The sequence below is a fragment of the Vibrio cincinnatiensis DSM 19608 genome, from assembly GCF_900167345.1.
GTDB lineage: Bacteria > Pseudomonadota > Gammaproteobacteria > Enterobacterales > Vibrionaceae > Vibrio > Vibrio cincinnatiensis.
Genome location: NZ_FUXB01000010.1, coordinates 57,672 through 115,342, shown reverse-complemented (window position 1 = coordinate 115,342; position 57,671 = coordinate 57,672). Strand labels below are relative to the sequence as shown.

The 57,671-nt window shown below is 43.8% G+C and carries 55 protein-coding genes and 9 tRNA genes (2 of these 64 cut by a window edge); 41 read left to right on the top strand and 23 right to left on the bottom strand.

Going from position 1 to position 57,671, the window contains the following annotated elements; genetic code table 11:
• Both B5D54_RS10820 and B5D54_RS10815 read left to right on the top strand, forming a co-directional pair.
• Positions 1-105, top strand: partial view of a LysR family transcriptional regulator gene (locus tag B5D54_RS10820; RefSeq protein ID WP_078926564.1) — the 3' end only. The gene continues 828 nt to the left of window position 1, outside the view; 105 of the gene's 933 nt are visible here — the last part of the coding sequence; its start codon lies off the left edge, out of view; its stop codon occupies positions 103-105.
• Positions 98-568: a NanQ anomerase/TabA/YiaL family protein gene (locus B5D54_RS10815; RefSeq protein ID WP_078926562.1), complete on the top strand. Its 471-nt coding sequence runs from the start codon at positions 98-100 to the stop codon at positions 566-568. Before B5D54_RS10820 ends, B5D54_RS10815 begins: the two co-directional genes overlap by 8 nt.
• Before the next feature lie 156 nt (positions 569-724).
• Here the strand turns inward: B5D54_RS10815 and B5D54_RS17285 are convergent, their stop codons facing one another.
• Both B5D54_RS17285 and B5D54_RS17280 read right to left on the bottom strand, forming a co-directional pair.
• Complete coding sequence (locus tag B5D54_RS17285; RefSeq protein WP_199251522.1) at positions 725-892, bottom strand: DsrE/DsrF/TusD sulfur relay family protein; 168 nt, start codon at positions 890-892, stop codon at positions 725-727.
• Positions 893-904: 12 nt separating this feature from the next.
• Positions 905-1,081, bottom strand: coding sequence for a DsrE family protein (locus tag B5D54_RS17280; RefSeq protein WP_199251521.1), 177 nt, complete (start codon positions 1,079-1,081; stop codon positions 905-907).
• Positions 1,082-1,238: 157 nt separating this feature from the next.
• On the opposite strand from B5D54_RS17280, the gene B5D54_RS10805 reads away from it, so the two are divergent.
• Complete coding sequence (locus tag B5D54_RS10805) at positions 1,239-1,916, top strand: ArsR/SmtB family transcription factor (protein WP_078926560.1); 678 nt, start codon at positions 1,239-1,241, stop codon at positions 1,914-1,916.
• Between the two features lie 125 nt (positions 1,917-2,041).
• On the opposite strand, the gene xylA is transcribed toward B5D54_RS10805, so the two are convergent.
• Complete coding sequence (xylA, locus tag B5D54_RS10800; RefSeq protein WP_078926559.1) at positions 2,042-3,364, bottom strand: xylose isomerase; 1,323 nt, start codon at positions 3,362-3,364, stop codon at positions 2,042-2,044.
• Positions 3,365-3,684: 320 nt separating this feature from the next.
• Between xylA and B5D54_RS10795 the strand changes: the two genes are divergently transcribed.
• The gene (locus B5D54_RS10795) at positions 3,685-5,088 is read left to right on the top strand and encodes a sugar porter family MFS transporter (protein ID WP_078926558.1); all 1,404 of its coding nucleotides are present in this window, start codon (positions 3,685-3,687) and stop codon (positions 5,086-5,088) included.
• Between the two features lie 54 nt (positions 5,089-5,142).
• Here B5D54_RS10795 and B5D54_RS10790 read toward each other — a convergent pair whose 3' ends face one another.
• A complete protein-coding gene (locus tag B5D54_RS10790; protein WP_078926557.1) occupies positions 5,143-6,333 on the bottom strand; it encodes a XylR family transcriptional regulator in 1,191 nt (396 codons plus the stop codon).
• Between the two features lie 195 nt (positions 6,334-6,528).
• On the opposite strand from B5D54_RS10790, the gene xylB reads away from it, so the two are divergent.
• Complete coding sequence (xylB, locus tag B5D54_RS10785) at positions 6,529-7,986, top strand: xylulokinase (protein WP_078926556.1); 1,458 nt, start codon at positions 6,529-6,531, stop codon at positions 7,984-7,986.
• Between the two features lie 219 nt (positions 7,987-8,205).
• Complete coding sequence (locus tag B5D54_RS10780) at positions 8,206-9,339, top strand: glycerate kinase (RefSeq protein ID WP_078926555.1); 1,134 nt, start codon at positions 8,206-8,208, stop codon at positions 9,337-9,339.
• Positions 9,340-9,555: 216 nt separating this feature from the next.
• Here B5D54_RS10780 and glmS read toward each other — a convergent pair whose 3' ends face one another.
• Together glmS and B5D54_RS10770 are read right to left on the bottom strand one after the other, a co-directional pair.
• Positions 9,556-11,388, bottom strand: a complete 1,833-nt coding sequence (glmS, locus tag B5D54_RS10775) for a glutamine--fructose-6-phosphate transaminase (isomerizing) (RefSeq protein ID WP_078926554.1) — start codon at positions 11,386-11,388, stop codon at positions 9,556-9,558.
• A gap of 98 nt (positions 11,389-11,486) precedes the next feature.
• A complete protein-coding gene (locus B5D54_RS10770; RefSeq protein ID WP_078926553.1) occupies positions 11,487-12,248 on the bottom strand; it encodes a DeoR/GlpR family DNA-binding transcription regulator in 762 nt (253 codons plus the stop codon).
• A gap of 443 nt (positions 12,249-12,691) precedes the next feature.
• Between B5D54_RS10770 and pykF the strand changes: the two genes are divergently transcribed.
• Positions 12,692-14,104, top strand: a complete 1,413-nt coding sequence (gene pykF, locus B5D54_RS10765; protein WP_078926552.1) for a pyruvate kinase PykF — start codon at positions 12,692-12,694, stop codon at positions 14,102-14,104.
• A gap of 367 nt (positions 14,105-14,471) precedes the next feature.
• Here the strand turns inward: pykF and B5D54_RS10760 are convergent, their stop codons facing one another.
• The 7 genes from B5D54_RS10760 to B5D54_RS10725 all read right to left on the bottom strand — a co-directional run bounded on the left by B5D54_RS10760 (position 14,472) and on the right by B5D54_RS10725 (position 24,195).
• Positions 14,472-16,325, bottom strand: coding sequence for a sensor domain-containing diguanylate cyclase (locus B5D54_RS10760; RefSeq protein ID WP_172459884.1), 1,854 nt, complete (start codon positions 16,323-16,325; stop codon positions 14,472-14,474).
• Between the two features lie 164 nt (positions 16,326-16,489).
• The gene (locus B5D54_RS10755; RefSeq protein WP_078926551.1) at positions 16,490-17,188 is read right to left on the bottom strand and encodes an oxidative stress defense protein; all 699 of its coding nucleotides are present in this window, start codon (positions 17,186-17,188) and stop codon (positions 16,490-16,492) included.
• A 254-nt stretch (positions 17,189-17,442) separates the two neighbouring features.
• Positions 17,443-18,306: a small-conductance mechanosensitive channel MscS gene (mscS, locus tag B5D54_RS10750; RefSeq protein WP_078926550.1), complete on the bottom strand. Its 864-nt coding sequence runs from the start codon at positions 18,304-18,306 to the stop codon at positions 17,443-17,445.
• 217 nt (positions 18,307-18,523) lie between these two features.
• Complete coding sequence (gene fbaA / locus B5D54_RS10745; RefSeq protein ID WP_078926549.1) at positions 18,524-19,600, bottom strand: class II fructose-bisphosphate aldolase; 1,077 nt, start codon at positions 19,598-19,600, stop codon at positions 18,524-18,526.
• 152 nt (positions 19,601-19,752) lie between these two features.
• Positions 19,753-20,916 carry a phosphoglycerate kinase gene (locus B5D54_RS10735; RefSeq protein ID WP_078926547.1) on the bottom strand — a complete coding sequence of 388 codons (1,164 nt, stop codon included), beginning with the start codon at positions 20,914-20,916 and terminating at the stop codon, positions 19,753-19,755.
• 152 nt (positions 20,917-21,068) lie between these two features.
• Positions 21,069-22,094 (bottom strand): erythrose-4-phosphate dehydrogenase, encoded by a 1,026-nt coding sequence (gene epd / locus B5D54_RS10730; protein WP_078926546.1) that lies wholly within the window; start codon positions 22,092-22,094, stop codon positions 21,069-21,071.
• Positions 22,095-22,236: 142 nt separating this feature from the next.
• Positions 22,237-24,195 carry a ligand-gated channel protein gene (locus tag B5D54_RS10725; RefSeq protein WP_078926545.1) on the bottom strand — a complete coding sequence of 653 codons (1,959 nt, stop codon included), beginning with the start codon at positions 24,193-24,195 and terminating at the stop codon, positions 22,237-22,239.
• Between the two features lie 143 nt (positions 24,196-24,338).
• On the opposite strand from B5D54_RS10725, the gene B5D54_RS10720 reads away from it, so the two are divergent.
• The gene (locus tag B5D54_RS10720) at positions 24,339-25,241 is read left to right on the top strand and encodes a LysR family transcriptional regulator (RefSeq protein WP_078926610.1); all 903 of its coding nucleotides are present in this window, start codon (positions 24,339-24,341) and stop codon (positions 25,239-25,241) included.
• 72 nt (positions 25,242-25,313) lie between these two features.
• Here B5D54_RS10720 and tkt read toward each other — a convergent pair whose 3' ends face one another.
• Complete coding sequence (tkt, locus tag B5D54_RS10715) at positions 25,314-27,311, bottom strand: transketolase (RefSeq protein ID WP_078926544.1); 1,998 nt, start codon at positions 27,309-27,311, stop codon at positions 25,314-25,316.
• A 319-nt stretch (positions 27,312-27,630) separates the two neighbouring features.
• Here tkt and metK point away from each other — a divergent pair, with 319 nt between their 5' ends.
• The 7 genes from metK to ruvX all read left to right on the top strand — a co-directional run bounded on the left by metK (position 27,631) and on the right by ruvX (position 33,162).
• Positions 27,631-28,785: a methionine adenosyltransferase gene (gene metK, locus B5D54_RS10710; protein WP_078926543.1), complete on the top strand. Its 1,155-nt coding sequence runs from the start codon at positions 27,631-27,633 to the stop codon at positions 28,783-28,785.
• A 63-nt stretch (positions 28,786-28,848) separates the two neighbouring features.
• Entirely contained in the window at positions 28,849-29,352 is a 504-nt protein-coding gene (locus B5D54_RS10705; protein ID WP_078926542.1) for a SprT family zinc-dependent metalloprotease, read from the top strand.
• Positions 29,353-29,434: 82 nt separating this feature from the next.
• On the top strand, positions 29,435-30,145 hold the full coding sequence (locus B5D54_RS10700) for an endonuclease (RefSeq protein WP_078926541.1): 711 nt from the start codon (positions 29,435-29,437) through the stop codon (positions 30,143-30,145).
• Between the two features lie 233 nt (positions 30,146-30,378).
• Complete coding sequence (gene rsmE, locus B5D54_RS10695) at positions 30,379-31,110, top strand: 16S rRNA (uracil(1498)-N(3))-methyltransferase (RefSeq protein ID WP_078926540.1); 732 nt, start codon at positions 30,379-30,381, stop codon at positions 31,108-31,110.
• A 12-nt stretch (positions 31,111-31,122) separates the two neighbouring features.
• Positions 31,123-32,079 carry a glutathione synthase gene (gene gshB, locus B5D54_RS10690; RefSeq protein WP_078926539.1) on the top strand — a complete coding sequence of 319 codons (957 nt, stop codon included), beginning with the start codon at positions 31,123-31,125 and terminating at the stop codon, positions 32,077-32,079.
• Between the two features lie 39 nt (positions 32,080-32,118).
• Entirely contained in the window at positions 32,119-32,682 is a 564-nt protein-coding gene (locus tag B5D54_RS10685; RefSeq protein WP_078926538.1) for a YqgE/AlgH family protein, read from the top strand.
• 54 nt (positions 32,683-32,736) lie between these two features.
• Complete coding sequence (gene ruvX, locus B5D54_RS10680; RefSeq protein WP_078926537.1) at positions 32,737-33,162, top strand: Holliday junction resolvase RuvX; 426 nt, start codon at positions 32,737-32,739, stop codon at positions 33,160-33,162.
• Positions 33,163-33,205: 43 nt separating this feature from the next.
• Here ruvX and B5D54_RS10675 read toward each other — a convergent pair whose 3' ends face one another.
• Together B5D54_RS10675 and B5D54_RS10670 are read right to left on the bottom strand one after the other, a co-directional pair.
• The gene (locus tag B5D54_RS10675; protein ID WP_078926609.1) at positions 33,206-34,312 is read right to left on the bottom strand and encodes a PilT/PilU family type 4a pilus ATPase; all 1,107 of its coding nucleotides are present in this window, start codon (positions 34,310-34,312) and stop codon (positions 33,206-33,208) included.
• Between the two features lie 11 nt (positions 34,313-34,323).
• Complete coding sequence (locus tag B5D54_RS10670) at positions 34,324-35,361, bottom strand: type IV pilus twitching motility protein PilT (protein WP_078926536.1); 1,038 nt, start codon at positions 35,359-35,361, stop codon at positions 34,324-34,326.
• Positions 35,362-35,387: 26 nt separating this feature from the next.
• On the opposite strand from B5D54_RS10670, the gene B5D54_RS10665 reads away from it, so the two are divergent.
• Genes B5D54_RS10665 through hemW form a run of 7 tightly spaced genes read left to right on the top strand, consistent with a single transcriptional unit; the run spans position 35,388 to position 40,113 of the window.
• Positions 35,388-36,095 carry a YggS family pyridoxal phosphate-dependent enzyme gene (locus tag B5D54_RS10665; RefSeq protein WP_078926535.1) on the top strand — a complete coding sequence of 236 codons (708 nt, stop codon included), beginning with the start codon at positions 35,388-35,390 and terminating at the stop codon, positions 36,093-36,095.
• Between the two features lie 21 nt (positions 36,096-36,116).
• Positions 36,117-36,935 (top strand): pyrroline-5-carboxylate reductase, encoded by an 819-nt coding sequence (gene proC, locus B5D54_RS10660; RefSeq protein ID WP_078926534.1) that lies wholly within the window; start codon positions 36,117-36,119, stop codon positions 36,933-36,935.
• Between the two features lie 51 nt (positions 36,936-36,986).
• Positions 36,987-37,544, top strand: coding sequence for a YggT family protein (locus B5D54_RS10655; protein WP_078926533.1), 558 nt, complete (start codon positions 36,987-36,989; stop codon positions 37,542-37,544).
• A complete protein-coding gene (gene yggU, locus B5D54_RS10650; protein ID WP_078926532.1) occupies positions 37,544-37,831 on the top strand; it encodes a DUF167 family protein YggU in 288 nt (95 codons plus the stop codon). Before B5D54_RS10655 ends, yggU begins: the two co-directional genes overlap by 1 nt.
• Before the next feature lie 41 nt (positions 37,832-37,872).
• The gene (locus B5D54_RS10645) at positions 37,873-38,304 is read left to right on the top strand and encodes a DUF4426 domain-containing protein (RefSeq protein ID WP_078926531.1); all 432 of its coding nucleotides are present in this window, start codon (positions 37,873-37,875) and stop codon (positions 38,302-38,304) included.
• 24 nt (positions 38,305-38,328) lie between these two features.
• Positions 38,329-38,931: an XTP/dITP diphosphatase gene (locus B5D54_RS10640; RefSeq protein ID WP_078926530.1), complete on the top strand. Its 603-nt coding sequence runs from the start codon at positions 38,329-38,331 to the stop codon at positions 38,929-38,931.
• A 9-nt stretch (positions 38,932-38,940) separates the two neighbouring features.
• Entirely contained in the window at positions 38,941-40,113 is a 1,173-nt protein-coding gene (hemW, locus tag B5D54_RS10635; RefSeq protein ID WP_078926529.1) for a radical SAM family heme chaperone HemW, read from the top strand.
• A gap of 32 nt (positions 40,114-40,145) precedes the next feature.
• Here hemW and glsB read toward each other — a convergent pair whose 3' ends face one another.
• Together glsB and trmB are read right to left on the bottom strand one after the other, a co-directional pair.
• On the bottom strand, positions 40,146-41,066 hold the full coding sequence (gene glsB / locus B5D54_RS10630) for a glutaminase B (RefSeq protein ID WP_078926528.1): 921 nt from the start codon (positions 41,064-41,066) through the stop codon (positions 40,146-40,148).
• 134 nt (positions 41,067-41,200) lie between these two features.
• Positions 41,201-41,920, bottom strand: coding sequence for a tRNA (guanosine(46)-N7)-methyltransferase TrmB (gene trmB / locus B5D54_RS10625; RefSeq protein WP_078926527.1), 720 nt, complete (start codon positions 41,918-41,920; stop codon positions 41,201-41,203).
• A 233-nt stretch (positions 41,921-42,153) separates the two neighbouring features.
• On the opposite strand from trmB, the gene mutY reads away from it, so the two are divergent.
• The 13 genes from mutY to B5D54_RS10560 all read left to right on the top strand — a co-directional run bounded on the left by mutY (position 42,154) and on the right by B5D54_RS10560 (position 47,777).
• The gene (mutY, locus tag B5D54_RS10620) at positions 42,154-43,209 is read left to right on the top strand and encodes an A/G-specific adenine glycosylase (protein WP_078926526.1); all 1,056 of its coding nucleotides are present in this window, start codon (positions 42,154-42,156) and stop codon (positions 43,207-43,209) included.
• Between the two features lie 20 nt (positions 43,210-43,229).
• Positions 43,230-43,505: an oxidative damage protection protein gene (locus tag B5D54_RS10615; RefSeq protein WP_078926525.1), complete on the top strand. Its 276-nt coding sequence runs from the start codon at positions 43,230-43,232 to the stop codon at positions 43,503-43,505.
• A gap of 70 nt (positions 43,506-43,575) precedes the next feature.
• Positions 43,576-44,706, top strand: coding sequence for a membrane-bound lytic murein transglycosylase MltC (mltC, locus tag B5D54_RS10610; protein ID WP_078926524.1), 1,131 nt, complete (start codon positions 43,576-43,578; stop codon positions 44,704-44,706).
• A gap of 108 nt (positions 44,707-44,814) precedes the next feature.
• A tRNA-Phe gene (locus B5D54_RS10605) sits at positions 44,815-44,890 on the top strand.
• Between the two features lie 48 nt (positions 44,891-44,938).
• Positions 44,939-45,012: transfer RNA gene (locus B5D54_RS10600), tRNA-Thr, on the top strand.
• Between the two features lie 10 nt (positions 45,013-45,022).
• A tRNA-Phe gene (locus B5D54_RS10595) sits at positions 45,023-45,098 on the top strand.
• A 12-nt stretch (positions 45,099-45,110) separates the two neighbouring features.
• Positions 45,111-45,186, top strand: a tRNA-Asn gene (locus B5D54_RS10590).
• A gap of 214 nt (positions 45,187-45,400) precedes the next feature.
• On the top strand, positions 45,401-47,035 hold the full coding sequence (locus B5D54_RS10585) for a methyl-accepting chemotaxis protein (protein ID WP_078926523.1): 1,635 nt from the start codon (positions 45,401-45,403) through the stop codon (positions 47,033-47,035).
• Between the two features lie 245 nt (positions 47,036-47,280).
• Positions 47,281-47,356 (top strand) — tRNA-Phe (locus tag B5D54_RS10580).
• A 52-nt stretch (positions 47,357-47,408) separates the two neighbouring features.
• Positions 47,409-47,484, top strand: a tRNA-Thr gene (locus B5D54_RS10575).
• Positions 47,485-47,501: 17 nt separating this feature from the next.
• A tRNA-Asn gene (locus B5D54_RS10570) sits at positions 47,502-47,577 on the top strand.
• 37 nt (positions 47,578-47,614) lie between these two features.
• Positions 47,615-47,690, top strand: a tRNA-Thr gene (locus B5D54_RS10565).
• An 11-nt stretch (positions 47,691-47,701) separates the two neighbouring features.
• Positions 47,702-47,777 (top strand) — tRNA-Asn (locus B5D54_RS10560).
• A gap of 118 nt (positions 47,778-47,895) precedes the next feature.
• Here B5D54_RS10560 and djlA read toward each other — a convergent pair.
• Positions 47,896-48,765, bottom strand: a complete 870-nt coding sequence (djlA, locus tag B5D54_RS10555; RefSeq protein ID WP_078926522.1) for a co-chaperone DjlA — start codon at positions 48,763-48,765, stop codon at positions 47,896-47,898.
• Positions 48,766-48,912: 147 nt separating this feature from the next.
• Here djlA and lptD point away from each other — a divergent pair, with 147 nt between their 5' ends.
• From lptD to apaH, 6 genes are all read left to right on the top strand, one after another.
• Entirely contained in the window at positions 48,913-51,264 is a 2,352-nt protein-coding gene (gene lptD / locus B5D54_RS10550) for an LPS assembly protein LptD (protein ID WP_078926521.1), read from the top strand.
• Positions 51,265-51,310: 46 nt separating this feature from the next.
• Positions 51,311-52,606, top strand: a complete 1,296-nt coding sequence (gene surA / locus B5D54_RS10545) for a peptidylprolyl isomerase SurA (protein WP_078926520.1) — start codon at positions 51,311-51,313, stop codon at positions 52,604-52,606.
• Positions 52,596-53,588, top strand: a complete 993-nt coding sequence (gene pdxA, locus B5D54_RS10540; RefSeq protein ID WP_078926519.1) for a 4-hydroxythreonine-4-phosphate dehydrogenase PdxA — start codon at positions 52,596-52,598, stop codon at positions 53,586-53,588. Before surA ends, pdxA begins: the two co-directional genes overlap by 11 nt.
• A 12-nt stretch (positions 53,589-53,600) precedes the next feature.
• On the top strand, positions 53,601-54,407 hold the full coding sequence (gene rsmA / locus B5D54_RS10535) for a 16S rRNA (adenine(1518)-N(6)/adenine(1519)-N(6))-dimethyltransferase RsmA (RefSeq protein ID WP_078926518.1): 807 nt from the start codon (positions 53,601-53,603) through the stop codon (positions 54,405-54,407).
• Positions 54,408-54,471: 64 nt separating this feature from the next.
• Positions 54,472-54,852 carry a Co2+/Mg2+ efflux facilitator ApaG/CorD gene (apaG, locus tag B5D54_RS10530; protein ID WP_078926517.1) on the top strand — a complete coding sequence of 127 codons (381 nt, stop codon included), beginning with the start codon at positions 54,472-54,474 and terminating at the stop codon, positions 54,850-54,852.
• A gap of 10 nt (positions 54,853-54,862) precedes the next feature.
• Complete coding sequence (apaH, locus tag B5D54_RS10525) at positions 54,863-55,678, top strand: bis(5'-nucleosyl)-tetraphosphatase (symmetrical) ApaH (protein WP_078926516.1); 816 nt, start codon at positions 54,863-54,865, stop codon at positions 55,676-55,678.
• 3 nt (positions 55,679-55,681) lie between these two features.
• On the opposite strand, the gene folA is transcribed toward apaH, so the two are convergent.
• From folA to cgtA, 4 genes are all read right to left on the bottom strand, one after another.
• Positions 55,682-56,182: a type 3 dihydrofolate reductase gene (folA, locus tag B5D54_RS10520; RefSeq protein WP_078926515.1), complete on the bottom strand. Its 501-nt coding sequence runs from the start codon at positions 56,180-56,182 to the stop codon at positions 55,682-55,684.
• 37 nt (positions 56,183-56,219) lie between these two features.
• The gene (locus B5D54_RS10515; RefSeq protein WP_078926514.1) at positions 56,220-56,693 is read right to left on the bottom strand and encodes a threonine/serine exporter family protein; all 474 of its coding nucleotides are present in this window, start codon (positions 56,691-56,693) and stop codon (positions 56,220-56,222) included.
• A 2-nt stretch (positions 56,694-56,695) separates the two neighbouring features.
• Complete coding sequence (locus B5D54_RS10510) at positions 56,696-57,457, bottom strand: threonine/serine exporter family protein (RefSeq protein ID WP_078926513.1); 762 nt, start codon at positions 57,455-57,457, stop codon at positions 56,696-56,698.
• Between the two features lie 150 nt (positions 57,458-57,607).
• A protein-coding gene (gene cgtA / locus B5D54_RS10505) for an Obg family GTPase CgtA (RefSeq protein ID WP_078926512.1) crosses the window boundary here: on the bottom strand, positions 57,608-57,671 show its final stretch. It continues 1,109 nt past the right edge of the window; 64 of the gene's 1,173 nt are visible here — the last part of the coding sequence; the start codon falls outside the window, past its right edge — the gene reads right to left on this strand; its stop codon occupies positions 57,608-57,610.

The following is a 57,671-nucleotide window of genomic DNA, read 5'->3' as shown; positions in this document are numbered from 1 at the left end:
GCGCCGTTAGCCAAACGATATGAATTAGTCGTTGAAACCATTCAATCGGTTCTCAATTCCTGTAATCTTTTGTCGAAAAACCACCAAGAGGCAAACCATGTTTAAAGGCCATTTATCTGCGCTTGCAGAGTATTCACAGCTTCCCACAAAACTTTTAGATGTCATCGACACTGTCAAACAACACCTAGCCACTCACCCAAGTAATGGACGCTACACACTCGAAGGCGATGAGGTTTTCTTCTTTATTGTTGATGATCACAGCCAACCACTAAATGAACGTAAAGCAGAAATTCATAAAAAATATCTTGATGTACAGATTGTGTTAGAAGGGGAAGAGCGTTTTGGCTTTAGCCTGCATCCATTTCAAAGCCTCGCAGAAGATTATTTAGAAGAGCGAGATCTGGCTTTTAGTGAAGATATTATTGATGAACAGTTTGTCGATTTATCTGAAAATGAATTTATTATTTTTGATGCTGAGCAGCCACACCGACCCCTTATTGCCGTTGAAAACCCATGCCCAATCCGCAAAGCGGTAATAAAGGTGGCTAAGGTTTGGTTAGAGGGATAAGTACGATTTATTTCTACGTCATTCATCAGAACTCTAAATAGCATGTTTAAAGAGACTGCTTCACAAGGCAAGGGAACTTAGAAAAGCCATCGCTCAATATTACTCCTGTTAAAAAAACAGATTTGATAACGATGGCTTAAACCGCTCTCAGGTTATTTAGAAAGTTAGCACTCGCTCACTATCAGTTACCCACTCAGCAAGTGCTTGCATCGTTGAATGTTCAGCCCCTTCAAAATAAGGATGATTTTTATAAATACCGCAACGCGCCATGCAAGTACCACAAACTTTGACGGTAGCCCCTTGAGTAATCAGATCTTTAAGCATTTGCGAGAGATCCTAATCATAACCTTCTGGCGGCTTACAAATATCTCGTGCCATATCAACCGAGTCATTCATTAAAAAAAGCCGAACATCATTCCCAGTGTCAAGCAACTGACCTGCTAAACGTAGTCCATTCCAAGTAACATCCGTATTGTCATAGGGTTCACGATTAAAAATAATGAGTACTTTCATATCCTTTCCTTTATTTTTCTTATGCTAAACAAACTTAAACATTCAATCATTGTGTTGAATGATTGATCGTTGTATTCTGGCTGTCAAGAACAAACCCATGTAGGATCCTTAATTTAACCTTTTATTGTTCGGGTAAATTCAATTACAGAGAGACCACATGCCACTACATGCTCCTAAAGATACGCTTTACACCACTTTAGCTGAGGTAGCGCAAAGTATTGCTCATTCACATCGCTTGGAATTGCTAGAGTACTTAGCTCAAGGACAACATAGCGTTGAAGAGCTAGCTGCACTCAGTGGGCTAACATTTGCCAATACATCCCGTCATTTACAAATTCTTCGCCGAGCACGATTAGTTGAAACCGAACGTCGAGGAAAAAATATCCTGTACAGTATTGTTAACCAAAATGAAGTAGTGGCTCTTCTTAAAGCATTAGGTTGCGTAGGAGAACGTAATCGAGCTGAGATAAAACAAATAATGAATGACTATTTTGATGAGAAAGATTCACTGACTCCAGTGTCACGAGAAACGCTCCTCTCCCAGTTACAAGAGGGAACAGTCACTTTGATCGATGTTCGCCCCGAGCATGAATTTAATCAAGGTCATTTACCTGGAGCGCTTAATATTACGCTTGATGAGTTAGAAGCCCATCTTGCCCTAATTCCTAAAAATCAACAGATTGTCGCTTACTGTCGAGGACCTTATTGTGTGCTCTCTTTTGAAGTCGTCGAATACCTTAGAGCAAAAGGTTATCGAGTGCGTCGACTTGAAGATGGTTATCCTGAATGGAAAGCGGCAGGGTTAGAGGTTGAGAGCGTGAATAGCACGCTTTAGTGTTTTTATCTAGCAAAAATATTCATGGTAAATACTCTATCAAGGGCAGTAATGCCTTGCCCCTACTGGATAAAGTAGGGGCAATATGAAACTGCAACGATAGCTAAAATCTATATGGTTAGTAATTACTTATCGAAAATATAGCGATTGACTAAGTTTTCTAAGTACTCTTGTTTCCCTGACTCACGCTGGGGTTGGATATCATTCTCTACAACAAATTTAGCAATAGATTCTAAACTATGTTCACCAGAGAGAATCGCTTTTCCAAAAGTTTCATTCCATCCCGCATATCGCTGAGCAATATTTTTGCCTAGCTTGTCATCTTGAATCATCAGAGCCGCTTTTTCCAGCGCCAATGCCATAGTGTCCATACCACCGATGTGCCCGTAGAATAGATCCTCTGCATCAATGGAAGGGCGACGTAGGCGGGCATCAAAGTTCAAGCCGCCTGTGGTAAAGCCCCCCGATTTTAAGATCTCATACATAACTAACGTGTTTTCTTCAACACTATTAGGGAACTGATCAGTATCCCATCCCAATTGGGGGTCACCACGATTTGCATCCACCGAGCCGAAGATACCCAAAGAGGTCGCCATCGCAATTTCATGCTGGAAACTATGACCTGCTAGCGTTGCATGGTTAGCTTCAATATTAACTTTTACTTCATTCTCTAAACCAAATTGTTTAAGGAACCCATATACAGTAGCAGTATCATAATCATATTGATGCTTCGTGGGTTCTTGTGGTTTAGGCTCAATCAAAATTGTACCTTTAAATCCGCTCTTATGTTTATGTTCAACAACCATCTGCATCAATCGGCCAAGTTGCTCACGTTCTTGGCGTAAATCCGTATTCAGTAAAGTTTCATAACCTTCACGTCCACCCCATAGCACATAGTTTTCTCCGCCTAAACGCTGAGTCGCATTCATGGCATTAAAAATCTGTGTGGCTGCATAAGCGAAAACTTTAGGATCCGGATTTGTTGCCGCCCCTGCCATATAACGAGGATTCGAGAACGCATTTGCCGTTCCCCATAGTAGTTTCACTCCACTTTCTTGTTGCTTTGCTTCTAAAACGTCGACCATATGGGCAAAATTACGGGTGTATTCTTTGATATTATTACCTTCTGGTGCCACATCTACATCATGGAAACAGTAGTACGGCACACCCAGCTTTTTGTAAAATTCAAATGCAACATCCGCTTTCATCTGCGCCAGTTCCATTTCGTTACCCACTTTTTGCCATGGACGCTCAAAAGTGCCTTGTCCGAATACATCAGCACCCGGCCAAACAAAATTATGCCAATAACAAGCAGCAAAACGGAGATGATCCTTCATGGATTTACCTAGAATCATTTTATCTGGATCATAATGACGAAAAGCAAGGGCATTATTGGTTTCCAAACCTTCATATTTAATTGAATCTATATTAGGAAAAAACTCTTTCATATTTTACTCTCATTAATTTTTGTGATTGACAATCCGCGGTATCTGAATAGTTGGAAATAAATCAAACATCAGGTATTGTTTTATTTTCATTTTTACACATCACAATTCAATTATGATTTTTCATAAGTAGGTTTAGATATTTATCAAATGTGAGTCGAACCACACTTTACTCAGAACTATAGATTTCAATAGCTTAATGAAATAAATGCTTTAATATCACATTTACTAAATAACGTAATAATAATGTTTTATTCCGTAATTTATTTATCCCTATTTCTCAACAAGAATATTATGACCCTACATAAAAATGAGGAATAAATATGAAACGCAACATTAATGTGCTCCACCTTACTTTGGTGGTGGCACTTGGTGGGCTCCTATTTGGTTATGACACGGCTGTCATATCAGGAGCAACTGAAGCGCTACAACATTATTTTCAGCTCACTGCTGCTGAACTAGGCTTTGCAGCATCTTCAGCTTTAATTGGCTGTGTCATTGGTGCAATTCTATCCGGTGATTTCAGTACCCGTTATGGTAGGCGAGGTGCGCTCAAAATTGCGGCTCTCCTGTTTTTAATCTCCGCCATAGGCTCGGCAATTCCGGAAAGTTACTGGACATTTGTCATTTACCGCATTATCGGTGGTATTGGTGTCGGTATCGCCTCAATGGTGTCCCCCATGTATATTGCTGAAGTGGCTCCTCCTAAAAAGAGAGGTGGCTTAGTAGCTTGTAACCAGTTCGCCATTATCTTTGGTATGTTAGTGGTTTACTTTGTTAATTACGGCATTGCGCTTATTGGCACAGAAAGCTGGTTAAATGTAACAGGCTGGCGCTATATGTTTGCATCGGAAGTTATTCCTGCGGCTCTTTTTCTAGTTTTACTCTTTACTGTACCTGAAACACCACGCTGGTTAGTGTTACGTGGGCGGAATGAGGAAGCTTATGCCCTACTCAACGCACTAAATAAAGGAGCAAAATCAGACGTTGAACATCAGTGGCAAGAGATTCAATCGTCATTCAAACAGCGTAATAATAGCGCCATTATCGCTGGTGGATTTATGGGAGTCCTTGTGATTGGTATCATGCTTAGTGTTCTCCAACAAGTCACAGGGATCAATGTTTTCCTCTATTACGCTCCAACAATCCTGAAAGGCTTTAGTAATTCCAGTATTGATATTGCGTTACTACAAACTATTTTGGTTGGTGCGGTGAACCTCAGTTTTACCGTTGTGGCGATTCTCACTGTAGACAAATTCGGTCGCAGACCACTTATGATGATAGGTGCCAGCTTAATGGCAGTCAGTATGATTGCTATTGGTACAGCAGCATATATGAATGCTATCGGAGGTTATCTACTAGTATTTGTACTACTTTACATTGGGGCTTTTGCACTGTCTCTCGGTCCTGTTGTATGGGTACTTCTATCTGAAATATTCCCTAATAATATTCGTTCAAAAGCTTTATCTATTGCTGTTTTTGCCCAGTGGGCAGCAAACTTTTTTGTTTCACAGACTTTCCCTATGATGAACGATCCTGAAAGCCGTATTTATCAAACATTCAATGGGGGATTCCCGTTCTGGCTATACGGTATTATGGGAATCTTTACGATCTATTTTATCTATAGATGGGTACCAGAAACAAAAGGACGATCTTTGGAAGAATTAGAAGCATTATGGGAAAAACCAGCCACAACAAATAAAGAGCAAGTTATTATCAATCAATAGTTATTACTTCACCATGAAACAGAGAAACCTATATGTGTATAGTAGGTTTCTTTGTTATTTCATAGTGGATGTTTGACAGCGATATTCTTTTGGCGTGCTTCCGAAAGCTTTTTTAAACACAGAGTACATATACTGCAAGGAAGGATAACCACAGGTTTCCGCAATTTCAGCAATAGGAAGCTCAGTGGTAATCAATAAATTTTTTGCCCGTTCTAATTTCACGTGATGAATTTCATTGTGGATAGAGTATCCTCTTTCTTCACGAAATCTGGCTTCTAGATTTGATCGAGAAATACCAATATGATTCAGCACCTGATCCACTTTTATACCCTTACAGGCATTATGCCGAATAAAGTGCAGAGCTTGGATAACATAAGGATCATTCAATGCCTGATAATCCGAGCTCTGGCGTTCAAATACTTGAGTAGGGGGAACTAAGATCCGGCTAGATTTTATATTAGCCGATGGATCACGCTCTTGTTGCTCTAATAGCCTATGCAGCATTTTAGCAGCCCTATAGCCCATTGATTTACTTCCCTGCCCCACAGAACTAAGAGAAACCCGGGTCAGATAGCGAGTCATTTCTTCATTATCAATGCCAATCACAGCGATACGATCAGGCACCATTAATCCCAGATAATCACAAGCCTGAAGGATATGTCTAGCGCGGGCATCCGTGACAGCAATGATCCCAATAGGATTAGGTAAGCGCTGTAACCAATCCGCTAAACGATTCATATCATATTTCCAACTCTTAGGGTGTGTCTCCGAACCTCGGTAGACAGAATGAAAATAGTTATCTCGACTAGCCAGCGTAATAAATGCTTTTTCTCGTTCTAGTGCCCATCGTTCCCAAGAGTCATTTGGTATACCGTAAAAAGCAAACTTTTCCAGCCCTTTCTCTTTAAGGTGTTGGAAAGCCATTTCAACCAGTTTAAAGTTATCGGTAGCAACATACGGTACATCAGGGTACAGAGACTCATCACTATAAGAGCCACCAACCCCAACAACAGGAATTGTGGTATTTTTGAGCAAAGATTCTATCTGAGGATTATCAAAATCAGCAATAATACCATCCCCGTCCCAAGTACAGAAATGCTCCATATTCGTTGTAAAATCTTCCTCTACAAAGATATTCCAATGCGTTTGAGATGCATGTAAATATTCACCTATTCCTTCCATTATTTGCCGGTCATACACTTTATTTGCATTGAACAACAGTGAAATTTGATAGTTTTTATCCATAGCAACCACTACCTTGTTAAGGAATTAATACAGATTAACAATAAAATCCCCAAGATAATGTGATCGAAAAATGAGTCGTGAAATATCTTAATGCCATTAATAAAAAACATAATTGAGCAGGGAAAATAAATAGCTAGAATCAAATAAGCACCCTATTTAATAACAAGTATGGTAATAACCGTCAAGGAATAGAATATGTATATCGGCATTGATTTAGGCACTTCTGGTATCAAGGCGATTCTTTTGTCTGAGGAAGGGGAAATTATCGCCTCTACCACGACTACTTTAACTGTCTCGCGCCCTCAACCACTTTGGTCTGAGCAAAACCCTCATGATTGGTGGGAAGCAACCCAAAATGCTCTAGCTGAACTGAATAAACAGCACTCACTTGCAGAAGTAAAAGCCCTTGGATTATCAGGGCAAATGCATGGTGTCACTCTACTGGATAAGAATAACCATGTGCTGCGTCCAGCTATTTTATGGAATGATGGTCGCTGTGAAGTAGAGTGTCAGGAGTTGGAACAACTTGTACCAGAGAGCAGAGCGATTACCGGCAACCTGATGATGCCGGGATTCAGCGCTCCAAAACTTAAATGGTTACAGAAACATGAACCGGAATGTTTTTCCCAAGTCGCCAAAATTTTACTTCCTAAAGACTATCTAAGATTTCTGCTAACCGGAGATTTTGCTACCGATCTTTCTGACGCTGCTGGCACTATGTGGTTAGACGTTGGCAAACGTGATTGGAGCGATGAATTACTGCATGCATGCCAACTTAACAGAACCCATATGCCAGCTTTGTATGAGGGGAATCAAATAACCGGCTCACTCAGCCCTGAGATTGCAAAACAGTTCGGGCTGCAGGAAATACCTGTTGTCGCTGGTGGTGGTGATAATGCGGCTGGAGCTATTGGTGTCGGTATTGTCTCTCCCGGCCATGCGATGATTTCACTGGGTACTTCTGGAGTCTACTTTGCTGTTAGCAAAGGTTTTGTCTCAAACACAGAATCTGCACTGCATTCATTTTGTCACGCTTTACCGAATACTTGGCACACTATGTCAGTGATCTTAAGTGCCGCATCTTGTCTAAATTGGATCGCTAAAATCACTGGATTTGACAACGTTCCACTCATGATGAATGAACTTGAACAACAAAAACCTGATACCTCACTGATTTTTTTACCTTACTTATCTGGAGAGCGTACCCCACACAATAATCCGAATGCTCAAGGTGTATTCTTTGGTTTAACGCATGATACCACTGCCCAAGACATGGCACAGGCGGTACTAGAAGGGGTTGGATTTGCTCTCGCAGATGGCTTAGATGCTCTACATATTACCGGAGATATTCCCAGTGAAATAACTCTGATAGGAGGAGGAGCAAAAAGTGAATACTGGAGACAATTGCTCTCCAATATTTTTAATAAGCCACTAATTTACCGCGAAGGAGGAGACATAGGTCCAGCTTTAGGTGCGGCTCGTCTTGCCCAACTGGGAGTGTGTAAAGAGGCTTCCTCTATTAAGAAAATTTGCGTACAGCCAAAAATTCTCCAGCACCATATCCCTAATAAAGAAAAACATTTATCTCTTTCTAAAAAACGCAGAATATATACCACTTTATATGAACAACTACGACCATTATTCAATAAGTAGCAAGCTTATATAGTGGTATCAGAGTTAATATTATTAGCTACTAGTATTAACTCTGATATATTTTCTCTGCTCTTATGAATCGAATCGTCACCGCCACCTCCGTGGAGAGATGAAGAACATAAGAACACCTTGCCAATTTTTAGTTAGTTTAGTCATCAGCATTGTGTCGTATTGTTATTGGGTGTGTTTAACTTATTTGGGGTTTAAGCGGAGAAAAAAATGAAAATAGTGATAGCACCTGACTCGTTTAAAGAGAGCTTAACAGCATTGGAAGTGGCGACTTATATTGAAAATGGTCTGCGTAAAATCATCCCCGACGCTAACATTATTAAAGTTCCTATGGCTGATGGTGGTGAGGGAACGGTACAATCTTTGATCGATTCTAGTAAAGGAAAAATAATACCGACGAAAGTTTTAGACCCTTTGGGTAGAGAAGTAGACGCTTATTTTGGTTTGATGGGCGATGGTTCAACCGCCGTCATCGAGATGGCATCAGCATCTGGTATTCATTTAGTCGAAGCAGAGCAACGTAACCCACTTATCACAACAAGTTTTGGTACCGGACAATTAATTAAGGCAGCGTTAGATCTAGAAATTCAGCATCTGATATTGGGAATTGGCGGTAGTGCAACAAATGATGCTGGAATTGGGATGTGCCAAGCTCTCGGTATCCGCTTTTTAGATGTTAATGGTATAGAACTCGGATACGGTGGGGGCGCATTAAGCCAACTAGACCGTATTGATTTATCCAATATCGACCCACGTTTAGCCTCTATTACTATTGAGGTTGCATGTGATGTTGATAACCCGTTGTGTGGAGTAAGTGGCGCATCTCATATATTTGGTCCACAAAAAGGAGCAAGTATTGATATGGTACTGACTCTGGATGCAAACCTATCTCACTTTGCTGATATTGTTGAACAACAATTGGGTATAAAAATTAGAGACGTTCCAGGAGCAGGAGCAGCTGGAGGGCTAGGTGCCGCCCTATACGGATTACTCAATGCGGTGATGAAGCCCGGCATTGATATTGTGATTGAAGCCACTCATTTAGCAGAGCTTATCCAAGGTGCTGATGTTGTTATTACCGGAGAGGGTCGTATAGATAGCCAGACTATTCATGGTAAAACCCCAATAGGTGTTGCGAGATTATGCCAAAAAGCAAACATTCCCGTCATTGGGATCGCCGGATGCTTGTCACAAGATTACTCTATCGTCCACGATCACGGAATCAACGCCGTATTTGATATTGTTCCCCGTGCAACTGATTTATCAACAGCACTAAAAGAAGCAGCATTCAATATTGAATCCACAGCGCGTAATATTGCTGCTGTCATGTTGATGTTTAAATAGCCTTAAAATTAAATATGAACGTAAGTATAACTATATTAATGTTTTTCCAGCTTATAAAAATACTTGGGCTTTCTTCTTAATACTCTGATATATCCTCACTAGCCTATATTGACTACTTTTACTGCACGGTGCAATTACAATATAATGGAGAGAAATAAAGAACAATTAAGCTCATTTCAGGGAGCAATCCTTTATTCCTCTCCTACAATACTATCCCTACTCAACCGTTACCGCTTTTGCCAAATTACGGGGCTGGTCAACATCGGTGCCTTTGATCAATGCAACATGGTACGAAAGTAACTGCATAGGAATGGTGTAGTAGATTGGTGCGGTGATCGCACTCACCGGAGGCATGGTAATGATCTTCATCGTGTCGTCAGCCTCAAATCCCGCATCCTGGTCGGCAAAGACATACAACAAACCACCACGGGCGCGTACCTCTTCAATATTGGATTTGAGCTTTTCTAGTAAATCATTGCTGGGTGCGACGACTACAACGGGCATATCGGCATCAATCAAGGCTAATGGCCCATGTTTCAATTCGCCTGCGGCATAAGCTTCTGCATGGATGTAAGAGATCTCCTTAAGCTTCAATGATGCTTCGAGGGCTATCGGATAAAACTCACCACGCCCTAAAAATAGCGTATGGTGCTTATCGGCAAAGTCTTCGGCAATCACTTCTATCTGTTTCTCACAAGCGAGCGCTTGCTCAATCTGCCTAGGTAAAGCATGCAACGCTTGCACAATATCCGCTTCTTTTTGGCTATCAATCACCTGCTTTTGTTTACCTAATGCCGTCACCAGCATAAGCAGAGCTGAAAGTTGTGTAGTAAAGGCTTTGGTTGAGGCGACGCCAATTTCAATGCCCGCTCGGGTCATAAAAGCAAAATCCGATTCACGAACTAAAGAAGACCCCGCCACGTTACAAATGGTCATTGCCGCCATATAACCTTTTTCTTTGGCTAAACGTAACGCAGCCAATGTATCGGCGGTTTCTCCAGATTGAGAAAGTGTAATCAATAAGCTATTAGGGCGGGTCACAAACTTGCGATAACGGAACTCGGAGGCAATTTCTACATCACAACTGACCCCGGCGAGTGCTTCAAACCAGTAACGAGCGGTCATTCCTGCATTGTAAGAGGTGCCACAAGCCACAATTTGAACATGTTCCACTTGGCTTAAGATCTCTGCGGCATGTACCCCGATACTTTCGGTGATCACGGTGTCGTGGCTGATCCGCCCTTCCATGGTATTGATCAAAGCGGTAGGCTGTTCAAAAATCTCTTTTTGCATAAAGTGACGATACTTGCCTTTATCTCCAGCATCGTGCTCGGCATTAGATTCAATAATCTCGCGTACAACAGGTTCACCATTTTCGGCAAAAACATTCACTTCTCGACGAGTGATTTCTGCAACATCACCTTCTTCAAGATACATAAAGCGGCGAGTAACGCTCAGAAGCGCCAATTGATCGGAGGCGAGGAAGTTTTCCCCAACGCCAAAACCAATCACAATCGGGCTACCGGAACGAGCAACCGCCAGTCGGCTGGGATCGTTACAATCAAGTACGACAGTACCGTAAGCCCCTTCCAACTGTTTGACCGCTTTTTGTAATGCTTCAATCAATGAGCTAGAGGTCCGACGTTCCCAATTCACTAAATGAGCAATGACTTCTGTATCGGTTTGTGATTCGAAGACATATCCCCGTTCACGCAAAAGGTCGCGTAATACTTGATGGTTTTCAATAATGCCATTATGAACCACGGCAATGTCACCAGACATGTGTGGATGAGCGTTGATCTCTGAAGGTTCACCATGCGTTGCCCAACGAGTATGGGCTATCCCTGTGCCACCAGACACTTGCGCAGCTTCTACCGCATCGGCTAACTCTTGTACTTTTCCTAACCGGCGAACTCGGGTTAGTTGATTCTCTTCATCAACTACCGCGACTCCCGCTGAGTCATACCCCCGATATTCCAAACGGCGTAAACCTTCCACTAGAATTTCAGCAACATCTCGCTGCGCTACTGCGCCCACAATTCCACACATACGAACTCCATTATGTTATTAATTTTTTGAAACTAGCCTCAGGCAGCAAGCAAAGGCCATTAGGTGGGCTAGCGTCAAGGTAATATGTCTCGATGTAATTAAGCTCGAATGACTCGAACTTGATGAGATTCAATCTGCTTGGCACACTCATCACTCAGATCCCGATCGGTGACCAAGACATCAATACGTTGCCAAGCGAGCTCTAAATTCGGGATCTTCCGCCCTACTTTGTCGGACTCAATCATGACGATAACTTCTCGGGAAACATCCGCCATCACTTGGCTTAAGCCAGTTAACTCATTAAAAGTCGTCGTTCCACGCTCTAAATCAATGCCATCCGCGCCAATAAAAAGCTGATCAAAATCGTAAGAGCGCAGAACAGATTCAGCCACTTTGCCTTGAAAAGATTCAGAATGCGTATCCCAAGTCCCTCCGGTCATCAATAAAGTAGGCTCACTTTCAAGTTCATTCAGTGCATTAGCAACATATAGAGAGTTGGTCATCACAACCAATCCTCTTTTATCATTCAACTGTTGAATAAGTGCAGCCGTCGTACTACCACTATCAATCACAATCCGGTGGTGATCTTTAATCAGTTTTGCAGCCGCCTTGGCTAATGATAACTTTCGAATCGAAACTTTTTCATTAAATTCGTCAGCAACGACTTCTTTAGGAAGCGCAATAGCACCACCATAGCGACGCAACAATAAACCGTTGGTCTCTAAAGAGGCAAGATCCTTTCTAATGGTGACTTCTGATGTTTTAAATTGACTAGAGAGCGCTTCAACACTAACCTCTCCTTGTTCATTAACCAAGCGAGCAATGGCGTGTCGTCTTACCTGAGTGTTTCGTTTAGACATGTTTACCGGATTACGTTAATTTCGATTCGAAACCAATTATAATCACTTCGAAACATTTACGTCCATTTATTTCGATCCAAAAAATTAATATTTAGAGCTAAAACCTTGTTCTAAGACAAATCTTAAATCGTGATATTGCCTTCATTAGATGATAGAATTCGCACCCGAAAAGAAAATAAATTACAGAAACCAACGAAATATTTTGGCAACAATCCCTCTTTAAGGTCGATAAGTTGTCGATTTCTGAAATTTCACCTCAGATAAACAGTCATAAAATGACTAGATCTGTTGAAAGACTTTCAGCTTTAGAGTGAAACATACTCGTGAAGGGTGTTTGGCAATGAGAAATGAAATTTGCCATTAACGAGATCATTGTAAAGCAAGGCATTACACTAAATTAAACTTTAAATTCATCCTAATTTACTTACCGGAGAGCACTTTCCATGAAAAAGACCAAAATCGTTTGTACGATTGGCCCTAAAACTGAATCTGTAGAGAAGTTAACTGAGCTGGTTAACGCTGGCATGAATGTCATGCGTTTGAACTTCTCTCATGGTGATTATGTAGAGCATGGCACTCGTATTACAAACTTCCGTAAAGTCATGGAAGCCACAGGTAAGCAACTTGCTATTTTGCTTGATACTAAAGGGCCTGAAATCCGCACTATCAAACTTGAAAATGGTGATGATGTTGATCTCGTTGCTGGCCAAGAGTTCACTTTTACAACTGATACTTCTGTTGTAGGTAATAAAAATACGGTTGCCGTCACTTACGCAGGTTTTGCACAAGACCTTTCTGCTGGTAACACCATTTTAGTCGACGATGGTTTGATTGAAATGGAAGTGATTTCAACAACCGCTACGGAAGTAAAATGTAAGGTATTGAACAACGGTGCACTAGGTGAAAACAAAGGGGTTAACCTACCTGGCGTCTCTGTTAACCTGCCTGCATTGTCTGAGAAAGACAAAAATGACCTAAAATTTGGTTGTGAGCAAGGTGTTGATTTCGTTGCTGCTTCTTTCATTCGTAAAGCTTCAGATGTCAAAGAAATCCGTGAAGTATTAGCAGCTAACGGCGGCGAAAATATCCAAATCATCTCAAAAATTGAGAACCAAGAAGGTGTTGATAACTTTGATGAAATTCTTGAGTTATCTGACGGTATCATGGTTGCTCGTGGTGACCTAGGTGTTGAGATCCCAGCTGAAGAAGTGATCTTTGCTCAGAAGATGATGATCGAAAAATGTAACCGTGCTCGTAAAGTCGTCATCACTGCAACACAAATGCTAGATTCTATGATCAAAAACCCTCGCCCAACTCGTGCTGAAGCGGGTGACGTTGCGAACGCGATCATGGATGGTACTGATGCCGTTATGCTTTCTGGTGAAACGGCTAAAGGTAAATACCCGGTTGAAGCCGTCACAATCATGGCTCAAATTGCAAACCGTACCGATGCAGCGTTAAAAGCAGAGCTCGGCTCACGATTAGACAGCCCTCGCCTACGCATTACTGAAGCAGTATGTAAAGGTGCCGTTGATACGGCTGAAAAATTGGCAGCTCCGCTGATCGTCGTCGCAACTGAAGCGGGTAAATCAGCTCGTTCTGTACGTAAATACTTCCCAACCGCGAATATCATTGCTGTAACGACAAACAAGAAAACAGCGGCTCAATTAGTATTGAGCAAAGGTATTACGCCTGTTGTCGTAAACGCTATTGACAGCACCGATGATTTCTACCGTTTAGGTAAAGAAATTGCTCTGGAGTCTGGCTTAGGTAAAAAAGGCGATATCGCCGTTATGGTTTCTGGGGCATTAGTTGCTTCAGGCACAACCAATACCACATCAGTACACGTGCTATAATTGATATCTGCATGGTATTAAACAATAAAAATCGGGGCTAATGCCCCGATTTTTATTGTTATTTTTAAGCTACCAACCAAAAAACTCTTTATGATGAGTATTCAGCAGCACTATCATAAGAAGGAAATAAAGAGCACTAATCTGCACACCAAGCACCAATAAAGCGCTAATGGTTAGCCTCACAAGAAAAAGATAGAGCATATTCTACCTCACCATCTCCGTTTCGAAAGCGTCATTTCCGACGAGACCCATTCCGAGCAACCTCGTTTTTGTTCATATTAGAAATATCGCTATTGCTCTTCGACTCTTCTTTAGTTTAGCTCAAAAACAGTAAAACCGGACCTTCGTCACAATATCAGGAGAGAGATTAAGCAATATCATCGCTGCTACGGCAAATAGCCACTTGGTTACGCCCTAATGTTTTAGCCTCATAAAGGGCAATATCTGCACATTTGTAAGAGCGGGTGACATCTTCAGTCATGTCAGTAAGGCCTGCACTGATGGTAACGGGAAGGCTTTCTTCTGAATCAATCCCCTTTCTTATCCGATCAAGCACTAAATACGCTTCTTCAAGGTGGGTATGCGGCATGATAATGGCAAATTCTTCCCCACCAATTCTGGCGACAAAATCCGTACTGCGTAGTAGAGCTAATAGTTGGTGGGCAATAGCACTAATCACTCGATCACCTTGATCATGTCCTTGTTCATCATTGACTCGCTTGAAGAAATCTATATCAAGCAAGGCCAAACACGTTTGCTGCTGCTCACCATAACGTTCAATCAACTGACTTTGGATACGTAGTTCTTGTTCAAATTTACGACGATTCCATATATGGGTCAGCGCATCTTTCTCACTCAGCTCTCGCAGTTTGTTTTCTAAAATTTTTCGCTCACTAATATCGACAATAGAAGTGATGTAGTAGCTCACCTCTCCACCTTCAAAAATAGCTTGAATGCGAATAATGGTCGTCAGCATCTGGCCTTGAGGAGTAGTGAATTCAACTTCACCCTCCCATAAATGATTAGCAGAAACCGTTTCTAAAACTTCCATCACAAACTGAATGCCATGATGAGAAAGTAACACTTTTAGAGCGTTACGCCCTAATGCCCAAGGCCGAGATAAGCCCGTAATTTTCTCAAATTCATCATTGACCATCATCACTTGATGCGACTTATCTGAAATCATCACCGCAGACATACCACTGAGTGCCGCTCTGGCCAGTTTACTTTCCATATTACGCCGATGGTAATGCAAGAGCATTGACACTGTAGGTAGTACAAAGATAAGGACTAATAAGAAAACAAAAATGCCTTCTTTTACAAGATCATTCAAATCACGGGCGGCCCGCTGAGCAAGCTGATCAGGTGTTAAATTAATCACTAAATAAAGCGTCTGTAATTCAGAAAGCTCCATTCGATGAAAGACAATAAGATGTCCATTATCAAACCGATAACCACGACGTTCACCCAACATCGCTTGCCAAGTATCAGGAAATTGATCGGAAAAATCATCGACGTAAATATCCGGCTTCATTAACGCACTGTGCGCTAAACGTTGGCTAAGGTAAACGCCTTGATCAGTCATGATTTTGGGCTGAAAATCCGCTTCTAACGCGTAATTGAGACGATGGGATAAGCGCCAAAGATCGACATCAACCACGATATAGCCATAGCGCTGCCCAAAGATAGTAATGGGAGTGAGCAGTTGCAATGATGGAGGAAAGTTCGCTTTATCTCCCTCCATTCCCCAGATTCCAACTTGATCTTGACCTAACCGCTCCGCATAACGGCGTAAATCACGATGAGGGTAAAGAAAACCGCTATCACTGACGTTCGCCCGTTGATGAACTGACGAATAATCGACGTTGATCTTAACTTGCCCATCAACATCAAGAAAAAGAATCGAGTTATACCATTTTTGATTTTCTGCAACGGAGACAAAAATTGTTTCCAAGTTCAACTGATTAAATTCACTGGTGGTGCGGGCATAATAGTGCGTCGCTTGTCCATGGCTCAGCAAATTGACCACAGAAAAAAGCTGGTCTTGAATATTGGTATATTCACGAACCGTATAATTCAGTTGATTGAGTGCGAGTTGAGCTGTCCGCGAGATGTTCGCTTGAGTCACCTGCTGGTAACGTTGCAGGTAGTAGATAATGGTGGCAGAGGTGATCAGAACCGTGGTAATGAGAAGAAAAATAACAATTCTAGAAAGTCTCATAACCCTATTCAAACATAAAATGCCACAGTAAAGTGGACATTATAACAGCATTTGTTTTTTACTGAATATAAAACTGCCTGTTCATCATGCTAAATTATTTCAAACAGAATATCCCTCTCAACCAAACGACATCAGGCCCGAGAAAAAGGGCCTGATGAATGAGCCTAAGGAACCAATTTATAAATAACATCCACTCTGTCACGGATAATCAAACTCGAGTCTTGGTAAGTGTCATTAACCGATGCTTTGTCGTTCATGCTTGCGCTACGCATTAGCATAGGCTGAGGTGTCATGGAGCTGTATTCAATACGCCATACCCCTCCCAATTTAGCTTGGAAACCAGACGCTAGCGATGCCGCTTTTTTCTTTGCGTCCGTGATGGCGGCCATTCTTGCTTGTGCTTGGTATTTTTCTTGTTCACTGACTTTCAACTGTACGTTATCAACTTGATTAATACCTTGTGCCAAGGCTAAATCTAAGTATTGATTAAGCTGGCTCACCTTCGCCACTTCTACAGTAATACTGCGTTGAGCGCGGTAGCCAACCAACTCTGGCTGACCCGATTTAGGGTAATGGTATTGCGGCGTTAAATAGAGATTAGAGCTAGAAATATCTTGAGCCTCAACCCCCGATTGCTTCAATTGCGAGGTAAATTCAGCCACAACCTTATCAACTGTCGCTTTGGCTTGCTCAGCATTCATATTCGTTTCAACGACTTTGACTGAGAATTGGGCACGATCAGGCACTGCGGTGACTTCACCATATCCTGAAGTCACAATATGAGGAAAATTTAACGACTGAGCCTGAACGCATGCAGCGGTAAAGCTACACAAAGCAATCGCAAACTGAGGGAACCATTTCATATAACTCACCTTCTTTGGATAAATGATTTTTCCAGACCAGATTGACGCTGAGTCCTTGTACCTTGACTAGACCAATATTGATATTGCCTCATCATAACGAAATCGATGTAAAGTCTTTGTGAGTTATCTGCAAAAAGGCCTCTACCAGACGTTTTATTAACGCTATTGGTCATAACAGGAATGTGTAGCGGTATATAAACCTAAAAAATAACGAAGGCTAGCCTTCGTTATTTTTTCTGTCATGCTGACTGGGATCAGTTCAATTTATTTAAATGAACATCCATTTGAGGGAATGGAATCTCGATACCATTTTCATCCAGTCCTTCTTTAATTTTGTGCAACAATTCCCAGTAAACGGGCCAATAATCGGTACTTTTCACCCAAGGGCGAACGATAAAATTAATCGATGATTCACCGAGTTGATGTACTTCAACTCGAACAGCAGGATCTTTTAATACCCGAGGATCGCGCTCAACCACATCACGCAGTACCTGCTTGGTTTTATTTAGATCCGATTTATAAGATACGCCAATCAGTAAATCAACACGACGTGTAGCATGGCGTGAATAATTGACAATTGCGCCATTCACTACCGCTGAGTTAGGTAATACCACCATTTTGTTATCGGGTGTTTTTAAAATTGTCTGAAAAATATGGATCGAATCAACCGATCCAGCGGTTCCAGCCACTTCAATATAGTCACCGGATTTAAACGGACGGAAAGCAACGATTAACACTCCAGCAGCAAAGTTGGATAGCGAACCTTGCAGCGCTAAACCCACCGCTAAACCCGCCGCACCGATAATTGCCACAACGGACGCGGTTTGAACGCCAATACGACTTAATGCGGCAACCAATACAATAATGAATAGTGTGTAACGTACGATGCCTTGGATAAAATCGACAACCGCCTTATCCATCTCTTTTTTCATCAACACGTTTGCTACACTACCTGCAATCGTTTTGACAATCAGGTTACCAATAAACAAAATCAAAATAGCAGAAATAATATTCACACCATATTGAATAAATAAATCTGAGTTATTGGTTAGCCAACTATTGACCTGATGTAAACTTTCAACGCCAGGAACTTCAAGTCCCACTGACTCATTCGCCATCTTGTATATCCTCTACAATCAATGATATCGATATTCTTTTGGTTTGATGTATACAAAGGAGTGACAACTGCTCTATGTAATATCTCCACACAAAGTATACTTATTTAAATCTCAGCAAACATAAGATTATTCTTTAAACTAGCAGATCTATTTCCTAATCACTAGCTATAAAAAAAGCCGCCCCAACAAGGGCGGCTAATGACTAACTAAACACTAATTACAGTACGTTAACGGCGTTAAGGTCTGCAAAAGCTTTCTCAAGACGAGCCACCATTGAAGTTTGGCCTGCACGTAGCCATACACGTGGATCGTAGTATTTTTTGTTTGGTGCAGCTTCACCAGTTGGGTTACCGATTTGGCCTTGTAGGTAATCGTGGTTTTCAGCTTCATACTTACGGATACCATCCCAAGTTGCCCACTGAGTATCGGTATCGATGTTCATTTTGATAACACCGTAGCTGATTGACTCTTTGATTTCAGCTTCAGAAGAACCTGAACCACCGTGGAATACGAAGTTTAGAGAGTTAGCTGGAAGGCCAAATTTCTCAGAAACATACGCTTGAGAATCACGAAGGATAGTTGGAGTTAGTACAACGTTACCCGCTTGGTAAACACCGTGTACGTTACCAAAAGAAGCGGCAATAGTGAAACGGTGGCTAACTGCGCTTAGTTTTTCATAAGCATAAGCAACGTCTTCAGGTGAAGTGTACAGCTCAGAAGAATCCATATCTGAGTTATCAACGCCGTCTTCTTCACCGCCAGTACAACCAAGTTCGATTTCGATGGTCATACCCATTTTCGCCATACGCTCTAGGTATTTCGCACACGTTTCAACGTTTTCTTCTAGAGTCTCTTCAGAAAGATCTAGCATGTGAGAAGAAAACAGAGGCTTACCTGTTTGAGCAAAGAACTCTTCGCCAGCATCAAGTAGACCATCGATCCAAGGCAGTAATTTCTTCGCAGCGTGGTCAGTGTGTAGAATCACTGGCACACCGTAAGTTTCAGCAACAGCGTGAACGTATTTTGCACCAGCCACGGCACCAAGGATTTGGGCACCTTGGCCTTCAAGTTTAACGCCTTTACCAACAAAGAAAGCAGCGCCACCGTTAGAGAACTGCACCACTACCGGTGCTTTCACTTTGGCCGCGGCTTCTAGTACTGCGTTGATAGAGTCAGTATTGACAACGTTAACAGCAGGTAGAGCAAAGTTATGCTCTTTCGCTACAGCAAATACTTTCTGTACGTCATCACCAGAAATCACACCAGGTTTTACGAAATCGAAGATCTTAGACATGGATTTGATCCTATTTTTTCTGTCGTTTAAAAATAAAACAGTTAAGTTTACATTCTTGCAAACGTTTGCTCACAACTGGCGCTATTCTAGCAGAATAAATACCCTCGTGCAGCAAACAAGAAAGCGGGAGTTACCCCCCGCTCTCATCGTCGTTATGCTTTCGCGCGTGCTTCTAGCATTTCTACTGCTGGTAATACTTTACCTTCCACAAACTCAAGGAAGGCACCGCCGCCAGTAGAGATATAAGAGACATCAGCTTTGATACCGAACTTATCGATTGCCGCCAACGTATCACCACCACCAGCAACAGAGAAACCTTCAGAAGCAGCAATCGCTTCAGAAATACCGCGAGTACCAGCTTCGAAGTTTTTGAATTCAAATACGCCAACAGGGCCATTCCATAGAATGGTTTTTGCGTTTTTAAGAATTTCAGCCAGTTGTGCTGTTGATTCAGGGCCAAGGTCGAAGATCATATCGTCGTCTTGAACTTCAGAAACGTGTTTGATTTCTGCTTCTGCGTTTTCGTCAAAGGCTTTCGCACAAGCCACGTCAGTAGCAACAGGAATCGCACACTCTTCCATTAATTTTTTAGCGGTTTCCACTAAGTCAGCTTCATAAAGTGATTTACCCACATTATGGCCAGCGGCTGCGATAAAGGTGTTGGCAATACCACCACCCACTACAAGTTGGTCAGCAATCTTAGACAATGACTCAAGAACCGTCAGTTTAGTGGAAACTTTAGAACCACCAACGATAGCAACCATTGGGCGAGCTGGTTTATCCATCGCTTTGCCTAATGCTTCAAGTTCGTTAGCCAAAAGAGGGCCAGCACAAGCGATAGGAGCAAACATACCCACACCGTGAGTTGAAGCTTGTGCACGGTGAGCCGTACCAAATGCATCCATCACAAATACGTCACACAGCGCTGCGTATTTCTTAGACAATTCTTCTTCGTTTTTCTTCTCGCCTTTGTTAAAGCGAACGTTTTCTAGAACCACCAATTCACCAGCATTAAGCTCGATACCCTCAAGGTAATCTTTGGCTAATTTTACGTCGCAATCAAGCGCGTCATTTAGGTAGTTAACAACAGGCTGTAGAGAGAACTCTTCTGCGTATTCACCTTCCGTTGGGCGGCCTAGGTGAGAAGTCACCATTACTTTTGCGCCCGCTGCTAAACAGTGCTTGATGGTTGGTAGTGATGCAAGGATACGAGCATCAGAGGTCACTTTACCCTCTTTTACTGGCACGTTTAGATCAGCACGGATAAATACACGTTTACCTGCTAAATCCAGGTCAGTCATCTTGATTACAGACATAGTTTGTCCTCTCAAATATTTAAAGAAATTGAAGTTTTTCATCAACTCGGCGATCCTGCCGAGCCTGTAAATTCTCAAGCTGCTTACTGATATGGGGGAGAGATTTATTTATTTCAATGCGAAAAATAAAATATCTCTGAACGTTTAAACCGTCATTTTGCGGCCTGCATCGCCAACGCAGTATCCAACATACGGTTAGCAAATCCCCATTCGTTATCGCACCAGACAAGCATTTTTACCAGCTGCCCATTACTTACTCGCGTTTGATTGCCATCCACAATCGCACTGTGGGGATCATGGTTGAAATCGATGGAAACCAGCGGTGCTTCAGTATAGTCAACAATGCCATCTAATGTACACCGAGATGCGTGAATAATGGTTTGATTTACGTCATTAACTTTCACATTTGTATTCAATGTGACACTTAAATCCATCGCAGTCACATTAACCGTGGGAACCCTGACGGAAATGGCCTCAAATTTGTTAGAAAATTTCGGAAATATTCTTTCAATCCCTTTATGCAACTTGGTATCTACCGGAATAATGGACTGGCTGGCGGCTCGAGTTCGGCGGAGATCATCATGATAAGCATCAATCACTTGTTGATCGTTCATGGAAGAGTGGATGGTGGTAATCGTTCCAGAGTCAATACCAAAGGCATCATCCAGCACTTTGATGATAGGAACAATGCAGTTCGTGGTACAAGATCCATTCGAGACAATGCGTTGTTCAGCGGTGAGCGTCTCATGATTGACACCGTAAATAATGGTGTTATCGAGATCGGCGGCGCCGGGATGAGAGAAAAGTACTTTTTTAGCACCAGCTTCCGTATGTTGCAATCCATCCGCTTTCGAGCCAAACACTCCGGTACAATCGAGAACAATATCAACGTTTAAATCCCGCCAAGGAAGCAATGGGATGGCTTGTAGATGCAAAATCCGAATTCGGTCAACCTCACCATTTTCATGGTGAATGTGAATATGTTCTTGGTCGTGAGAAACTTTTTTAGCAAATCGTCCATGAGTGCTGTCATATTGCAGCAAATGAGCCATCGCTTCTGGCTTTGCCAGTTCATTGACCGCCACCACTTTTATCTGCTGATGTTTACCACTTTCGTAGACGGCCCGTAACACATTACGGCCAATCCGCCCAAATCCGTTAATCGCCACTTTTAGCATGAGAGAAGGTCCTATTCATTCATAGGTCGATGTTAACGATTAATACTCAACGATTCACCCAATATTCTCATTTTTCTTCATTTTAACGGATGAAAAAAGAGCTCCCTGCACTCAGGCAAGGAGGCTCATCAAAAGGTGCACCTTAAAAAGCCACATCCAACCCTAACCAATAACGACGACCGTCTTCCACGTAGCCATATTTTTCATAACCAACCTCTTTATCAAACAAGTTATAGACCGCGGCTTTGACGGTGGCAGTTGGCGTCAGTGAATAGCTAACCCCCATGTCAACGAAGGTGTAATCAGGAGCAATCAGATCACTATTTGAAGCTCCGCCTTCCGGCTTCATTTCCTTGCCATGATAGGTCACTTTCGTCCAGCTATTGAGTAACTCGGTGGTTTGCCATGAGAGGTCCGCACTCACTAAATGTTTCGGCAATTGCAGCAATGGGTTACCTTTAAACTCACCCGATTTTTGCTCTGAATGGGTGTAGGTATAGCTGGCTTTAAAGTCGATGTCCTGTGCCACAGGCAATTCTAATGTCGCTTCAGAGCCGTAAGTTTCAGCTTTATCCACATTCACTCGGTAAGTGGGAGCATTTCCCCAATCATTGTATCCATCCGTACAGACGTCTGTAGGGCAAGCAACCCGGGTAATTTTATCTTTAAAGTCATTATGAAATACCGTCAATGAAGCGTGTACACCAGACGGGGAAAAATACAGTAAGCTCAGCTCTTTGTTGACGGATTTCTCTGGCTCAAGGTCTGGGTTGCCGTAGATGTTACCACCACGACTCACCTGCCCCCAGTTAGCTGTAATTTCTCGTAACTGCGGCGCTCTAAAACCAGTGGAAACGCCCCCTTTAAAGGTCCAACTCGGGTCAATGTTCCACACACCATAGGCACGAGGGCTAAAGTGCGAGCCATAGTGTTGGTCATAGTCAAATCGACCACCAAACGTTAAAGAGAAGCTTTCGAGTAACGCCCATTCATCTTCAATAAATGCCGCCCATTGAGAATTAGAAATCTCGGTACGATCCGAAATCGAATTAGAGGTAAAATCTTCCAGTTTTGCATGGCTCCCTTCCAGACCAAAGGTTGTGGTATGACTATCGAGAGGAACCACCCAGCTGGTTTTAAACACCGTGTTCTCAATCGTCATTTCACGGCTCTTATTTTTATTTTCTTCGTATTGAAGATAAGTATCTGAATAACCAACACTGCCCCAATCACCTTGGTGAGCCAGGGAAAAATGGGTTCGACGATATTCATTTTCATTGTCACTACACGCTCTTCGACATCCCGTTGCCTGAGCTGATTTTCCCACATGATTGGTACGATCTTGGGCAGAAACCCCCGCTTCAAATTGAACTGTATGCAACTCATTCAACTGATAATTTAATTTTGTCGTTAAATTTCGCAGTGATTTATCACCATAGCCATACTCAATATTATCTTCATCACGCTGGGTTGTTTGCCCATAAACCTGTAATGAGAGAGCATCCGTTAAAGGGCCAGTAACAAAAAAGTTCGCACTCTGCTCATCCCCAGATTGGCGGTTTTCTTGAATCACTGTACTGAGCTGGACATTACCAGACCAACTTTTTTGCTCTTTTCGAGTAATGATGTTGATCACCCCACCAATGGCATCGGAACCATACAAGGTAGACATTGGGCCACGGATCACTTCGATACGTTCTATCGATTGCAGTGGTGGCAACCACCCTTGCTCAATACCCGGACCATCGCTATTGGGTCGAGTTTGCCGAGAAGACTGACGGCGACCATCGACAAGGATCAACGTATAGTTAGAACCCATACCGCGGATACTGATATCCGTTTTATCACCGCCCCCGGTCACCATAACCCCAGGAACACCACGCAACGCATCGGTAACATCACGATAATAACGAGATTCCAGTTCCTCTCGGGAGATAACACTAATACTCGCCGGGGCATTTTGCACACTCTGCTCAAATCCTGCGGCTGTTACTACAAGAGTTTCATCCGTTTTCATCGCTTGCTGAGCATTCACTGACGTCGAAATCAAGATACCGAAAGAAACACCAATAGCGACTTGATTTAAATTGAGCCTAGACATTTACCACTCCATAAATGATAATAATTATTAATTAAGGAGTGGAATTATTCACATTTCCTCCCTGTGTAACAGAGATAGATATGGAATGGTTAAAACCAGTTTTGGAACACCGCTCAGTTTCTATTCAACAGGGTATATCCGTCATGCAGGATCTTAGCGCAATACGTGCATTCCATGCACTCTGCCAATACAAGAGCCTTACCTCAGCCGCCAAAGCATTAGCACAACCCAAATCAACCCTAAGCCGTCGAGTTTCACAGTTAGAGACAGATTTAGAACAAACACTGGTCACTCGCCAAGGCAATAAACTTTTGCTGACTAAAGCGGGCGAGATATTTTCAGTGTATGCAGAGCAACTGTTAGATGTAGCAGAGCAAGGGAAAGAGGCAATTCATAAACTCAATAATCAAGTTTGTGGAGAACTCACACTAGTGGTTCACCCCAGTTTGATTAGAGGATGGATGAGTAAAATTTTAGATAACTTCATGCAAGAGCATTGCCATGTAAAAATAAAGCTACATAGTCAATTTCAGTTAGATAACCATTTATTAGAACCCGATTTAATCATATGGGTCGGACAAATGTCACCTACGGGCTATCGTAGAGAACGGTTAGGAAAATGGAGCTATGCCATTTATGCCTCTCCTCATTACCTTCATACCCACGGCCCTTTACAACACCCACGAGAATTGATTCATCACCCATGGATTGACTTTACAACTTTTCATCAAGAAGTGTTTGAACTGCACCATAAAGAGCTGGGCTATTACACCTTACCGACAATGGAAAGCCGTTTACAAAGTGATAATCTGACTATGCAAGCCGACGCTATAGCGAAAGGATGCGGCATCGGTTTACTTCCTATCTGGAGTGCTCGATGCTTCGAGCGAGCCCATCCCAACCATTTATCTATGTGCCTTCACGGCTGGAAATCCTCCCCTATTGATGTGTATAGTTTTTACCCAATGGGCCGACCACCCTTAAGGCTCAGGCTGCTTATTGATGCCATACGTAAAGCGATCCCCACTGAATGGCAGCAAGATTAAACGAGGTCATAAAAAAAGCCTTAGTGCGTGAACACTAAGGCTTAACTTATCCGTGAGGTAATCGGTTTTAGATTAAGCCAGTAATTCGTTAGCTGTCTTCACCACATTCTCAGTGGTAAAACCAAACAACTTAAAGAGCTCACCCGCTGGCGCAGATTCACCAAACGTTGTCATACCAATGATCTTTCCACCAAAACCGACATACTTGTACCAGAAATCAGCAATACCCGCTTCAATCGCAATACGTTTGGTCACATCAGCAGGCAGTACCGTTTCACGATAAGCCGCATCTTGTTTATCAAACGTATCGGTCGATGGCATAGAAACGACTCGCACCTGTTTGCCTTCCGCGCTTAGTTGCTCTGCGGCATCAACCGCAAGTTCCACTTCAGATCCCGTCGCTATCAAGATAAGTTCCGGTTTGCCTATACAATCTTTTAAGATGTAACCACCTTTCTCTATGTCTGAGACTTGCTCCGCAGTACGAGGCTGCTGAGCCAAGTTCTGACGAGAGAAAATCAAGGCAGATGGCGCATCTTTACGCTCAATCGCCAATTTCCAAGCAACCGCAGATTCAACTTGGTCACAAGGACGCCACGTACTCATGTTAGGCGTTAAACGCAGAGAAGCCATCTGCTCAACGGGTTGATGCGTTGGGCCATCTTCTCCCAAACCAATAGAGTCATGAGTATAAACTTGAATGTTTTGTACCTTCATTAACGCTGCCATACGCATTGCGTTACGAGCGTATTCCATAAACATCAAGAAAGTTGCACCGTAAGGAACAAAACCACCATGTAAAGCGATACCATTAATGATGGCCGTCATCGCAAACTCACGCACGCCATAATGGATATAATTACCAGAAAAATCTTCTGCCGTCAGAGATTGAGAGCCCGACCACATGGTAAGGTTTGATGGCGCCAAATCCGCCGAACCGCCCATAAATTCTGGCAACAACTTACCAAACGCTTCGAGTGCATTTTGTGAAGCTTTCCGTGATGCGATATTGGCAGGGTTTGCTTGTAGATCGGCAATAATCGCGTTCGTAGCTTCTTGCCAATGGGCTGGCAACTCACCATTGACTCGGCGTTTTAACTCCGCTGCTTCACTTGGATATTCAAGCGCATAAGCAGCAAATTGCTCATTCCATGCAGCTTCTTTCGCTTGGCCAGCTTCTTTCGCATCCCACTGAGTATAAATGTCTGCTGGAATCTCAAACGGAGCGTATTCCCAACCAAGGAATTCACGTGCTGCTTGAATTTCATCATGGCCAAGAGGCGCACCGTGACAATCGTGAGAACCCGCTTTATTGGGTGAACCAAAACCAATAATGGTTTTGGTACAAATTAAGGTTGGGCGAGTCGTTTCTGCTTTCGCCGCAACAATCGCAGCATTAATGGCTTCGGCATCATGGCCATCAACCGCAGGAATCACATGCCAGCCATACGCTTCAAAACGCTTAGGCGTGTCATCAGAGAACCAACCCTCCACATGACCATCAATAGAAATACCGTTGTCATCCCAGAACGCAATCAGTTTACCTAAGCCGAGAGTCCCCGCCAGTGAACACGCCTCGTGAGAAATCCCTTCCATCAAACAACCATCACCCATAAAAACATAAGTGAAATGGTCAACAATATCGTGGCCTGGTTTGTTAAATTGAGCCGCTAATGCTTTTTCCGCAATCGCCATGCCTACTGCATTGGTAATCCCTTGACCTAATGGACCTGTCGTGGTTTCAACACCCGGAGCATAACCATATTCAGGGTGGCCTGGCGTTTTAGAATGCAATTGACGGAAATTTTTTAGATCATCGATAGAGAGATCATAACCGCTCAAATGCAGCAAAGAGTAGATCAGCATGGAACCATGACCATTAGAAAGCACAAAGCGATCTCGGTCAGCCCACTTAGGATTTTGTGGATTATGGTTTAAGTGGCTGCGCCACAGCACTTCTGCGATATCCGCCATACCCATAGGGGCACCCGGGTGGCCAGAGTTAGCTTGTTGAACACCATCCATACTTAACGCACGGATTGCGTTAGCCAGTTGTTTGCGAGAAGACATGTCAGCTCCTAAAAAAGCAATAAGCGAAATGAGTAAAATCGTGACGGATATTGTCGCAAAGCCCCTTAACCTCTGCAAACCTTTTGCTGGTGATTTGTTCTATTTTTGCAAGCTGTTACCACATATTTCGGCCTAAAGGTAAAAACAAGGCGAATTAAGGCAAACGTTCGGCTATAAGATAAACGAAAAAAGAGCTTGTAATTTGAGCATTGAAAACTAGAATAGACGTCTAGATGTAGAAACGCCTACATATTGAACAATTTTGTTGACCCGTTACTCCGTTAACGAGTCACTCTTGATTACAAAGATTGGAGCTATCATGGCTAAACACTTGTTTACTTCTGAATCCGTATCAGAAGGTCATCCAGATAAAATTGCCGACCAAATCTCTGATGCGGTGCTTGATGCCATTTTAGAACAAGATCCGAAAGCACGTGTTGCTTGTGAAACTTACGTTAAAACCGGCATGGTCATGGTTGGCGGTGAAATCACCACTTCCGCATGGGTTGATATTGAAGAGTTAACTCGTGAAACCGTCCGTGAGATTGGTTATGTTCATTCTGATATGGGCTTTGATGCCAATTCATGTGCCGTGCTAAACACCATTGGTAAACAGTCACCAGATATCAACCAAGGCGTTGATAAAGCGGATCCCAAAGAACAAGGGGCTGGTGACCAAGGCATTATGTTTGGTTATGCCTGTACCGAAACCGAAGTGTTGATGCCAGCGCCCATTACTTATGCTCATCGTCTAATGCAGCGCCAAGCTGAGGTTCGTAAAAATGGAACACTTCCATGGTTGCGCCCTGATGCAAAGTCTCAGGTCACATTCCAGTATGATCAAGGCAAAATAGTAGGTATTGATGCTGTCGTTCTTTCGACTCAACACTGTGATTCTATCTCAACCGCCGATCTGCGCGAAGGCGTGATGGAAGAAATCATTAAACCCGTATTGCCTGCTGAATGGTTGAGCAAAGAAACCAAATACTTTATCAACCCAACTGGTCGCTTTGTGATTGGTGGACCTATGGGTGATTGTGGTTTAACCGGCCGTAAAATTATCGTAGATACTTATGGTGGTGCAGCCCGTCACGGTGGTGGTGCCTTCTCAGGTAAAGATCCATCAAAAGTTGACCGTAGTGCCGCTTACGCCGCTCGTTATGTGGCGAAAAATATTGTTGCTGCTGGCATGGCTGACCGTTGTGAAATTCAACTTTCCTACGCGATTGGTGTTGCCGATCCCACCTCGATCATGGTGGAAACTTTTGGCACTGAAAAAGTCTCGCACGATATTATTATCGAAGCAGTACGCCAATTCTTCGATCTTCGCCCTTACGGGTTACAAGAGATGCTGAACTTACTGCAACCGATTTATAAGAAAACCGCTGCTTATGGCCACTTTGGTCGTGAAGAGTTCCCATGGGAAGCGACCGATAAAGCCGCACAATTACGTGACTTTGCCGGTATTAAGTAAACGTATTCTTACGGGTATAATAAAACCTCAGCTCAGGCTGAGGTTTTTTATTGGGAGTTTCACTTGCTTGACTTTGAATTACACTACCGTGCTCAACAGCAAATCCAACGCTGCATAAAACTGGCCAGTCACTACTTTGCTTACCCTTTCGCTCAGCCGAAACTGAATTTTAAACTGCGTGGAAAAATCGCAGGAAAGGCGTATCTCCAGCAGTGGGAAATCCGTTTAAATCCGATCTTATTTGTTGAAAATACACAGGCGTTTCTCACCGAAGTCATCCCCCATGAAATTGCCCATCTGATTACTTATCATCATTATGGCCGCGTTCGCCCTCATGGAGCGGAATGGCAACAGGTGATGTTACAGGTATTTCAATGCCCCCCACGCACCACTCACTCATTCAATATTGATTCGGTACAAGGTAAAACGTTCGAATACCGATGCCCATGTCAAACCTACCCACTCTCTATTCGTCGCCATAACAAGGTATTGCGTCAACAAGCAACCTACCGTTGCCGTCGCTGCCAGTATCCACTCACCTTTACTGGCAAACAACTGACTCATTAACCCGCTCAACTCACCCAATGGATAGGCAGGTCATTTTTTGAGTGTTAGACTGAGAAAAACCATACTAAAATCAGTCTAAATTATGTTTTATTCTCGTTTGCTATCAACTATAGGATTACTGCTATTCAGTGGTACTCTCCTCGCCTCGGGTCCGGCTTCCTTTTCTCAAGCCAAACGAGCGGCAGTATCCATATATCAGCACCATCCGGTCAGTTTTTACTGTGGGTGTGACATTACTTGGCAAGGGCAAAAAGGCGTCCCCGATCTTGAGAGTTGTGGCTACCAAGTACGTAAACAAACGGTGCGAGCCAATCGTATTGAGTGGGAACATGTTGTTCCCGCTTGGCAATTTGGTCATCAGTTACAATGCTGGCAAGAAGGTGGTCGAAAGAATTGCGCACGCAATGACGAGCAATTCCGTAAGATGGAAGCTGACCTCCATAACCTGACGCCAGCGATTGGTGAAGTCAATGGCGATCGTTCTAACTTTAATTTTAGCCAGTGGAATGGCATTGATGGAGCCACCTACGGGCAGTGTGAAATGCAAGTGAATTTTGCTCAGCGTAAGGCTATGCCTCCCGCACGGGCACGAGGCGCGATTGCTCGAACCTACTTATATATGAGCCAACAATACGGTTTTCGTTTATCAAAACAGCAAGCTCAATTGATGCAGGTCTGGGATAACCAATATCCCGTAGATGAATGGGAGTGTGAACGAGATAGACGAATCAGCGAAATTCAGGGCCACCACAATCCATTCGTGTACAACCAATGCCCAATCCTCCAACCTTAACATACAAATAGACCGCAGAGCGCATCACTGCTCTGCGGTTTTGCCTTCGGTAAAATCATTGCAGTTGTCGCTAAGTGAGCTATCATCCCTATGCTCAAACGCGTTGACTGGTAACGCTTGTTTTTTATCGAATCAACCTCCATGTTATATACCCGAATAGCTTGAAGTCATAGCACGCCTAATCCTGTTTTAAACAGCGCTTGGGTATATCATCAATCAGTTAGGAACCCGGCATGCGCATTCCCCGAATCTATCATCCATCCATTATCACCCAATTAGGCACACTTGCCCTCAGTGATGACGCCGCTAACCACATTGGTCGTGTTCTGCGTATGCAGCCCGGTCAAGAAGTACGATTGTTTGATGGGTCTGATGCCGAATTCCCAGCGATTATCCAAGAGGTGGGAAAGAAACAACTGCTGGTTGAGGTGACTGAACGCCTAGAACACAGCCTTGAATCTCCCCTTAACTTACACTTAGGACAAGTCATTTCTCGGGGCGATAAGATGGAATTCACCATCCAAAAATCGGTCGAATTGGGGGTAAATACCATCACGCCCCTGTTATCCGAACGCTGCGGTGTAAAACTTGACGAAAAACGCTTTGAGAAAAAACTGCAACAATGGCAAAAAATCGCCATTGCCGCCTGTGAGCAATGCGGCCGAAATCGTGTTCCCGTGATTCGCCCCATTATGGAATTAGAAGCATGGTGCGCAGAGCCCAGCGATGCCCTAAAACTGAATTTACATCCAAGAGCACAATATTCGATCAATACCCTACCTGCCCCCGTCAATAAAGTTCGTTTGTTGATTGGTCCAGAAGGAGGCTTATCTGCCCAAGAAATTGCCATGACCGAACAATATCAATTTGCAGAAACGCTGCTTGGACCTCGAGTGCTACGAACAGAAACCGCAGCGCTCACCGCCATTACCGCCCTACAAGTTCGCTTCGGCGATCTTGGCTAAAGGAGATCCCCAATGATTAAACTCGGTATCGTCATGGACCCCATTTCGTCCATTAATATCAAAAAAGATTCCAGCTTTGCCATGCTGTTAGAAGCCCAGCGCCGTGGTTATCAAATCCACTATATGGAAATGGCGGATTTACACTTAGATCAAGGTGTCGCTATGGCCGATACTAAGATCGTTGAAGTCAAACAAGATCCTAATGGTTGGTATGAGTTTAAATCTCAGCAAACTCTAGCCTTGGCTGAACTTGATGCAATTTTAATGCGTAAGGATCCGCCTTTTGATACAGAATATATTTACGCCACCTATATTCTCGAGCGCGCAGAAGACGAAGGCGCACTGATTGTCAATAAGCCGCAAAGTCTGCGTGACTGTAATGAGAAACTCTTTACCGCTTGGTTCCCCGAGTTAACACCCACGACAATAGTGACTCGCAAAGCAGAAAAGATTAAAGCCTTTCGCCAGCAACATGGGGATGTGATATTAAAACCATTAGATGGCATGGGCGGTTCGTCTATCTTCCGAGTAAAAGAAGGGGATCCAAACGTTTCAGTGATCATTGAAACCCTGACCAATTATGGGCAAAACTACTGCATGGCACAAACATTTGTACCAGACATCAGTAATGGGGATAAACGAATTTTAGTCGTCGATGGTGAACCGATGCCTTACTGCTTAGCACGAATTCCCGCTAAAGGGGAAACACGAGGCAACTTGGCTGCCGGAGGGACAGGTGAAGCCCGTCCACTAAGTGAAACGGATAAAGCCATCGCTTTAGCGGTCGCTCCCATCTTGAAAGAAAAAGGACTGATCTTTGTCGGTCTTGACGTAATTGGTGATAAACTGACTGAAATTAACGTCACAAGCCCAACCTGTATCCGTGAAATTGAAGCCGCCTTTGATATTTCAATTACCGGAAAATTGATGGATGCGATCGAACGTCGCATCAAAGCTTTATCCATGTAGGAGCCAGTGGCTCCTGAACGCTAAAGGATTGAAGATTAGATGAATCTAACTAATCATTTTCTCGTTGCTATGCCAAGCATGCAGGATCCTTACTTCAAGCGCAGTGTTATCTACCTCTGCGAACATAATGAAGAAGGCGCGATGGGGCTGATGATCAATGCACCTATCGATATTACCGTCAGTGGCATGTTAAAGCAGGTGGAGATTGAGCCGGCTTACCCACCGTCACGGGATCAAAGCCTGCAAAAACCCGTTTTTAATGGTGGACCTATCTCAGAAGATCGAGGGTTTGTTCTGCATAAACCCAAAGATCATTATGAATCCACCATTCAAATGACCGATGAGATTTCCGTAACGACCTCCAAAGATATTCTCACCGTATTAGGAACGGATGCCGAGCCCAGTGGCTATATTGTGGCACTTGGTTATGCTGGCTGGTCTCCCGGCCAATTGGAGAAAGAATTGACCGAAAATTCATGGTTGACCATAGAAGCCGATGCCGACTTGATTTTTGATACGCCTGTGCATGAAAAATGGCATAAAGCCATAAAAAAACTGGGGATTGATCCCATTCAATTGTCTCCTCAATCTGGACATGCCTAACCTTTTATCGCCTTTAATAACAATTAAAGGCGATATTGTTATGAGAATTTAATTATGTCACGCACCATCATGGCCTTTGACTATGGAACCCAAAGTATTGGTAGTGCCATCGGTCAAGAAATTACCGGAACCGCCTCTCCGCTCAAAGCCTTTAAAGCCACCGATGGCATTCCTCATTGGGATGAAATTGAAAAACAGATCAAAGAGTGGCAACCCGACTTATTAGTGGTTGGGCTGCCCACCGATTTACAAGGAAATGCTCTCGAAACCATTACCCCTCGAGCAAAGAAATTTGCCAATCGCCTGCATGGGCGCTTTGGCTTGCCCGTTGAACTGCATGATGAACGATTATCCACCAAAGAAGCACGATCTGAACTCTTTTCTCAGGGAGGATACAAAGCGTTAAGCAAAGGAAAGATTGACTGTCAATCCGCGGTGGTGATCCTAGAAAGCTGGTTTGAGAGGCAGTGGTCAGTGTAGAAATTCGACCATCCCCAACCAACGTTGGGGATGGAAAACAAGTTTAATCCATATCGATTTTGATATTGTCTAAGGCACCCGAGGTGTAGCTCTCGCCACGTTGAGTTTTCAGCATTAGCCTTAAATCATTGGCGGAATCGGCGCTGTGTAGCGCATCTTGCTCACTGATTTTATCGTCGATAACTAAACGATAAAGCGCTTGGTCAAAGGTCTGTATCCCTATTTCCGTAGATTTTGCCATGGTGGGCTTCAATTCATGCAGCTCGCCACGGCGGATGATATCCGCCACCCTTGGGCTATTAAGTAATACTTCAAATACCCCGTGTCGGCCATTACCTTGCTTATCTCGAATCAGTTGCTGGCCGATAACCCCTTTTAAGTTCATCGATAAATCAAATAAGAATTGCTCTTTTTGCTCTTTCGGCACCAAATGTAAAATCCGCTCTAACGCTTGGTTCGCATTGTTAGCGTGCAAGGTCGCCATACAGAGATGCCCGGTTTCAGCAAATGTCATCGCGTATTCCATGGTTTCTCGACTGCGTATTTCACCAATCAGAATCATGTCTGGGGCTTGGCGAAGTGAGTTTTTCAGTGCCACTTCGTAACTTTGAGTATCAAGCCCGACTTCTCGCTGAGTAACGATACAACCTTGATGAGGATGAACAAACTCAATCGGATCTTCCACCGTCAGAATATGACCACAACTTTGAGTGTTTCGATACCCTGTCATTGCGGCCATGGTCGTTGATTTCCCCGATCCTGTTGCCCCAACAACTAAGACAAGCCCCCGCTTAGCAAGCGCTAACTCTTTTAACACCTCTGGCAATTTAAGCTCATCAAAAGTCGGGATATGGGTTTCAATACGTCGGATCACCGCACCCGGTAATTCTCGTTGATAAAAAGCACTGACCCGAAAACGACCATCATTACGCACAATCGCAAAGTTAGCCTCACGGGTTTGGCTAAACTCATGTTGCTTATCAAGGTCCATCATTCGGGTCAGCAAGGTTTTTACTTGTGACTCCGTTAATGGTTCCCCCTCCGCTTGCAGTTGACCATTAACCCGATACAAAATAGGCGCAGCGACCGTGATATATAAATCCGACGCTTTATGAGTCAACATGCCCTGTAATATTTGATCCAGTTGCATCATTTCCTCTCTTAAAAAGTCGACATTGCTACTTCGATCTTCTTCTGCACTTCTTGAGGCTCAACCACTCCTTGAGCCATTAATTGCTTCGCATGCTGTTCCATCGTTTGCATCCCATGCGCCGCACCCGTTTGAATAATGGAGTACATTTGCGCCACTTTATCTTCGCGGATCAAGTTACGGATAGCAGGTGTCGCTAACATGATTTCATGGCAGGCAACCCGCCCTCCTCCTAACCGTTTTAATAACTTCTGAGCAATCACCGCCCGCATCGATTCAGATAACATCGAGCGCACCATATCTTTATCACTGCCGGGGAAAACATCGATAATCCGGTCAATCGTTTTGGCCGCCGAACTGGTATGCAGCGTGCCAAAAACTAAGTGCCCGGTTTCTGCGGCGGTTAATGCCAAGCTGATGGTCTCTTGGTCACGCAATTCCCCCACTAAAATCACATCGGGATCTTCGCGCAGCGCACTGCGCAGAGCATTTTTAAAACTGTGCGTATCTCGATGCACTTCTCTCTGGTTCACCAAACATTTATTGTTGCTGTGTACAAATTCGATCGGGTCTTCAATCGTTAAAATGTGCTTATTATGATGCGTATTGATATAATCGACCATGGCAGCCAGCGTGGTCGATTTACCCGAACCCGTTGGCCCAGTGACAAGTACTAACCCTTTTTCATAATTGGCAATTTTTCTAAAGATCTCAGGGGCATCCAACTGGTCAAGAGTCGGGATAGTAGTAGGAATGGTTCGAAATACCGCAGAGCAGCCACGAGCTTGGTGAAAAGCATTCACACGAAAACGGCCAACATTAGGAAGTTCAAAAGAAAAATCCACTTCCAACCGTTCTTCATATTCACTACGCTGGGCATCATTCATGATTTCAAAAATTAATCGATGAACATCAGAGTGGCTAAAAGCAGGCACACCAAGCTTTCTCACTTCACCATCGATACGAACCATGGGCGGAACACCCGCAGAAAGATGTAGATCTGAAGCATTATGCTTTACACTAAAATCCAGTAACTCTGAGATATCCATTTATTTTCCTTAAGTAAAGTCGGGCTATGAGTAGTATTCAACAAAATCTTCAACAGATCACCTCACAGATCGAGAGCGCACAACAAAAGTGTGGGCGCTCTCCAAGCTCTGTGCAACTTTTAGCAGTCAGTAAAACCAAACCCGTCGAGGCAATTCTCGAAGCGGCCAATGCTGGGCAAGTCGCATTTGGCGAAAACTATGTGCAAGAAGGGGTCAATAAGATCCAGTATTTTGCCGAGCACCACCCTGAACTCAAACTGGAATGGCACTTTATTGGCCCACTACAGTCAAATAAGACTCGGCTGATTGCTGAGCATTTTGATTGGATGCACACCATAGACAGGGCCAAAATAGCCCAAAGGCTAAGTGAGCAGCGTCCAGCTGATAAGCCACCACTGCAAGTTTTAATTCAGGTTAACACCAGTGGTGAAACATCGAAATCAGGGATTTCTGAAAATGAACTAATCCCTCTGGCGGAGTTGATTTCTGGTCTTCCTAACCTCACGTTAAGAGGGTTGATGTCGATACCAGAGAATGTCGGGGATTATTCTGCTCAACTCACCGCCTTTCAGCGTTTAGCGCAATTACAAGCGCAACTGGCAAAAACTTATCCGCATCTTGACACATTATCGATGGGAATGAGCGGAGATATGGACGCCGCAATCGCCGCAGGCAGTACAATTGTTCGTATCGGAACCGCTATTTTTGGTCAACGTGATTACCGCACAGAATAAACTTTAGGATACAGATTAACCATGGAACAGAGAACCATCGCTTTTATCGGAGCTGGCAATATGGCACATGCGATTATCGCGGGCTTAATCGCCAGTGGCTATAATGCTCAGCGCATCATTGCCAGTGCCCCTTCGCAAGAGCATTTGACATCACTGCAAGAAAAATATGCCGTACAGACCACCAGCGATAACCTTTCTGCCGCAAAACAAGCAGATGTCGTGGTACTGGCCGTTAAACCTCAATTGATGGCAGAAGTGTGCCAACCGCTCCAAGCTATCGACTTTTCAAACAAGTTAGTCATCTCCATTGCTGCAGGAGTATCGGTAGCGCGGCTTAACCAGTTATTGGCTTGCCAGCCCGCCTTAGTACGAGTGATGCCCAATACGCCTGCTCTGGTTAATCGGGGAATGGCTGGCCTGTTCGCTGCCGAAGGAACGCAAGAGCAAGATAAAACGTTTACCAGTCAATTAATGTCGTCGGTCGGTAAAACCTGCTGGGTAGAGACAGAAGCCGACATCAATCATGTCATTGCTGCGGCAGGCAGTGCGCCCGCTTACTTTTTCCTTTTTATGGAAGCGATGCAAGCGGAAGCGATGGCTCAAGGGTTTGATAAAGAAACGGCTCGTCTTCTCGTTCAACAATCAGCACTCGGAGCAGCAGAAATGGTGCAGGCAAACCCAGAGATTGAGCTTGCCACTTTACGTGAACAAGTCACCTCCAAAGGCGGAACCACCGCTGAAGCGATCCGCACTTTTAATGAACATCAATTGTCTGACATTGTAGCTAAAGCTATGCGTGCGGCCGTTGCTCGAGCGCAAGAGATGGAAAAACTATTTTAAATGAATGACGGTTTCAGTACTCTACCCATAAATCTGCAGTAAGGGCATCTTATGAATGCAATGAGTTTTTTAATCTCCACCTTGTTTGATATTTATATCATGGTGGTTATTTTACGAATTTGGTTACAGGCCGCTCGAGCGGATTTCTATAACCCATTTTCACAATTTATTGTGAAAGCTACACAACCGGTAGTGGCTCCACTACGGCGTCTCATCCCATCGATTGGCAGTATTGATCTCGCCACCATACTGTTCGCTTATGGATTGTGTGTAGTGAAGTTTATTGTCTTAATTTTCATCGCCTCAAATGGTGCTGTCAGCTTTAGTACCGACTTTTTATTCTTAGGTTTACTCTCCCTAATCAAAGCAGCAGGGGGCTTACTCTTTTGGGTGTTGCTGATCCGCGCTATTCTAAGCTGGGTCAGCCAAGGTCGCAGCCCAATTGAATATGTGTTCCATCAATTAACCGAACCTATGCTGGCACCGATTCGTCGCATCATCCCAGTAATGGGCGGCTTTGATCTCAGTGTATTAGTGCTGTTCATTGTTTTACAATTTGCCAACTTTTTGATGGGCGATATTATCGGGCCTATCTGGTATCAACTATAATGAAAGCGGTTTGGTTAGAGGGTTCTGATCTCTGCTTAAGGCTGTATATTCAGCCGAAAGCCAGCCGAGATGCACTGGTGGGGTTACATGGTGACGAACTGAAAATTGCCATTACCGCCCCACCGGTGGATGGCAAAGCCAACGCTCATTTAACCAAATATTTAGCCAAACAGTGCAAAGTCGCCAAAGGAGCCATTGAGATAGAAAAAGGAGAATTGGGACGCCATAAACAGGTACATATCCACTCTCCTTCCATTATCCCGGCAGAGATCCAAACCTTGCTTTGATCCCCACGTTTTGTGGGGCATTTTTTATGAGGAGAATTCCCATGCGTCAATGGCTCTATGCCCTGTTGCTGGCGGCCTTTGCCCTACCCAGTAATGCAGGACAATCGATTAATATTAAAGATATTGAGGTGCACTATTCTGCCTTTAATTCTACATTTTTAACGCCACAGGTAGCACGTAGCTATCAATTAACGCGTAATGGTTACTCTGCTATTTTAAACATCAGTGTGTTAGATACCGCATCGTTAGGTAAACCAGCGCTAGAGGCGCATATTTCAGGTCAGGTTCGCAATCTTATCGGTCAGACTCGCTCACTTCAGTTTCGAGAAATCAAAGAAGATAAAGCCATTTACTATCTTGCTGAATTTCGTATTAGTAACGAAGAAAGTCTCACGTTTGATATTGCGATAGATGCCGGAAATAAAGGCACTGGGAAACTGCGTTTTACGCAAAAATTTTACGTGCAGCCGTAACCCAAAGATAACCACGAGAAGAATATGAAAAAAATTGTATTAGCCACCGGAAACCAAGGCAAAGTCAGAGAAATGGCCGATTTACTGGCTGATTTTGGCTTTGACGTTGTCGCACAAAGTGAATTCAATGTTTCTGAAGTCGCGGAAACGGGAACCACTTTTATAGAAAATGCCATTATCAAAGCCCGCCATGCGGCAAAAGAAACCGGCTTCGCGGCTATCGCCGATGATTCAGGTTTAGAAGTGGACTGTCTCAATGGGGCTCCCGGGATCTACTCCGCACGCTACGCTGGTGATCATGCCAGTGACGCAGAGAATATCGAAAAACTGCTTGAGGCCCTAAAAGAAGTACCAGAAGCGCAAAGAACCGCTCGCTTTCACTGCGTATTAGTTTTGATGCGCCATGCTGATGATCCAACCCCCATTGTTTGTCATGGTCAGTGGGAAGGGCGAATTCTGGCTCAAACTCAAGGTAATCATGGCTTTGGTTATGATCCCATTTTTTGGGTGCCAGAAGAACAGTGCTCCTCTGCGCAACTGGATCCCATGCGTAAAAAACAGCTCTCTCACCGTGGTAAAGCACTCAAACAACTGTTTGCCCAGCTCACTGAACATCCGCTCCAATAAGAAAATATGATGCTTACTCCTCCTGCTCTCAGTCTCTATGTCCACATTCCTTGGTGCGTTCAAAAATGCCCTTACTGTGATTTTAACTCTCATGCCTTAAAAGCAGAGATTCCAGAACAGGAATACCTTCAGGCGTTATTGGAAGATCTCGACACTGACATTGAAAAATATCGTCTTAATGAGGCACCACGTCTCCTACACTCTATTTTTATTGGTGGTGGTACACCAAGCTTAATTTCGGCACAAGGAATTGAGCAATTGCTGAAAGGAATAGAGCAACGCCTGCCCTTTAAGCCTGACATTGAAATCACCATGGAAGCCAACCCAGGAACGGTAGAAGCCGAGCGTTTTGCGGGGTATAAGAAAGCAGGAGTCACACGCATCTCCATTGGTGTACAAAGCTTTGCTGAAGAAAAATTAAAACGACTGGGACGAATTCATGGCAAGCAAGAAGCCATGAATGCCGCTCAGCTTGCGCACAAAATTGGTTTAACCAGTTTTAACCTCGATCTCATGCATGGTTTGCCGGATCAAACCTTAGCGCAAGCGCTGGATGATCTCGATCAAGCCATCGCACTCGATCCGCCGCACCTTTCTTGGTATCAATTAACCATTGAGCCGAATACCGTTTTTCATTACCAGCCCCCCGTTTTACCTGATGATGATGCACTGTGGGATATTTTTGAACGTGGCCATCAAAAATTATCGCAAGCTGGTTATGTGCAGTATGAAATCTCTGGCTACAGCAAGCCGGGCTATCAGTGCCAACACAACCTCAATTACTGGCGGTTTGGTGATTACTTAGGGATTGGTTGTGGCGCACACGGTAAAGTCAGCTTTGCCGATGGGCGAATCATTCGCACCACAAAAATTAAACACCCTAGAGGGTATTTAGCCGCCTATCAAAATATGGTGAAACCGTATTTAGATAGTGAACATGAGGTTGAAATGGTTGATAGGCCCTTTGAGTTTTTTATGAATCGCTTTCGTCTGCTTGAAGCCTGCCCAAAGCAAGATTTTACCGAAACGACAGGGCTACCATTCAGTACGATAGAAAAAACCATTCGCTGGGCCGTGGAAATGGGCTATTTGCATGATAACCCGCAAGATTGGCAGATCACTGAGCAAGGAAAACTCTTCCTCAATGATCTACTTGCCGCTTTTATGGTTGATGATGATTAACCTCCAACCCTCACTGTAATATCAGTGAGGGCCTAGAAGATGGACCGCCCTATCCGCTCGGAAAGCAATTCGAGCGCTTTAGTGCCTGCCAGTGAATTCCCTGAAGAATTCAATTCGGGAGACCAAACAGCAATGGTCATTTCACCGGGTACGATAGCAATAATGCCACCGCCCACACCAGATTTTCCGGGCATACCGACTCGATAAGCAAATTCACCGGCTCCATCATAAAGGCCACACGTTGCCAGCAAGGCATTCATTTGTTTACTTTGCATGGCGCTGATCACTCGTTGACCCGTTTGTACCGAAACCCCTTTGTTCGCCAAATAACTGAACGTTTTCGCCAGTTCCACACAACTCATTTTTAGTGCACAAGCATGAAAATAATTGTTCAGTACAGGAATCACTTCATTGTCGAAATTACCGAAGGAACGCATTAAATAGGCAATAGCAGCATTACGATCACTGTGCAACATTTCAGAGGCAGCCACCACTTTGTCATACACAATTTGTGGCTCACCACTGAGCTGGCGAACAAATTCTAATAACCTCTGCCGAGGAGCCGATAACCGACTATGTAGCATATCTGCAATCACAATGGCTCCGGCATTAATAAAAGGGTTGCGCGGAATCCCCTGCTCCATTTCGAGCTGAATTAAAGAATTAAAGGCTTGCCCTGAAGGTTCTTTCCCCACTCGAAGCCAAAGCTCTTCGGGTTTATACAGCCCCATCGCTAAAGTGAGGCTCAAGACTTTAGAAATCGATTGAATCGAAAAGCCTTCATGGGCATCCCCCGCACTCATCACCTCACCTCGGTTGGTGTAGACGGCAATGGCTAATTTATGATGAGGGACCTGTGCTAAGGCGGGTATATAACTGGCCACCTTACCTTGTCCAATTAATGGGCGAACTTCATCCAGAATGGTCGCCAAAATATGTTCTGTCGGTTTCATGTTCTGAGCTTTACTTATTATTGTTGTAGAGTCGAGCGATTAAAAAAGCCAACATCATGATGAGCACAATGTTGGCTTTACTGTTCTTTTGTGCCGAAACTAGTATCTTTCGCACATTGCTAGGTTGTCCAGCCTTAACTGATACGTTGGTATTGAATATCCCAAACGCCATGCCCCAATCGGTGGCCACGCTGTTCAAATTTAGTCAACGGCCGGCTCGCTGGGCGAGGGATATAGTCACCACTCTTCGCTAAGTTCACAAACCCCGGAGCCTGATTCATCACTTCAATCATATGTTCTGCATAGTTTTCCCAATCGGTTGCCATATGAAAAACACCGTCACCAACTAATAATTTCTGGCGAACCATTTCCGCAAATTCAAGCTGTACAATACGACGTTTATGGTGGCGTTTCTTATGCCAAGGGTCGGGGAAAAACAGTTGCAAGGTTGCCAAACTGTTGTCAGGGATCATATGAGCAAACACTTCGACTGCATCATGGCACATCACACGGAGGTTAGTCACACCAGCATCACGAGCCGAGGCTAAACAAGCCCCTACGCCTGGGCTATGAACTTCAATACCAATAAAGTTTTTCTCTGGCGCATTTTGGGCCATTTCAACCAAAGAAGCGCCCATCCCAAAACCAATTTCCAATACGACAGGATGATCATTGCCAAAAACTTGCCCCCAATCGAGTTGCTCATTCTGATAATCAATACCCATGGTTGGCCAGCACGCTTTCATTGCCGCTTCTTGACCTTTCGTTAACCGACCTTCACGACGGACAAAACTGCGAATTCTACGCATCACTTTACCGTCTTCATTCCGTTCGTTCGTGGTGACTTCACTCATTGATATTGCCTGTCTATTTTTTAATCTTGACTGAAAGGGAGTGTGATTATCCAAAGAATTTCGTGTGGTGCAAGTGTTATTATCCACTCTCTAACTAGGATTTTTCATTAAAAACCAAGTTGTGAACAATCCCCTTCCTTCACCATTGATACCCTTATAATTTATCGGTTGTACTTTGAGGCCATTCTGTGGTGCAATTTTGCTCCACTATTTTTGATTATCATGAGTAAGTTGTGACCCCATTTGCTAAGGCTATTATTACTTGGTACGACGCTTACGGTCGTAAAGACCTTCCCTGGCAACAGAACAAAAGCGCTTATAGTGTCTGGATCTCAGAGATCATGCTCCAACAGACACAAGTAGCAACCGTCATTCCTTATTATCAGAAGTTCATGGCTCGCTTCCCAAGCGTAGTCGATTTAGCTCATGCCGAACAAGATGAAGTACTTCATTACTGGACAGGGCTTGGCTACTATGCCCGAGCACGAAATCTGCACAGAACCGCTAAAATTGTAGTAGAAGAATATAGCGGACAATTTCCAACCCAACTTGAACTGATGAATGCATTACCGGGCATCGGTCGTTCCACCGCAGCAGCCGTACTTTCCTCTGTGTTTAACAAACCTCACGCAATTTTAGATGGTAATGTAAAACGAACCTTGGCTCGCTGCTTTGCGGTAGAAGGCTGGCCGGGAAAGAAAACGGTAGAGAATCAACTATGGCAACATGCAGAACAACACACACCAACCAAGGATGTCGATAAATATAACCAAGCAATGATGGATATGGGGGCAATGATCTGCACCCGTAGCAAACCTAAATGCTCATTATGCCCAGTGGCATCATTCTGTATAGCCAAAGAACAAGGCAACCCACTCGATTACCCAGCCAAAAAACCCAAAACTGAAAAACCTACCAAACAAACTTGGTTTGTTATTCTTTACCATCAGGGGGAAGTTTGGCTTGAACAGCGTCCACAAGTGGGTATCTGGGGAGGATTATTCTGTTTCCCACAACACAGCGATCAGGATATTCATCATACACTGGCTATGCGTGGGATTCGTGAATCAGACATTCAACACCAGACAACGTTAATCGCCTTTCGGCACACCTTTAGCCATTACCATCTAGATATCACCCCCGTTTTATTGGAACTGTCCACGAAACCAGACATCATCATGGAAGGAAACAAAGGTCTTTGGTATAACTTAACTCGTCCGGAAGAAGTCGGTTTAGCTGCCCCCGTTAAGCAGCTAATCAGTGGCCTGCCGTTTGAAATTCATTCATAAATCATTAAGAGGAAATCATTATGAGTCGCACGGTATTTTGTGCTCGCCTACAAAAAGAAGCAGACGGTCTGGATTTTCAGCTTTACCCAGGAGAGCTGGGAAAACGTATCTTCGATAACATTTCTAAAGAAGCTTGGGCCCAATGGCAAACCAAGCAAACCATGTTAATCAACGAAAAGAAACTCAACATGATGGATCCTGAACATCGTAAACTGCTGGAGCAAGAGATGGTCAATTTCCTCTTTGAAGGAAAAGAGGTTCATATTGAAGGCTATACCCCACCAAGCCAAGCATAACCTTAATGGATCAACGTTGGAAATTTGGGCGATTGCCCTGATTTCCTCGCAATATTTGCCCGGAAAATGCATGAAAAAATATTTCTATTGTTTCGCCACTTTGCTGCTATTGGTTGGCTGTAGTCGAGAGTTTATCGAAAGTATTTACGATGTGAATTATGAGCCAACCAATCGGTTTGCTAAAAATCTCGCTCAATTACCCGGGCAATTTGAAAAAGATACCGCCGCACTGGATGCACTGATCCAGAGTTTTTCTGGCAATATTGAAAAGCGCTGGGGACGTAAAGAAGTAAAAATGGCCGGCAAAAGTAATTATGTAAAATACATAGATAACTACCTAAGCCGCACCGAAGTTAACTTTAGTGATGGGAAAATATTGGTAGAAACCATCTCCCCCACCGATCCCAAAGCTCATTTGAAAAAAGCGATCATGACCACGCTATTAACGCCAGACGATCCGGCGAATGTTGACCTTTTTTCATCCAAAAACATTGAATTAAAGGGGCAACCCTTTTTGTATCAACAGGTGCTTGATCAAGATAAACAACCGATCCAGTGGAGCTGGCGCGCCAATCGTTTTGCTGATTATTTAATTGCGAATCACCTCAAAGTAAAGCAAGTCGATTTTAAAAAATCCTATTACGTGGAAATCCCGATGGTTGAAGATCAAATGCAGATCCGCAGCTATCAATACTCCGATATTGTGCGCCGAGCATCACGTAAATACGATATTCCAGAAGATTTGATCTATGCGATCATCAAAACAGAAAGCAGCTTTAACCCTTATGCGGTCAGTTGGGCCAACGCTTATGGGTTAATGCAGATTGTGCCTAAAACCGCAGGGCGCGACGTTTTTAATTTAGTCAAAAATCGTTCTGGAGAGCCGTCACCAGAATATCTGTTTAACCCTGAAAATAATATTGATACGGGCACCGCCTACTTTTATCTACTCAAAAATCGTTATTTAAAAGAGGTAAAGCAACCGCTTTCTTTAGAATACAGTATGATTTCAGCCTACAACGGAGGCACTGGTGGGGTTTTACGCACGTTTCATAGCGATAGGCAGCGTGCCATGAAAAATCTCAACGCTCTGCAGCCCAACCAAGTTTATTGGGCCTTAACCCAAAAACACCCAAATGCAGAAGCCAGACGCTACCTTGAAAAAGTGACTCGTTATAAACAGGATTTTAATAAAAAATAAGAAAAATCACTAAATTGTCTAAAATAACGACGTTTGAATCGATTTTTCCGTTTTTTTATAAAAACCAGTTGACGCAGAGAAGGAAAATCCGTTTAATAGCGCTCCGTTGCCCGGATAGCTCAGTCGGTAGAGCAGAGGATTGAAAATCCTCGTGTCGGTGGTTCGATTCCGCCTCCGGGCACCACGAATTTTATTGTTGGTGCAATCGCAACAACAAGCAATAGATTAAGTGCGCCGACTTAGCTCAGTAGGTAGAGCAACTGACTTGTAATCAGTAGGTCACCAGTTCGATTCCGGTAGTCGCGAGGCTGCCATTGCCTCGATAGCTCAGTCGGTAGAGCAGAGGATTGAAAATCCTCGTGTCGGTGGTTCGATTCCGCCTCGAGGCACCATATTAAAGCTGTTCCTCCTTAGCTCAGTTGGTAGAGCGACGGACTGTTAATCCGCAGGTCGCTGGTTCGAGCCCAGCAGGAGGAGCCACTATTCAAAACCCAGTCATTGACTGGGTTTTCTTTTTTGTCCGCCTCACCTTTTCGATGTTTCTTTCTACAACAACCACTTTTTTCGAGTAAAAAATTTAATCCCTGTCATAGTTTACTAACTTCCTCATATCCTGCGCTCCTCACTTGCTCTATGCTGATATTATTGTAATTTAATCATAATAATATTCTTCAATATCGCTTGAGGGTGGCATATGAAACTGAAAACTCAATCTTATTTTTTATCAGGAATTATCTTAATTGCCTTGCTTGCTCTCACTGCGACAGGGCTTTGGACACTACGAGTTGCCAGTAACCTTGACAATAAAGCGCGCGTCACAGAACACTTCCAAAGTGCTTACAATATTCTGCTGGAAGTAGAGAAGATGTCTCAAGAAGGGAAGTTATCAGAAACCGAAGCAAAAGCATTAGCAACGCGTTTGATGCGTAATAACATCTATAAAGATAACGAATACGTGTATGTCGCAGATAAAGACATGATGTTTATTGCCGCCCCTCTCGATCCTCAACTTCATGGGACCAGTTTCCACGATTTTAAAGATGGGCAAGGCAACAGTGTGGGCAAACTGATTCAAGATGTTCTTGCCAATAAGCGTTCACAGCTTGTGGAATATACTTGGACACAAAAACAAGCTGATGGCTCTATCGAAGAAAAACTCTCGATTGCCCAAAAAACCCCTTATTGGGGCTGGGTGGTGGGAACCGGTATTGGGTTTAATGAAGCTAATGCCCGTTTTTGGTCAACCGCACAGTGGCAAGTTGCTCTCTGTTTTGCCATTGCGGGGGGGATTTTCCTTATCCTCGTTTACGCGATTCGAAAAATACTGGCACTGCTTGGTGGAGAACCTAACGATGTACGAAATGCAGTACAAGCGGTCGCTGATGGTGATATTTATACTCAATTTACACAACAAGCTCCCAAAGACAGTATTTATGGTGCAGTACAACAAATGAGCCTTTCTTTAGCTCAGTTGGTCCAAAACTTAGAGGCATCAATGATGGCTTTACGGGGAGAATTATCGGAAGTCGAAAAACGCTCCCACTCAATTGCGGCTCTGACAGAAACTCAGCAACAATCAACAGAAATGATCGCAACCGCGATGACAGAGATGGCCTCTTCCGCAACCCAAGTGGCTCATTCAGCACAAGACACGGCATTAAATACCGATGAAGCAGACAAGCAAAGCCAACAAACACAACAACTTATCCATAATGCTGTAGGTAATATTCAAGGGCTTGCTGATCAACTACAAACGGCTAGCCAGGCTGTGCTCGAACTTGATAATGAGGTGAACAATATTGCTCAAGTCCTCAATGTGATTGGTGATATTGCCGAACAAACCAATTTACTGGCTCTGAATGCAGCGATTGAAGCCGCCCGGGCTGGTGAGCAAGGTCGAGGCTTTGCAGTGGTCGCCGATGAAGTTCGTAACCTTGCAGGACGAACTCAAACCAGTACGAAAGAAATTCAACAAATGATCCAAAACCTCCAATCTGGCTCTCGTCATGCGATTGACAGTATGCAGATCTGCGCACAAACGAGCCAAAGCACGGTAACAGAATCAGAAAATGCCTCAGCAGCATTAGGGTTAATTGTTAGCGCTCTGGAAAGTATCTCCTCCATGAGCCACCAAATTGCCACGGCAGCCGCAGAACAAACACAAGTGAGTGATGATATTTCTCAACGCATCAACATGATTGAGCAAAGTGGTACGGATTTAAGCCATGTCGTGATCGAAAGCCATCAAAGCACCCGAACCTTGACTCGTTTAGCTCATGAACTTGAGCAATGGTTAAGTAAATTCAGCATTAAAAATACCGTAAGATAACGCCCTCTTCCTTTCTTCTCTTGATAACAATAAAGGCGTACCGAATACGCCTTTATTGTCTTTGACAGTAAAAAATGAAGAATACTTTGCTAGAGTCCAGTTTATCTTTACCCCTCAATTTTCTTAGCTTTTTCCATCCCAAATGAGCAAAAACAGCCTACTAAGTATAGAAAATCACCAAACGAGTTTTTTTTTGCATTTTACTGTTGACGAAGGATCGGAAAACTCGTTTAATACACCCCGTTGCCTCGATAGCTCAGTCGGTAGAGCAGAGGATTGAAAATCCTCGTGTCGGTGGTTCGATTCCGCCTCGAGGCACCATTATTCAAATGAGTATGGGTGCGATACCGATACCATGAAAAGATAAATATGCGCCGGCTTAGCTCAGTTGGTAGAGCAACTGACTTGTAATCAGTAGGTCGCCAGTTCGACTCCGGCAGCCGGCACCATTTATCTAAAAGTTTGTTCCTCCTTAGCTCAGTTGGTAGAGCGACGGACTGTTAATCCGCAGGTCGCTGGTTCGAGCCCAGCAGGAGGAGCCAAATCTTATTAAATAGGGTAACTACCTTGTTTAATTAAGCCGACTTAGCTCAGTAGGTAGAGCAACTGACTTGTAATCAGTAGGTCACCAGTTCGATTCCGGTAGTCGGCACCATAAAAATTTATTCCTCCTTAGCTCAGTTGGTAGAGCGACGGACTGTTAATCCGCAGGTCGCTGGTTCGAGCCCAGCAGGAGGAGCCAAATTTTAAATCCCAGTCAATGACTGGGATTTTTTTTTGCTCTGAAAAGCTGAGAACGGCCATCCCCGATGCCCTTTCTCAGCGTTATCGGGGGAATGAGTAAAACTTTCCGTTGTCCGTTACTTAATGCCCTTCTCTTTTTTTATCAGATCATAAGCATGTTGGATTTCTTGTGATTTTTCTTTCGCCATATTCATCATCTCAGGCGGTAACCCTTTTGCCATTAGCTTATCTGGGTGATGTTCATTCATTAATTTACGGTAAGCTCGCTTAATCTCTTTTGCATCGGCATCTTCACTGACACCTAACACAGAAAAAGCATCCGCTAATCGATTTCGACTGCTTGCTTGTTGCCATTGCCCCGAACCAGAATGGCGATGCTGTTCGCTGCCAAACCCCCCACTAAAGCCACCAGCGGATTGAAAACGAAAGGCCGCTTCTTGCATACGTAATCGACGTTCTAACTGCTCTGAAGAAAAACCCAGCCCCTGCGCAATTTTATGTAGAACCTGCCGTTCACTAGGATGTAAATCACCATCAGCGAAAGCCGCTGAAATTTGAAGTTCAAGGAAGAACTGTAATAAATCAAACCGACCACCGGTAAAAAAACGTACATTCTCTAATGTTTCTTGCAGTGGAAAGTCCGCCTCTTTCCCTTCACGAAAAGCCTCTTGTGCAGCGCGACGTTGCTCACCATGCAAATTCATGCGATCCATCATTACACTTGCAAGGTGGATTTCTTGTTGCGTCACCTGCCCTTTCGCTTTTGCTACATGTCCCATCACTGCAAATGCGGCTTTAAAAAATTCCTCTTGTCGCTCTGACTGGCTGGGACCAGAGGAATTAAAGCCCCCTGTAGCAAATGGGTTCTGGCTGCGCTGACGGGCTTTATCAAATTGATGGCCAAGGAAAAAGCCAAAGACTGCGCCAAACGGTCCTCCAAACAGGAAGCCGAAGAAAGCGCCAAATATTTTGCCAAAAATATGCATTTATGTGCTCTCAATCTATGAATTTTTTAGGTGTGCTGTGGTCTGATAGTGCCGGGAGCGTTAAATTCCTTTATGATAGGGAACATTTTATTGACTTATCACTCCTAAAGTCGGAATCAAACAAGCTCAACAGGATAGTACAACTCGATGTCACGTTTTTCCCGCACGTTTTTAGCCGCTTCCATTAGCGCCGCGCTCTTTGCGCCACAGACTCAAGCAGAAGCCACGGTGGATAAAAGTGTGCAGGAACTGCCCACTATCGATCAATGCTTAGTTAACCAACCTGAATCGGAAAATCCGAACGCACAGCCTATCAATGTCGAAGCGGATAAGCTAGAAGCAATTAGTGGTGAACGAGCAACCTATTCAGGTAATGTAGTGGTCGTTCAGGGGCAGAAACAGATCCATGCCAACAGTGTAACCTTACATCAACAAGACAACATTGTAATTGCAGAAGGCAACGTTAAATTTAGTGACGGCCAAGTAAAAACAACCTCAGATCGCGCCACTAATAACTTAAATACGGATCAAATGACACTGGAAAATACGCAATATCAATTCCTATGTCAGCCCGGCCGAGGACATGCTGCTTACATTTCCAAAACGGGGAAAGCCGTGTATGAAATTGAAGATGGCTCCATCACTTCGTGTCCTGAAGGAGATAATGCTTGGCGGCTTCGAGCATCCAGTATCGATGTCGATCAAAATGAAGAACAAGCCACGTTTTATAACCCTCGTTTAGAAGTGCAAAATATTCCTATTTTCTATTTGCCTTACCTTACGGTTCCCATTGGAGATACACGTAAAACAGGTTTTCTTTACCCTAGTTTTTCATACGGTTCACGTGATGGTTTTGAAACCGCAATACCGTTTTATTGGAATCTAGCGCCAGACTATGACCTAGAAACGACGGTGCGTTATATGGAAAACCGTGGAACGCAATTGAATACACTTTTTCGTTATCTGACAGAATTTGGCCAAGGTGATATCAAAGCCGAATATTTACCCGATGATAGCCTACACCCAGAAAAAGGCGATCGCTGGGCTTTCCAATACAAACACAGTGGCATTTATCAGCAAGCATGGAAATTTGATTTCGACTACTCTCGGGTGAGTGACATTGAATATTTCTCAGACCTCAGCTCTGGTGTGGGTCATCGTGAAGATGGGCAACTGATCCAACAAGGGCGAGTCTCTTACCGGAGTACGTCATGGGATGCTTCATTGTTGGCTAGAGATTTTCAGGTATTAACCACCGGAGATAACCAACCCTATCGATTAATGCCTCAAATTGCTTTTAATTACTATGCTCCCGAAGTGTTACGCTACCTAGACTTGGATCTAAAAAGCCATATTTCCCGCTTTGAAACTGATGCATCTGGCAAACCTTCAGCGACTCGTGTTCATATCGAACCTGGCATCGCCATCCCTATGGGTAACACTTGGGGCACATGGACAACCGAAGCTCGCGTTCTTGGCACATACTATAAACAAGACTTAGCTGGCGTAACCAGTAGTGATTATCAAGATCTTGAGGAAGAAGTAACACGAGTTATTCCTGAGTTTAGAAGCCACGCAAGCATTATTCTTGAACGCGATACGGTGGTCTTTAATAACTATACTCAAACGCTGGAACCACAAATTCAATACTTGTATGTCCCCAAAGAAGATCAAAAAAAGATAGCACTGTATGATACAACGCTATTACAAACCGACTACTATGGTTTGTTCCGTAGCCGTAAATACAGCAGTGTTGACTATATCGCTCCGGCCAACCAGATCAGCTATGGTGCATCCACTCGTTTCTTTGATGATCAATATAAAGAACGGTTAAATATCGCCTTTGGACAGATTTTTTATCTAGATAAGAGTCTAAAAGCCAGCAATTTATCAGAGCCAGAAGCGGAAGAATCGCAAAGCAGTTATTCCGCTTGGGCGATAGAAATGGACTTTAACTATGATGACTACCTCTTCTATCATGGGGGGATTCAGTACGATGTCGATACCAGTGCCATGCAGTTAGCCAATAGCACGTTAGAATACCGTTTTACGGATGGTTATCTACAAACAAACTACCGCTACGTCACTAAAGAATATATTGAGAACACGGTGGGAGATACCATTCCCGTAAACCGAATTACTAAAGAGGGTATCTCACAAGTTGGCTTACTCGGTGGTTATCGACTCACCTCAAAATGGCAGGTGAATGGACAATATTTTTATGATACGACCACGAAAGAAGCACTCGAATGGTTAGTGGGTTTACGCTATACCTCTGACTGCTGGTATATGGGTTTTGCTTATAGTAACCAGCTAAAAAGTTGGAAAGGTGATTTCATTACTGATCCCCATGCCAGCCCTGAATATGAAAATAACTTTAGTTTTAATATTGGTATTATTGGCTTTGGTACAAATGTGGGATCTAGTGAAAGTATGACCAGTACTAAAGGGTCAAGTAACTCACTCGGCTATGGCCGCCCTTTCTTTTTGAATAACTAATGACGAGCCTAGCTTGTTAGGCTCATCGATTTTGATAGGACATGGAATGAAATTGTGGACCCCCGCATTATGCACGTTAGTCACTTTACTGGGCACAACCTCCTTACTCGCTCAGCCGATTGAATTAGATCGTGTCGCCATTATCGTCAATAGTGGCGTTATTTTACAAAGTGAGATTGATAGTGCGCTATTAACGGTTAAAGCCAATGCCAGACAAAACCAACAACCCCTTCCATCAGAAAATATATTGCGCGAGCAAGTGAGCGAGAAGTTAATTATTGAAGCTCTCCAACAACAAGAAGCGGATCGCATTGGGGTACGCATTGATGATAACCGTTTAAATGATGCCATTGTAGAAATCGCACATAATAATCAGAAAACACCAGAACAGCTTCGAACATCCATCGTAGAAGAAGGGTTAACCTATGCTGAATTCCGTGAACAAGTTAGAAAGGAAATCGCGGCCAGTGAAGCTCGAAATGCGTTAGTTCGTCGCCGAATTAACATCATTCCCGCAGAAGTGGAAACGCTGGCTGAATTACTTGCCCAAGAAACCAATGCAACCGTTCAGTATAAAATTAGTCACATTCAGCTACGCTTTAACGAAGGGCAAGAAAAAGCACAGGTTGAAGAACTGGCCAATAAACTGATTGAAGAACTCAATAATGGCGCGAATTTCAGCACCTTAGCACTCACTTACTCCAAAGGTCCAAAAGCGCTACAAGGGGGTGATTGGGGGTGGATGCGAAAAGAAGAGATGCCGACGATTTTTGCTGATCAGATAAAAATGCAGAATAAAGGCAGCATCATAGGCCCATTTCGTAGTGGTGTCGGTTTTCACATTCTAAAAATCGACGATGTAAAAGGGTTGGAAACCGTTGCGGTAACCGAAGTGAATGCTCGTCATATATTGGTCAAACCAACCATCATCTTAAGTGATGAAGGGGCGCAGAAACAGTTAGAAGAATTTATTCGCCGCATTCATGCTGGTGAAGCCACTTTTGCGGAATTGGCCCAACAATACAGCCAAGATCCCGGTTCGGCAGCACAAAATGGTGAGCTAGGCTATCAAACGCCAGATCTCTACGTACCTGAATTTAAACACCAAGTTGAAACACTCGCAGTAGGAAGCATTAGCCAGCCTTTTAAAACCGTGCATGGATGGCATATTGTAGAAGTGCTTGATCGCCGTAATGTCGATCGTACCGATGCCGCTTTAAAAAACCGCGCCTACCGTATTTTGTTTAACCGAAAATTCAATGAAGAAGCCAGCGCTTGGCTACAAGAATTGCGAGCTGCCGCTTTCGTAGAAGTTTTACAGGACACTCAAGATGACGATTAAACGTATTGTTGTCACCGCTGGAGAACCTGCAGGTATCGGCCCGGATTTGGTGCTTGATCTTTCAAAAGAGAATTGGCCTCATCAAGTCGTGGTCTGTGCAGATAAAGCCATGCTCATGCATAGAGCTCAGCGTTTAGGCATTCCTGTTGAACTTATTGACTATGACCCAACCCAAGCACCTAGCCCTCAACAAGCCGGTTCTTTGGTCGTAGAACACATAGCGTTAGCTGAAACGGCGATTCCAGGAGAGCTCAACGAAGCCAATGGTCATTATGTACTAAAAACATTAGAAAGAGCCGCTTTAGGCTGTATGAATAATGAATTTGATGCTATTGTCACCGGCCCTGTACATAAAGGGGTGATTAACCGAGCTGGTGTGGCATTTAGTGGTCATACTGAGTTTTTTGCCGAGCAATCAAATACGCCGCTGGTGGTCATGATGCTGGCAACAGAGGGGCTTCGTGTCGCTTTGGTCACAACGCATATCCCGCTCGCTTATGTATCTAAAGCGGTCACTTCTGAACGGTTAGAAAAAATTATTCATATTCTCCACAAGGACTTAGTTGAGAAGTTTGCGATTGAACAACCCACGATCTATGTCTGCGGTCTCAATCCACATGCGGGAGAAGATGGTGTTCTTGGTCACGAAGAGATCGACACCATAACCCCAACCTTGGAAAAACTGCGTCAGCAAGAAGGTATTAATCTGATCGGGCCTTTGCCTGCCGATACCATCTTTAATGACAAATATTTACAGCAAGCTGATGCCGTATTAGGCATGTATCATGATCAAGTACTACCAGTGTTAAAATATAAAGGTTTTGGGCGTTCAGTTAACATTACTTTAGGCCTACCTTTTATTCGCACCTCAGTTGATCATGGTACCGCATTAGATCTTGCCGCAAGTGGCCAAGCCGATGTGGGCAGTTTTAGAACCGCTCTCGCTCAGGCAATTGCACTTGTTGATAAAAGCACGCAATAATTCGAGAAAACTATGAGAAATGATGTCCATTTAGGGCACAAAGCGCGTAAACGTTTTGGTCAAAACTTTCTAAACGATCCTTATATCATTGATGGTATCGTTTCTGCGATCAACCCTCTTCCCGGTCAAAACTTGGTTGAAATTGGGCCAGGTTTAGGAGCCATCACTGAACCCGTTGGCCGTGAAGTTGATAAGTTCACGGTCATTGAGCTTGACCGTGATTTGGCTGAGCGGTTACGCAACCATCCTGATCTGGCTGAAAAACTCACCATTCATGAAGGCGATGCCATGCGCTTCGACTTTAGCCAACTGGTTCGGCCCAACAATAAGTTACGAATTTTTGGAAACTTACCCTATAACATTTCCACGCCATTAATGTTTCACCTATTTGAATACCACAAAGATATTCAAGACATGCACTTTATGTTGCAAAAAGAGGTGGTTAATCGCTTAGCTGCAGGCCCAGGAAGTAAAGCCTATGGCCGATTAACCGTTATGGCGCAATATTACTGCAAAGTTGTGCCAGTATTGGAAGTACCACCAACGGCTTTTGTTCCACCACCTAAAGTGGACTCCGCGGTAGTTAGGCTCGTTCCTTATGAACAACTTCCGCACCCGACGACGAGTTTAAAATGGTTAGATAGAGTCGTACGAGAAGGCTTTAACCAACGACGTAAAACCGTACGAAATTGCTATAAAGGTTTACTGAATGATGAGGCTTTTGCTCACTTAGAAATAAATGCCAGCATGCGTCCAGAAAACCTCACGCTGGCCCAGTTTGTTGCCATGGCTAACTGGCTTGATGCTCACCATGCTTAAAAGAGTAAGGATGGTAAACACCATCCTTATTTTCTTCGCCTTGATAGAAGAATAAGGAGGGCTTATGGATACTTCCCAACCTTGTATTACCATTCAAGTCCAGACCAAATACATCGCTGAACAGTCTGAACCTGATTACCACCGTTATGTCTTCGCTTATTTAATTACCATCCGCAACCTAAGTAGTGAAACCGTACAGTTGACTCGACGTCACTGGCTAATCACCGATTCTAATGGCAAACAAATGCATGTCGAAGGCGAAGGGGTAGTTGGAGAGCAACCGATCATTGCGGCAAATGATGAATACACATACAGCAGTGGTACTGCACTAGAAACGCCCGTTGGCGTCATGCAAGGACACTATACATTCCTCAATCATGCGGGTGAGACTTTTATCACGGAGATTGAGCCTTTTCGTTTGGCTATCCCTAACGTATTAAATTAATGGAGCAGTTGTGGCTAACTATATTGTCGGTGATATACAAGGGTGTTTGGATGAATTACAGCAGCTTCTTAAGCAAGCTCATTTCACCCCCCCAAAAGATACCCTATGGTTAGCTGGGGACTTGGTAGCTAGAGGCCCGAAATCACTAGAAACCTTACGCTTTATCAAGCAGTTAGGAGGAGCGGCCAAAGCCGTATTAGGTAATCATGATTTGCATTTATTAGCCGTCGCACAAGGCATTCACCCCGTTAAAAATAAAGACAAAACGTTAGCTATTTTTGAAGCTGATGATGCCGACGAATTATTGAGCTGGATTCGCCAACTTCCATTACTACTAGAACATCCTGAATTTGTTCTCACTCACGCAGGGATATCCCCTCAATGGGATTTAGCCACAGCGAGAGCAGCAGCACAAGAAGTCGAGCAAGTGCTACGCAGCCAACGTTGGTCATGGCTATTAGCTAATATGTATGCCAATACCCCTGATCTCTGGGATGAACAATTACAAGGCATTGATCGCTATCGCTATATCATTAACGCTTTCACTCGTATGCGATTTTGTTTTTCTGATGGACGATTAGATATGGCCTGCAAACTCCCTCCAGCACAAGTGAGTGAAGGGGATTTAATGCCATGGTTTACTTTGCCACAACGCATTCCACTGGAGAAAACCGCACTCTTTGGCCATTGGGCGGCACTTGAAGGGTATGCAGATGAACAAGTGATCGGTTTAGATACTGGCTGCGTATGGGGAGGCCCTTTAACCATGCTACGCTGGGAGGATAAACAATATTTTCAGCAGCCAGCATTAGGCAAGAAGTTCTAGGTTCTAGGTTCTAGGTTCTACAAACTTACGCTCTAAAATAGTGAAGTCCATTGAATAGGCGTTTTTCTCATCCGCAGAATAGTGCTCACGGTAACACTCATACCAATCCTCTCCCCAATCGGGGAACAGAGTATCTCCGGCCAACTGAGCATCAATGTGGGTAATATACAGCTTACCTGCATAAGGTAGGCATTCAGCATAAAGACTTCCACCACCAATAATCATCACTTCAGGTACCTCCCCTGCTTTCGCCAATGCGGCTGCCAGTGAAGAAACCACCGCCACACCTTCAATCATCAAGTGAGGATCGCGGCTAATAACAATATTTGGTCTTCCCGGTAGTGGGCGTCCAATCGATTGATAAGTTTTTCGCCCCATAATCACAGGCTTTCCCATAGTGCAGCGCTTAAACCAAGCAAAATCAGCCGGTAAATGCCATGGCATTTGATTATCTTTACCAATCACTCTCTCGTTGGCCATCGCGGCGATCATACTGATCATCATCTACTTATCCTCTTCTTGTTCAAGCGCTGTGTTGGCACTATACGATAGGTTTACGCCGGTAGAATAACAGCCCAGGAACCGCAAGGCCAACCGCTAACCCCCCAATAATGAACATGGCCTTTAAAAAGTTTTCCATTAAGGCCCCCAGCAATTCAGGGGTAAAACCTAAATGATTAATCTCTACCATGGCGATCATCGCCTTATACGCAAAAACACCGGGTACCATTGGAATTAATGCCGCAACGGTAAACACTTTGGGATGCGCTAAAAAACGGCGAGACCACTGCACACCAATCATACCAACAAGCGTTGCAGCAAAAAATGTCGCCCACTCAATAGGAATACCAAAGTGCATCATAAGGTAACGAGAGCCGTGACCAATCGCGCCCCCTAATGCACAATATTTTAAGGCAGGAACCGGTACATTGAAGACAAGAGCAAAACCGACCGCAGGAATAGAAGCAAACAACATATCGTTGAGTAATCCCCAAAAAAGTGACCATGTCAGCATACTTACCACCCCCAAATTCCGGTTACACTCATTGCTGCGATAATGCCCAAACTCGTGGCAAACGTCAGCAAGCTCGCCATCACAAAGCGAGCAATTCCCATATTGATATACCCTTTAAGCATGTCTGCAACCGCATTTATCAGAGGAAAACCGGGAACAAGCATCAACACAGACGATGCCATCACCAGCGTAGGTTTATTTCCCAGTTGATACATCACAGCTTGTGCAGAAATAAGCGAGGTAACAAATGCCGTCGCTGCAAAGTTGAGTAATGGATTAAATTGACGATGACCAATTTCTTGGCGAACGATCATCCCTACCGCCGAGGAGAGAAAAGTCATGGCAAAAACCATCCAATCCCCCCCCGCTAAGCGACTAAATGCGGCACAAGAAAAGCCTATCATAACCACGACCAGCCAGCGGTTATAACGCTCAGGAGTGATTTGGTTCAGCTTATCCTGAGCCATTTTGTGATCTAATAAACCTTTCTCCATCAAGATACAGATCCGCTGGATTTGAGTCACCACTCGCATATTAATCCCTCGATCAGCACAACGACGAGCTGTTGTAATGCAGTGCTGTTGATACACTGTTGTGACGACTAAAGAGCTGGCCGATAGTGAAATTTCAACTTCACTCATACCTGATGCCAAGCCCATTCGGCGCATAATATCCCCGATTAACGTGCTTTCAGCACCATGAGCTTGTAGCATTTGCCCAGCTTGGGCAATTAAACGAGAAACAGCCCTTTGTTTAGATGTCATGATTCCTTTCCTAACGACCTAGAGAAATAATCGTTATATTTTGCAATAATTTTCACCACAACAACATGATTTAGAATATAAAAAAGCCGCAATCGAAATTGCGGCTAGATTATTTTCAGGATTTAACAAGCTCACGATAATGTTCAGGAATTACTCTCGAACATAGATAACATGTCCGTCATCTTCTTCGTCATCCCAATCGTCCCAATCATCA

What these genes read in the sequence shown, in the direction of transcription:
- B5D54_RS10805 (WP_078926560.1), top strand. Translation starts at nt 1,239, where the DNA reads ATGCCACTACATGCTCCTAAAGATACGCTTTACACCACTTTAGCTGAG.
- B5D54_RS10510 (WP_078926513.1), bottom strand. Translation starts at nt 57,457, where the DNA reads ATGACATCTAAACAAAGGGCTGTTTCTCGTTTAATTGCCCAAGCTGGG.
- B5D54_RS10700 (WP_078926541.1), top strand. Translation starts at nt 29,435, where the DNA reads ATGTTTTATTCTCGTTTGCTATCAACTATAGGATTACTGCTATTCAGT.
- fbaA (WP_078926549.1), bottom strand. Translation starts at nt 19,600, where the DNA reads ATGTCTAAGATCTTCGATTTCGTAAAACCTGGTGTGATTTCTGGTGAT.
- B5D54_RS10670 (WP_078926536.1), bottom strand. Translation starts at nt 35,361, where the DNA reads ATGGATATCTCAGAGTTACTGGATTTTAGTGTAAAGCATAATGCTTCA.
- glmS (WP_078926554.1), bottom strand. Translation starts at nt 11,388, where the DNA reads ATGTGTGGAATTGTGGGCGCAGTAGCGCAGCGAGATGTTGCTGAAATT.
- B5D54_RS10655 (WP_078926533.1), top strand. Translation starts at nt 36,987, where the DNA reads ATGAATGCAATGAGTTTTTTAATCTCCACCTTGTTTGATATTTATATC.
- B5D54_RS10640 (WP_078926530.1), top strand. Translation starts at nt 38,329, where the DNA reads ATGAAAAAAATTGTATTAGCCACCGGAAACCAAGGCAAAGTCAGAGAA.
- xylB (WP_078926556.1), top strand. Translation starts at nt 6,529, where the DNA reads ATGTATATCGGCATTGATTTAGGCACTTCTGGTATCAAGGCGATTCTT.
- proC (WP_078926534.1), top strand. Translation starts at nt 36,117, where the DNA reads ATGGAACAGAGAACCATCGCTTTTATCGGAGCTGGCAATATGGCACAT.
- B5D54_RS10815 (WP_078926562.1), top strand. Translation starts at nt 98, where the DNA reads ATGTTTAAAGGCCATTTATCTGCGCTTGCAGAGTATTCACAGCTTCCC.
- B5D54_RS10675 (WP_078926609.1), bottom strand. Translation starts at nt 34,312, where the DNA reads ATGCAACTGGATCAAATATTACAGGGCATGTTGACTCATAAAGCGTCG.
- B5D54_RS10725 (WP_078926545.1), bottom strand. Translation starts at nt 24,195, where the DNA reads ATGTCTAGGCTCAATTTAAATCAAGTCGCTATTGGTGTTTCTTTCGGT.
- epd (WP_078926546.1), bottom strand. Translation starts at nt 22,094, where the DNA reads ATGCTAAAAGTGGCGATTAACGGATTTGGGCGGATTGGCCGTAATGTG.
- B5D54_RS10755 (WP_078926551.1), bottom strand. Translation starts at nt 17,188, where the DNA reads ATGAAATGGTTCCCTCAGTTTGCGATTGCTTTGTGTAGCTTTACCGCT.
- B5D54_RS10645 (WP_078926531.1), top strand. Translation starts at nt 37,873, where the DNA reads ATGCGTCAATGGCTCTATGCCCTGTTGCTGGCGGCCTTTGCCCTACCC.
- B5D54_RS10795 (WP_078926558.1), top strand. Translation starts at nt 3,685, where the DNA reads ATGAAACGCAACATTAATGTGCTCCACCTTACTTTGGTGGTGGCACTT.
- B5D54_RS17280 (WP_199251521.1), bottom strand. Translation starts at nt 1,081, where the DNA reads ATGAAAGTACTCATTATTTTTAATCGTGAACCCTATGACAATACGGAT.
- B5D54_RS10515 (WP_078926514.1), bottom strand. Translation starts at nt 56,693, where the DNA reads ATGCTGACATGGTCACTTTTTTGGGGATTACTCAACGATATGTTGTTT.
- glsB (WP_078926528.1), bottom strand. Translation starts at nt 41,066, where the DNA reads ATGAAACCGACAGAACATATTTTGGCGACCATTCTGGATGAAGTTCGC.
- pdxA (WP_078926519.1), top strand. Translation starts at nt 52,596, where the DNA reads ATGACGATTAAACGTATTGTTGTCACCGCTGGAGAACCTGCAGGTATC.
- hemW (WP_078926529.1), top strand. Translation starts at nt 38,941, where the DNA reads ATGCTTACTCCTCCTGCTCTCAGTCTCTATGTCCACATTCCTTGGTGC.
- djlA (WP_078926522.1), bottom strand. Translation starts at nt 48,765, where the DNA reads ATGCATATTTTTGGCAAAATATTTGGCGCTTTCTTCGGCTTCCTGTTT.
- trmB (WP_078926527.1), bottom strand. Translation starts at nt 41,920, where the DNA reads ATGAGTGAAGTCACCACGAACGAACGGAATGAAGACGGTAAAGTGATG.
- B5D54_RS10780 (WP_078926555.1), top strand. Translation starts at nt 8,206, where the DNA reads ATGAAAATAGTGATAGCACCTGACTCGTTTAAAGAGAGCTTAACAGCA.
- B5D54_RS10615 (WP_078926525.1), top strand. Translation starts at nt 43,230, where the DNA reads ATGAGTCGCACGGTATTTTGTGCTCGCCTACAAAAAGAAGCAGACGGT.
- B5D54_RS10770 (WP_078926553.1), bottom strand. Translation starts at nt 12,248, where the DNA reads ATGTCTAAACGAAACACTCAGGTAAGACGACACGCCATTGCTCGCTTG.
- apaG (WP_078926517.1), top strand. Translation starts at nt 54,472, where the DNA reads ATGGATACTTCCCAACCTTGTATTACCATTCAAGTCCAGACCAAATAC.
- xylA (WP_078926559.1), bottom strand. Translation starts at nt 3,364, where the DNA reads ATGAAAGAGTTTTTTCCTAATATAGATTCAATTAAATATGAAGGTTTG.
- rsmE (WP_078926540.1), top strand. Translation starts at nt 30,379, where the DNA reads ATGCGCATTCCCCGAATCTATCATCCATCCATTATCACCCAATTAGGC.
- mscS (WP_078926550.1), bottom strand. Translation starts at nt 18,306, where the DNA reads ATGGCGAATGAGTCAGTGGGACTTGAAGTTCCTGGCGTTGAAAGTTTA.
- lptD (WP_078926521.1), top strand. Translation starts at nt 48,913, where the DNA reads ATGTCACGTTTTTCCCGCACGTTTTTAGCCGCTTCCATTAGCGCCGCG.
- B5D54_RS17285 (WP_199251522.1), bottom strand. Translation starts at nt 892, where the DNA reads ATGCTTAAAGATCTGATTACTCAAGGGGCTACCGTCAAAGTTTGTGGT.
- mltC (WP_078926524.1), top strand. Translation starts at nt 43,576, where the DNA reads ATGAAAAAATATTTCTATTGTTTCGCCACTTTGCTGCTATTGGTTGGC.
- tkt (WP_078926544.1), bottom strand. Translation starts at nt 27,311, where the DNA reads ATGTCTTCTCGCAAACAACTGGCTAACGCAATCCGTGCGTTAAGTATG.
- B5D54_RS10685 (WP_078926538.1), top strand. Translation starts at nt 32,119, where the DNA reads ATGAATCTAACTAATCATTTTCTCGTTGCTATGCCAAGCATGCAGGAT.
- pykF (WP_078926552.1), top strand. Translation starts at nt 12,692, where the DNA reads ATGAAAAAGACCAAAATCGTTTGTACGATTGGCCCTAAAACTGAATCT.
- gshB (WP_078926539.1), top strand. Translation starts at nt 31,123, where the DNA reads ATGATTAAACTCGGTATCGTCATGGACCCCATTTCGTCCATTAATATC.
- metK (WP_078926543.1), top strand. Translation starts at nt 27,631, where the DNA reads ATGGCTAAACACTTGTTTACTTCTGAATCCGTATCAGAAGGTCATCCA.
- rsmA (WP_078926518.1), top strand. Translation starts at nt 53,601, where the DNA reads ATGAGAAATGATGTCCATTTAGGGCACAAAGCGCGTAAACGTTTTGGT.
- B5D54_RS10790 (WP_078926557.1), bottom strand. Translation starts at nt 6,333, where the DNA reads ATGGATAAAAACTATCAAATTTCACTGTTGTTCAATGCAAATAAAGTG.
- folA (WP_078926515.1), bottom strand. Translation starts at nt 56,182, where the DNA reads ATGATGATCAGTATGATCGCCGCGATGGCCAACGAGAGAGTGATTGGT.
- B5D54_RS10720 (WP_078926610.1), top strand. Translation starts at nt 24,339, where the DNA reads ATGCAGGATCTTAGCGCAATACGTGCATTCCATGCACTCTGCCAATAC.
- B5D54_RS10735 (WP_078926547.1), bottom strand. Translation starts at nt 20,916, where the DNA reads ATGTCTGTAATCAAGATGACTGACCTGGATTTAGCAGGTAAACGTGTA.
- surA (WP_078926520.1), top strand. Translation starts at nt 51,311, where the DNA reads ATGAAATTGTGGACCCCCGCATTATGCACGTTAGTCACTTTACTGGGC.
- B5D54_RS10665 (WP_078926535.1), top strand. Translation starts at nt 35,388, where the DNA reads ATGAGTAGTATTCAACAAAATCTTCAACAGATCACCTCACAGATCGAG.
- yggU (WP_078926532.1), top strand. Translation starts at nt 37,544, where the DNA reads ATGAAAGCGGTTTGGTTAGAGGGTTCTGATCTCTGCTTAAGGCTGTAT.
- B5D54_RS10585 (WP_078926523.1), top strand. Translation starts at nt 45,401, where the DNA reads ATGAAACTGAAAACTCAATCTTATTTTTTATCAGGAATTATCTTAATT.
- B5D54_RS10760 (WP_172459884.1), bottom strand. Translation starts at nt 16,325, where the DNA reads ATGAGACTTTCTAGAATTGTTATTTTTCTTCTCATTACCACGGTTCTG.
- ruvX (WP_078926537.1), top strand. Translation starts at nt 32,737, where the DNA reads ATGTCACGCACCATCATGGCCTTTGACTATGGAACCCAAAGTATTGGT.